Source organism: Fibrobacter sp. UWOV1, assembly GCF_900142495.1.
Taxonomy (GTDB): Bacteria; Fibrobacterota; Fibrobacteria; order Fibrobacterales; family Fibrobacteraceae; genus Fibrobacter.
The window spans coordinates 1-53,861 of record NZ_FRBA01000013.1 but is presented as its reverse complement, the minus strand read 5'-3'; the positions used below and the strand labels follow the sequence as shown (position 1 = coordinate 53,861).

The window sequence follows — 53,861 nt, the reverse complement described above, 5'->3', positions numbered from 1 at the left end:
GGTGTATTGCCGTAGAGCATGTACCCCGTGGAATCGAACACGCAAATGCCGCGAGCCACGCGTATCGTCATTCCGAGACTGTCGTGACTCGGGTCGTCATCCGCATTCCACATCGCAGGCCAGCCTGGCAAATGCAAAGCGAACTTCACCGGATTCTGCCACGTATTGCCAGCGGCAAGCGACGAGTCGCAATGGACTGTCACCTGCCAGCGACCGGAACCGAGGCTTTCCATCGAGGCCGAAGAACATTTGGACCTGTCGTCAAGTTCATAATCCGGCGCAAGGCCTTCTTCCACGAAGAAGTAGTAACGCACGTCGAAGTTCTTCAACGAGACATTGCCCGTATTTTCCACATTGAAGTGAATCTCGCTTGCCAGCTTGTCGCCACGCACATCGGCAGCCAGCACACGGACCTTGGTCTCGAGCGATACGGGATCTTCCATCTCGGCGCAGGAACCGCCTATCAGGTTATTGTCCTTATCCAGGACGACAACGCCAACATCTTCATAGAAACCATCAATATTTGCAACCAGGCCAGAATTCGGATCCACGAAGGACGGGTCGTCGGAAGCATTCCACGGCACATTGCCGGAATTATAGAGACCGAAATGCGGCCCGTCGCCACCGAACACTGTTCCGGCAACCGGAATCGTTTCGGCAAACGACCATTCCACGTAACCCGTATTGGCACTCTCGGAATGCACTGCAGGGAATGTTGGTCCGTAGTTCGGCCAATAACGGTCAGCTCCAGCCTGCGAGGCATCCTCGCCACGGAAATAGTAGCGGACAGAGAACCCATTCACGGGCTCATTGGATACGTTACGCAGGCGAATGCGCGGACGGAGCGTAGATGTTTCCGGGTACCCCTCGTAGCGCAAGTACGACTTAACCTTGCGAGCCGTATCGGCAGGTACAATTCCGGCAACATTGTCCGAAGTACTTGTACCCCAGGCAATCATCGAGGCTGGAATGTTGGCCGTCGTAAGTGCCACGCCACCAATCTGAACACCGGCAGGAACCCTCAGCGTCAACGTATGCGTACCCGCTGCAAGATGAACGGACACACCAGAAACAGTCACTGCACGCCAGGTATTGGATACAGATGCCATTCCTGCCAGCAAACTTGATTCGCCGACATAGACCGGCTTATCGCCAGCCGTAGCGGACCTTGCGTACAGCACGACATTATAGTCCGCAGCATTTTCGACGATTACGGACATCGCGAGTGTCGCCGAATCGCCCGACACAAGGTACTTGTTGCCAGCCACGGAGCAGGAGAACTCATTCGAGAATCCGCTCACCGCATCCATATCCTTCACGGCGATGACGATGACATCGGAAACCTCACCCGCATCGGTGACGGGCTTCGAAAGTTCCTCGACTTCAGCAGCAGTCAACGCACGCGAATACATGCGTATATCCGCGATGTTTCCAATATAGGAAGGTTCGCTACCCGCCTTGCCCATAGAGAACACACCTTCCATTTCACGTTCTAGAGAAATCCCGGAATTACGAGCAGCCTTCGATTCGCCGTCGACATAGAATTTCACGGAATCCGAATCTACCGTAACGACAACATGTGACCAGGACTTGTTTGTGATCGGCAAGATGGAACCCGTTTTCCAGTTATGCGAACCCTCAACAAGCATCAAGGCCCGCTTATTCTGCAAAAGGCGAATGTCAAGAGCGTTTACGCCCTTAAAACTGAGTATTTCATGCCAAGCATTATCGTTGGGGTTCCCCGGCTTAATTCGGGCCTCGAAAGAATAAGAATTCGTGCTGCCAAAATCGACCATGCCATTGCCATAGATATAATCCGTAGACTTGCTAAAATACAAGCCGGCATCGCTGCCCCAAGGACCGCCCATCTTTTTAAACAAATCAAGATCATGGCCCGTTCCCAACAACTCATGCACAAGGCGACCACCACCTTCACGCGCCGGGTACCACAGGGCAAGTTCCGTCGGGTACGGGTAAAGTTTTTCAGATACATGTTTCTGTTCCGCATGGTTATGACCGTAATCTTCCACACGCATTTCCATGGAGAGGTAGCAGCCGGTACATTCGGCAAGCTGCTTTCGGGAAATACGGACACTTACAGACACATGACCGGCAGAATCAGGCACCACGTTCATGACACGCAATGTATCGCCACCGAACACCGGCGTCACGACCACGCGTGCAATACCCGACTCAGAATCGTGCACATCCGCAGTCGCCGTAAAGATTCTGTCAAGGACCTCGGAAGAATCCTGCACAGAGAAGTTCCTGATGGCAGGACGTGCAGAATCCGTATAGACTCGTGGCCCCGCCATCTGCATATCCATGCCGAGAGCGGAAACGCCCACGTAGCGCGACTCATAAATTCCGGACGCAATCTTGCCCAAGCCGGATGCACCGGAAGTCTTGGAACCGTCATAGATTACCGTATCGGGAATCTCGCCGCGGATTTCGGCTATGACTTTTCCATCACGATAGAGCGATACCAGCCCGTAACCCGGATGCGTGCAACTAGCACCATAGGCCATGTAGCCGTTGTCAAGACCGAGCCACAATGAATCAGATGGAACGGAGCAAGCAAACTGCGCGTTCACCGTCAAAGCGCGAGCCACTGCCGGAGCTGCAGGGAGTTCTTCCATATTTCCTTCCGCATCGGGTTCGCCAAGGGCAACCACGAACACGTAGCTAGTATCAATGGCGTTACCGCGAGAAGGCAAGGCAATTCGGGCAAAACCGTTGGAATCCGCAGTAAAAGCAAGAGTGTCTGGCGGAGTAGCATCACCACGGTTGGCCCACAGCGAATCATCATCTACGTACAGCCTAAATCTCGATATGCCGTCCACACGGACCGTGCGGTTTTCAGTCGAGGCGATTTCAGGCAAAACAGTCACGCTGAAGCTCGGAGTTTCAGCAATTCCGGAAGCCATCGCCGTAAACACGGAGAAGGTCCTTGTCTCGGCGGAAATCAGCAGGTAGGCCCAAGTACTGTCATTCCCTGCACAATCCGTTTTTGTCATCTTATTACTTTCGTCGCATTTTAAAGTGTCAGTTCCATCCATAACGGCACTTCCGTCTGCATTCAGGAACCCATAGAGAGCATTTTGTAACGGGACAAACCTCTTGCCCGTGAAATCCACCTTGTACAACCTTACCGTCTGCGGGGTCGCACGCATCGCAACCATCTCCTCGCGACTTATCTTCATCTGTATACGCGGAAGAGCGGAAGTGTTGGCAAATGTCATTGACGGCAAGACTTCTACAATCGGGCCCTTGAGGGCCAGATTGTTGAAGACCTCGAATGAGTAGTCCGACGCTTCGACTGTTCTGACAGTGACATTTTTGACGGTATCGACCGAATTCTTCGGGAATGTAACACTGGCTTCTTCAAACAGGGACTTGACCGTATTGCCACTTGTCGGCTCCACAGCACGTCCGATAATCATCTTGAACTCAGCAAAATTATATGCAGTCTTATCTCCCCATAAAAGCATGAACTGGGTGTTTCCCTGTAACTTGTTGACATCGAACCAACCCAAGCGATACCAACCTTCTTCATCATTGCTATCCAACTTCACCCCGTTTCTCCACTTGATGGAATCCAGCATGGGACCAGGAATGACATAGAAGGCGGTATCATTCAGGTAAGCCACATCGTACATGTAGTTCTTCTTTAAGTACGCGCGCAGTTCGACAAGTTCCTTGGGGCGCTTCGCCTCAATGGAATCGACCGACTTAAACCCGATAATCATATCCGAGGAATCCGGGAAATGGCCAGCGATATTCAAGTGAGTATGAGTACTGGAGTCTAGCTGTTCCAATACAGCAGAATTTATAACAACATTTTTCACCCATTCGTTGTCATTTCTATACAGGCGCTTCATTGACAAAGATTCGCTATTCGGACGCACGGGTGTTACCGCAAGAGAATCTTCGGATTTTCGATAGATTATATCTTCCTTAAGCGAATCTGCCTTGACATATAGGGTATCGTTGGTGACAGACAACCTAATTGACGAGACACCACCCGAAATCTTAGCTGAATCAACCCTCAAGTTGCTTATTGTGGCATCGACCTTATCACCGACAAGATTGCTGAGCACCGTTGTAACAGAATCGAATTTTACAAAGAATCGACTGCTGTCGGCATCAAAGTTCCGCGACGAAAGTTGGACAGGGAATTCAAGCTTCTTGTTCCCGAATTTAGAGACATCGACGCTATCCCAGAAAAGAGCTTCCAGCGATTTGGCACTTGCAATCTCAGGCGAATTCACCTTATTTTTAATGACACTATCGCCACGCACCATTCTGGCAGTCCACACAGAGTCGGAATAATCCCCATAATAGTAGTGCGCACGCGAACCAAAGTCATAGTACTTATAGCAAGGTGCGGTTCCATTGTCCGTAAATTCCCATTCTTCGCCTGAGACTTCACAGGAGTCTTTTACATGCTGTTGCCAATTTGCCGTAGCAGGATAGGCTATTGAATCAACAGTAACTGTTCCTAGAGCCTTGTTTCGTCCAACATAGAACACAACGGAATCAGTCCCTGAATAATATGGAGTATTCCTTACCGTATCATCATTGCTTGTGGCGTATACGATGCACTTATTCGCAGAATTGTTGCCTCTTTTAAAGTCTGCCAGTGCAATTGTGTCGCAGCGCTGTACCACCGCGTCGCTCACCACGGCGGCTTGGAAATAATCATGATTATCGTTGGGACCATAAAAATGCAGATCGAAGCGAGCGTCTTGCGGATGGTTCTTATCCTCATCCGCAAACAGGAACGTATTCAGGCCACCATCAATCGATGACGCTGGATACATGGGTAGATATTGGACCTCAAACGGAGTCAAGAGGCCGTATGTACGGTCGTATTTCCATTCAGTTCCATCGTAATAAGTGCCGTCGTCTGTTTTTCCTAGTGATTCAAGGGCTTTCCAGTAACCACTTTTTCCATCTCCAAAAATCGTTTTATTCGTATGGTCAAACCGGACCGTGCGGTTTACGAGATTATCCATGCCGAACGGGGCGTCCCAGTAACTTTCGGGAATAGTGAATTTAATAGTAAACAACGCCCTTTGATACCTATGAAATCCTTCCCTAGTACAATTAGGATTTGGAGTACCATAATCGCTAAAGAAACGTCTCGTACCACCTGGATAAAAAACAACATCTGCAAGATTCTTGTTAGGATTATATCCTGATGTTGTTGTATCCACGGCATATTCACACACATTCTTCAGAGTGTCACTGTCTAAAGTTGCCATACAACCAAATCCAGAACCATCATAACCAAATTTCACTGAATCTATTTCTGTCCCAGGTAAATTATATGCTTTATCAAAATTTGTCAGCGACCATAGTGCGTACTCGCTTTTCTTCGCTTTTGAAAAATCAACCAAAGAGTTCACCGAATCCAATCTTTCCTTTGCAAGGAATTGCCGATATCCTTTTTCTGAAAAGAGCACTATATCAATAAGGTTATTTTTGGGACCCGTTCTTCCATCAAATCCGTGACTATTTTTAGTCCAGTTAAAAAGCATCAAGGAATCTCTCTTTGATTCAGTGAATGTCAGGACACCATGAGAAAACTCATCAACCTTATTCAAGGAACCATTTTCACAAGTTGAATTGAACCAGCCGTTTATCTGTTCCATTTCTGCATGAAAATACAATACATAAATCAGCTTCAGTTCCTTTCTATGTCTCTTTATCGCCAGGCTAAAGCGTTTCGGTTCGTACTTGAGAATCTGTTGCGTTCCCGAAATTTCGCCTTTTAGGGGGATTCCGTCAACAAGCGAAGAGTCCGGCAATTTCCATCCGCTGACACTGGCCTTGACCAGGTAATCTGCCGTGGGTTCGTACCGGTACATTCCGGGATTTCCGGTATCGGGATTGGCTTCGGAGACATAGACTGCCGGGACCGTGTTATGTAGATTCTTGGGATATGTGGGAGTCAGGTCCCTCATGGTTTCTGCATGCTTTACATGGAATGTCGCCTCCGCAGACACGGCAGTATCTGTCGCGTTCGCGGGATACGCCGTAATTTTCAGCGTATACAAACCTTCTTCCGCGACCGATGTTCCTTTTATCTTTCCATCCCAGCGGACCTGGTAGGCGCTGTCGCTCACGTTAGCCCGCATTGTTTCGGTCGTATCCTGCAACACAGCGATGCAATCGCCGGTAGCATCCATAATGCACGCCCTTACCTTGGCATCCCTGTACTTGACACCATACTTCGCCACCATGGAACCAAGCTTGAAAGCACGCCGTTCACACAGGCTATCCGGTATCGTTTCGTCGGCACAGACAAGCGCCGTATCCTTTTCCATAAGCGTAAAATCGGGCAAGGTTGTATCGGGGAGCACGATCTCGAGTTCGGGGAGCTTTATCTTAACCTTTACCGAATCCCTGATTACATACGGGTTGTTCGCGATGTTTTCGGTAATTTCGGCATAGACCGTCATGTTTCCTTCCGCCGGGAACCTTCCCGATTCGGGACCGTCCCACCTGAAACTGATTCCGTACGCTCGCGGATCTACGGTCCAGCCAACCGTCAGCGGGTTGAGCGTATCGCTACTGACGAGTCCGTCCGCTACCCAGTAGAAACCGTCGTTTTCCTTTTCCCCGAAATAGACCTTCATTTTTGGCAAGAAAGTATCCGCAAACGCATTTACTTGCGATACATGGAAAGCCGCCGTTGCAGTCATCACCACATGGCCCTCGTTCCCGGTCAGAAGCATCTTGCTGTTCACGGAAGAAAGCGGGCGCAGCTCGGGGAAATCCTCGAAATACATTCCCGACGACGTCGGCAACGCGGCAAAAACATAATCAAGTGGACGAGTCGTACATTTTTGGGCATTATTCCCGTCAGGTCCCTCGCAGGTATGGCCAAAGCCGAGAGAATCGTATGCAACCTCCAAGGTATCGCCCGCAGCCAAACCCTTCCATTGCAGGTGGTAGCCGTCTTCCTGTTCATAGAACCATACGGCGGACTTACCAGAGGAGGTATCATTTGGGGCGCCATAGTACGGATTACGCCAGGCCTTCGACACCGATTCATCGAACATACCCACGCCAGCGGCATCCTTGGCATACACACGCATCATGTAACTGCTATTGAACAGTCCCGACAAATGCAGGGAAACATCCAGCGTATCCTTGCCGACAGTTAGACTGTCTTTCGGATTGACTACGAAATGGTGTTTTACGCCCGCAGAATCTATCATCCCCAAATCGACCCACGCCGTATCAGTCACCCACTGGGAATCGGGACCGTCAACACAAATGGAATCGGCCGCAGCAGCACAGGTTCCCAATTCGATAATGTACGTCCCTTCAAGATAATTATCATTCCCGAGATTACGGTCAAGGTATCCCAAAACGGCTTCATTGCTCTGCGAGACCCTGGAAACATTCCGGTACTTGTCATTTTGCAGGGCAGAAACTACGGAAATTCCCGATGTTTCCCAAACAAGTTCACCGTCTGCGCCAAGCGATTCGACATTGGCATAACGAAGCCGATAAATCGTATTCAACGAATCCGCAAGCCTGTAAGGCGGAGCGATACCCGTAATGGCAACCAGTTCCGTAGTCGCACGTTCATCGTACGGAGAGGTGATTACCGGAGTCCATTCGCCCATGTAGAACAGGTCCGTCTTGAAGGTTGCATTTCCGGCGGCATCGATACAGGCCACTTCCAGGTAGCACTTGCCATGACGGCCTTCCAGGGAATCAATCTTGAACTTCACGGAGTCATATTTCAACGTTGTTGTAGGAATCAGTTTCCAGCCGGTCGTATTCCCGCAACCGCCTATACGGTAATGGCATCGCATTCCGGTGCGGTTGGTGGCTACATCATGGCGTTCATCGGCAGAAATCGTCGCCGAATAATCCTTGAAAGAATCCGGATAGACGAGTTTTGTACTCACCAGGCTCTCGATGTATGGCGCGGTCTTGTCGACACGCAACCTTTTCGGGAACGCGTAGGCGGAGCTGTTGCCGGCGGCATCGCGCACGTGGGCGCGGACTGCATAGTCGCCGTCTTCGAGACGCATGCCGGACATTTCCGTCCAAATGCCGTTCACGGCATCCCCGTCCTTGACCCATACGGAATCGCCTGCGTGGTCAACCTTCGCAGTATCGCCCTGGTGGATAAAATTCCAGGCGACGGTCACGGGAACACTGTCGCGACCGCCTAGGGATTCCGTTAGCTTGTACGATATTTCAAGCAGACTGTCTTCGGTTGCGTAATCGTACGCATTGTTCCGGGCTGGTCTGGAAAGTGCGGAATAGGCTGATGCCGAGGTGGAACTACCCCGCATCGCGCCGTCACTCATTACAGGGGCCCGCGTATCCACGAAGAAACTGTCAAATACGACAGACGAATTAACAAAGTCGTTCGGATCGGGCCAGAGGGTATCCGCAATACTCCCCGGATGGGAGCTGATTGCATCTACGAGGTCAACCATTTTGCCGTAAACGGCGCTGTCGGGCACGGCGTAGTCCACGGCGTACGCCCTGACGCAATAGTTCCCGTCGTGACCCCTGACGGCATCGCGGGTTACGCTGTTCCACTGGATTGCAAAATTATTCGAGGCCACATCGGCCATTGCCGGGAAGTCGGCGAAGGGCTTGCAGCGGTCAATGGAATCGCCCTCGAGCCGCCCCAGGGACACTCGCATGGCACGGATATCGGGAGCGTGCGCGGTGTCGGTCCACGAGAAGCGCGCCACGAAGGATACGCTGTCGGGGTTGACGACTGCGTCCTCGGACGCGAGCATGAATGCAGGCGGGGTGCGGTCCACCGTGAACGGCACCTCGTAGGTGTTCGAGGAATCCTTGGACGCGGTGTCGGCAATGTTCTTGATATTGACGAAGAACTTCCAAAGGTATTCGCCCTCGTGCGGGTCATCGTCGACGTGGTTCGAAGCGAAATATGCACTCGAGGAATCGTAAACGATGCCAGTTTCGCTTGCGCCGGATGCAATCAGCGACGAATCAATGTACCATTGGACCTCCGGTTTCATATCGCGTAACGGGTAGGTTATGACCGTATCCACGGACTGCAACACAATCGAGTCCTTCGCCGAATCCGCCTTGAAGCCCTGATAGCCCAAGGCACTTGCATAGGCCTTGAAGCCCTTGATCTTGTTCACGACAACATCGCGCTTGGGCCACGAAGGCTGAAGCATATTCGCGGTCGCCTTGAAGAGATAATAAAACCGCTGCGTATTCGAAAGGCCTATCTTGTTCACCGTCGAAATCGTGACCGTGTTCTGGTTGTCCTTCTGAATCGCAAGTAGATTCGGATAGAAGTCGGTTGCGATAAAGTCAAACTGACCGTTTTTCTTGACAGGGTGCGGGACCGTCCGCTCCTTCAAGCAAAGAGAATCATTCCCCTTGCTATCACGAACATAGACCGAGTCCATTATGTTTTTCCACGTTCCGCCGCCACTCCGTGTGTACACAGTGCATGCATTGGAACTCGTATCCGGCTTGGTAATATCGCACTCCCATGCGATTTCCTCCTGATAGTTAAAATTCATACGGATTTGGCGTAACCTGTGCGGCATCAGGTCGTCCACCACAAAAGAATACTTTTCAATCCAATCTTCAACGGTAATCGCGGGGACTTCATAACGCTCCACATGACGGATGGGGACGCCTTTCTTGTTTTCAGAGCCATCAGAGTGCAAGCCGTCCACTTTTTTCCAGCGGTCCACCTTCACACCCATCTTGGACCAGTCGGACTCCGACTTGAAACGGAGAGGCGTTGTCAAGCCCGAAAGGGATTGATTCTTATGGGTCGACGTCAAGTCATTAGGTGATTTGAACAAGCCCAAAGCACAGTTTACTCCATTCTTTGAACCAATGTAATAACAGTTGCGGTTCAAGGTAGATTTTTCACGGGCTGTAGAGGACATTCCCTGAAGTTGGTTCAATGTCGCCGTATCGTTCAACGCCAGGTTCACGAAAGGACGCTCGTACAGGAAGTCTTCCATGAGATATGGGGTGTAGGATGACATTCCTCCGCCTAATGGAGAAAACGCTTTTTTCGCAATTTTCATCGTATCCAAATCGGAATAATTGAGGGGTAACGTGTGTGAATACTTCAAATCAGAAAAACCAGCTACAGCAGCGGGAATAAACATCAATGAAATGCTATAAGCCGCTGGAATGGCAATGGCGAGTTTTCCGGCTGTAGCAGCAGCGGCACCAAATCCACCAAGTTTCGCAATGATTTCCAACGCAAGAATTGCATCCGATGCAATCGACATCAATGCAATTTTGTCTGCATCCGATTCGATTGAATTCGGAGCAGCATTAAAATACGCCCTTTTGATATCAACAGCTGAATTATTCAAAAGATCAACATGCTTCGCCTCGCTAGAAGTATCTGGAACAATGCTACTTCCGTTATCCTTAACGGAAAAACCTCCCACACCAGCAATAAAAGAAGCCATTGTATTCACATAGCATATTGTACCTTCCGAATTACCTGTTAGTTGTGAAATGGCATTCTCAAAAGGCAAAGATATCACGTCTGGTACCAAAGCTTGATATATATTTTCAGCAAGGCTATTCTCATCAGGAGTCGGATCTGTGAATGTCATAGCATTCTTACTAGCAAGGATTCGATACATAGGTTGTTTATCAGTATCGTAATCCTTATGATTTAGTTCATAAACTGTATTTTTCCCTGTTTTTTTAGGATCAACATAACTAACAAGCGAATCGTCTTTATGATATATCTCAGGGGAAAAAGCCCTAGCTAAATAAGGTGTAGCCTCCCCTATAGCGAAAGATGCTGCCAATGTAATCAACGCCGTTTTGACAGAAAAATCATCGGACGCAACAAGAGTCAATGCCGACCCAAGGATTCCAGAAAATAGCGCGGCTTGAACAAAAGTATTCTTTGCGTTTTCGCCTAATCCGCCTCGGACTTCCTTAGCAACCTGCATGTTCAACGCACCGGTTCCTTCGTGCGGAGAATCCAACGTTATTATTTTATCAACATCATCATTATAATAATCGCTCTGCACATATTCACGTGAAACGACCCCGCCCATGCTGTGCCCGATAAGGATATAACGTGAAGCAAGTTGGCGATATAAATCAGGATATTTACGTATGGAATCGAGGGCAGTCTGTCCATAGATGTATTTCCTTTCTGTAGAATCATATACTGAAGCTTTTACTTCTTGGGCTTCTTCCATCAAAGCTCGACGACGACCAAAACCACCTTTACCATAATTTAGATTTCCTTTATTCCAAGCTCTATCGCCCAATTCGTGTGCATTATTACTCGAACTATTTGCTGGATTAGAAAAAGAACGCCAGTTGTATATGTACGAATTACGAACATTCTCATACTCTTTACTATATATTTTTTCCTCAAATACTTTTTCATTGAGCCATCTCGTTATCCTACTATCCGATGTATAAGACCCCAATGTGGCTTTTCCCAAAAAAGTCGTATCATCGTATGCAGACGGAAGAGCCGTATCCAGTGCATCAATCACATCGTCTAAACGAGTTCTTATTTCAGACTTGAAATCTTCATACCCATAGGATTCTTCCCAATAATCTTCAGACATATGAGGCCATATAAAGCCTTTGTTCCAACCATAAGCTCCGTGCACCATCAAAACATTGTAGTTTTCAATAGATTCCATCGGCTTGGGGATGGACCACGAATCACAAATTAAAATCAACGCCAACAAAAAGACAACATACTTTTTCATACATTACTCCAAATCAACGACGACTTCATCATTTTGATAGAATTTTAAAGGTTCTCGCCATGTAAAATCAGGATTAAGGCATATAATTGCTTTCGCTTCTAAACGGCAGATGCTAGCACGAAGTTCAATCATCTTACCCCAAAAAATACCCCTACTAAATATCAAGGGTGAAGAAAGTGTATCGATATTATTTTTTAGAATATGGCCTTCAAGAGGGTGTTCGCCAGGTGCTGAACAATAGACATCCTTCCCCCAAGCCCTTACATCGTCACACACCTTAATCCATTCCAAATCCTTATCTAGCCGCTTATAAGTTAACATCCCCGAAAGCGTATCCAAAACCGCATACTGGCAACTGTCACCACCGGCATTTAATGATTTATCTCCAAGTGCAATAAATCTGCCATCAAGCCATTGTTTCACAGATTTCGTTTTGAATTCTACAGAACAGTTGTCATACGAGATTTTAGGATTTATTATATGCGGTTGTTCGCCAATCTTCCACATTTTGAAAGACCCCGTTAAGGATCCACCCCAAATTATGGAATCCGTCAATTGTCCGCTGAACCAACCGGAAGCATTTTCTTCGACAATGGAATCGCACCACCTGGGACCATTCTCCTGCACTCGATAATTGTATGTACATAGTCTGGGGTTTGCGGTTCCATCATCTTCCAAATACTCTCCATTCCAGCGTTCCGTTGTCTCATGCCAAAAAAGATAGTCCCCAACAATCACAAGAGAATCATCCACAAAACCTACAACCTTGGCATTTCCACGCCCCTGCCACTCAAACGACACTTCGTCCGAGCACCCCCACATGCATACGCATGCAAACGCGGTTATGGCAACCGCAAGCAGCCTCGCCATTTCAGACTTGTTCAACAGATGTTTCATACTCTGTTCTCCTTAAAACTTTTTCTGCGTATTTTACTACAAAATAATAGCAAATCAAGTTGCATATTCAAAGCACCGGTCCCTTCATGCGGGCTGTCTAGAGTAATTATCTTGTCTACATCGCCATTGTAGAAATTTCCCTGCACATACTCGCGAGAAACGACACCACCCATTGAGTGACCTATAAGGATGTAGCGAGATGCTAGTTGACGGTATAAATCGGGATTCTTGCGAATGAGTTCGAGAGCGGATTGACCGTAATGCACTTTACCACTATCATCTTTGGCGATAGCTTTCATCTCCTGCGCTTCTTCAAATAGAGATCTTCGTTTTCCGAATTTAGAGAAGCCACTTGTTTGGACATTCCACATTCGGTCACCCATCTCACGAGCATTATTCAAAGAACTATTTGCAGGATTTGTAAAGGAACGCCAGTTATAGATATAAGAATTACGAGCATTCTCGTAATTTTTTTCACTTACAATTTCTTCGAATATATTTTTTGCAAGCCATTTGGTTATTCGGTTATTCGAGGTATAGTCCCCAAGTGTCGCATTACCCAAAAAAGTTGTATCTTCATAAGCAGAAACATACTCCGAATTCTCAGATATTCCCTTATCAGAGCCATACGCACCATGTACCAAAAGCACATTGTAATTCTCAATGGATTCCATCGGCTTAGGGATGGACCAGACATACGCTACAATCAATGCGACTGCAATAAATATTTTTCTCATGTTAATATTCCAAATGAATGACGGTCCCATCATTTCGATAAAATTCTAATTCCCTATTCCCCGTCCATTTTACATCAGAACACATTATTTCATCTTTTGCCAAAGAACAAACTCTCACTCCCAACTCCATCATATTTCCACAAAAACGACCATCAAATAATTTTTCCATCGGAGCAAAAATACTATCCTTTTCATTTTTCAATACAAAGCTATTTCCGTCTTTTTCATCCAACAGCAAGCAATACACATCATCATCCCAAGCCCTTACATCATCGCACACCTTTATCCATTCCAAATTTTTATCAAGCCGCTTGTAAGTTAACGTTTTCTCTATCGTATCCAAGACTGCATATTGACAACTATCTTCTCCAGCAGAGAGATTTCCTCCCAGTGCGATAAATGTTCCATCCAGCCATTGGTGCATTCGTTCAATTTTAGAAGAATGCGAACAACCTTCATTCTTTCTTGAAATCTTCATTTCATGCGCAGTTTCGCCAATCTTCCATAAAAGAATGTTTTTTTCTTCCCAACGCCAGAAAATGGAATCCGTCAGTTGATACCAACGATAGCCGCCTCTTTTATTCGTGAGGGAATCAGTCCATCGAGGCCCATCTTCCTGCACACGGTAATTAAAAACAAGCAATCGGTCATGACCACAAGACTCATCTTCGCTATAACCGCCATTCCATGTTTCGGTAGTTTCAAGCCACTCTCTGCAATCGTACGCAACGACCAACGAATCATCCATGAAACCGGCAATCAACGGAGTACCCCTGCCATCACTCCATTTAAACTCCACCCTGTCGCTGCACCCCCACATGCTTACGCACGCGAGCGCAAGCGCCAAAAGTGCAAGCAGACCTTCAATTTCAAACTTTTTCAACAGATTTTTCATACTCTGTTCTCCTTAAAACTTTTTCTGCGTATTTTACTACAAAATAATAGCAAACCAACTTGCATATTCAGTGCACCAGTTCCTTCATGGAGACTGTCTAAAGTTATAACCTTATCAACATCGCCGTTATATCCATCCCCTTGTACATACTCACGCGAGGCAAGACCGCCCATACTATGTGCGATAAGAATGTTACGGTGAGCATGGAAGCCAATGGAGTCAATGAGTGTATAGTTTCTATAATTTCGAGGATTTGTTCGATCTAAAATCAACTTATTTCTTCCTCGCAAACGCATTTCTTCGGCTTCTTCCGTCAGAGAGCGACGAACATTGCATTCATCTCTTCCCTTCCACCCTCGATTACCAATTTCACCTCCATTCACTACAGGCGTATTCGCAGGGTTTACAAAAGGACGATTCAGATATATTCCAAACCGATCTTTTCGCTCGCCGTCAAGAATCTTATCATTTATCCAATCCGGGAGTGTTTTTATCATACCAGTCGCAGTAGAACGGCTATCATCCAGAAGTCCTTCTTTGAGATAGCCATCAATTCGACCAAAATCACTCGTTGAATCCGTATAATACTCAAAAGGAGCCTTCAAATCGGAGGCTTCACAATCAACACCCGACAAACTATCCGCAGCACCATGAACAAGTATTATATTGTAGCGTTCTATGCTTTCCATAGGCTTCGCGTACACAAGCATAGTCATCACTACTATAACCAACAAAAATCTTTTCATCGGACTTTTCTCCAAAACAACAGTTTTCCTTCTTCAAAATCAATTTTTAGTAAATTACGATTTAACGTTCCTATATCAAGCATCACATAAGAATTCATAAAAGTCAAAACGGGATTCATAGCTTGTCCACCATCAAATAATTCATACGTCCACAACGAATCTTTAACGCCCTTTTCATCTTTCAAAAAAATTCCATCTTGATAGCGTTCATAATACGAGATGATCGTATCCTTTTCAAACACACCCACACAATACTTAGCTCCTTCATGAATCCACAAATCAGAACAGCCTTCCGCAAATTCATCCAGTTTTTCATAACCCGTTATTTTCTTTTTTTCCACATCCACGATTGCGTAGCCGCAATCTTCAGTACTCCCCACAAGCCGCCATTTCCCATTGCCCCAAGGACGAATTGAACCAACTTTTTCTCTTGTACTGCAGCCGTCCCATTCAAAATACCCCAAGTCTTCAGAACCCCTACCTAAAGTCCACTTGTAGAAACGAGTTTTACTTTTATCGAATTCAATCACCGTCGAATCATCCACCAAGTCATAAACATTTACAACATACTGATCCCTCAGTTTGTCACTTTTCCATACATTCTCTTCTGTATAGAAATTATCTACAACAATTCTTGTCCCCTTTTCCCTAGTAGAACAATCATCACCCAAGGGTTTGGCAAGGCAAGTCTCTATTTTCTTCTCTTCTATGTAAACAACAAGAGAATCACCAGAATAACCAACCAACCGAGTTCTAGAGACGTCCTCTTCACTCTCATCCCAGACACTAGAGCACCCCCACATACTTACGCAAGCAAACACCAGCATCAAGCCTGCAGTTAGACTAAAAACGATGTTCTTCATAAAAGTCTCCTTTGCCACCTATCACAGCCAGACACCGCCTAGAATCATGTGACAACAATCACACACAAATATACTCTATATTTTGTACAAAATCAAGTATAGTGGTTTGGACCAGTCGGCTTCCGACTTGAAGCGGAGCGGTATTGTCAAGCCCGAAAGGGATTGATTCTTATGGGTTGAATTCAAGTCATTTGCCGACTTGAAAGGAGCTTGACATGGGATTCAATTATTTCAAGACTTTGTTGTAAACTTCAATCTGGCGCTGAATGATTCCGTCCCAGGTGAAGCATTCGTGGATGCGCTTCTGGGCGCCGGCGAGCAGGTGCTTTACGAGTTCGGGCTCGGCGGCGAGGCGCTTATAGGCGTTTGCGAGGGCCTCGGGGTCTTTTTCGGGGACGAGGATTCCCGTTTCGCCGTCGATTACGACATCGGGGATTCCGCCCACATTGCTTGCCACAATCGGGAGGCCGAGTTCCATAGCCTCAATGAGTACGACGCCGAGGCCTTCGGTGTCGCCCTTGCTGTCGACAATCGCCGGGAGCGTGAAGACGTTTGCAGTCCTGTATTCATTGGCGAGCGCTTCGGGCGAAAGCTTTCCGGTGAAGATGATATCGGCAGGTAGCGCGGCAGAGCCGCCTTGGATTGCTTCGTCACTTGCGTTCCTCGCAATGACGTTTGCGGCTTGTTCTTTCAGTTGTTCGGTCAAATCGCCGACGCCGACGATGCGGATTTCGAACTGGTCACGGGGCAGGTACTTGGCCGCTTCAATCAGGTAGCGAATGCCCTTGCGTTCAATGTGGCGCCCGACGAACAAGATTTTGAACTTGTTATTTATCGGGTGCGGCTCCATTCCGAATTCCGAATTCCGATTTCCGAATTCAAGAGTCGTGCCGTACGGGCTCCATTCCACATCGACATTGCGGAGGGCCTTGATTTTACCAGCAGTAAAGCTCGAGTTCGCGAACACGGCTTGTGCCTGGCCGATTGCAAATTTAAGGAGCGGCTTGACCCATTTCTTTTTGCGGATAAGCAAGAGTTCTGCACCGTGGAAATTCAGCACCAGCGGAATTTTGAACAACTTAGCGGCACCGAGCGCGATGTAGGCGTGCGGAAACGGCCAATGCGCATGAATGATGTCGGGCTTAAACTTGCGGCAAATCTTGATGCACTTGAAGAACCCGCTGATAATGTAGGGGATCGCCAAGAGCTGCAGCCAGGGCTTATTCGCCATCTTGCTCGGGGCACCTTCTTCGTGCGTCAGGAATTCCCATTTGGCCGGCGCATAACGGAAACGGTTCACCTTGACGCCATCGATTTCGTGACTTTTGAGCCCCTTGTACGCAGGCGCCAGAACCTGGATGTCGAGGCCCGCTTTTTTAAGGTGCGCAATAGAGGTCCGCAACCAAGGGACTTCGGCGTCTTCGTGAAAGCGCGGGTAAACCGAACCGATGACTAAAACTTTTTGAACGCCGGATTGTTCAGTCATAACTACACAGCCGCCGGCGTGGGCGCGTTCTGAATGCAAGCCGGGTAAAGGATCGGCTTAATGACATTATCCAAAATGGCCTTGATTTTACCATTGTTGTCGGCGTCGGCCTTCTGTTCGATGCGGCCCTTCACGCGCAACCAGCCATCGAGTTTGGAATCGAGCAAAAGCATGCCGATTCCCGATTCGTGTTCCAGGAACCCGATAATATCGCTTCCGCGGCTACCACTGCTCAACACGGCAAAAATGGAATTCCAGAACTGCGTGAAATCGCCCTCGTCGGGCAGTTCCTTTTTCAGGGCTTCAAAGTCAAATTCCAGATATACAAACGAGCTGTCATCCTCGTCGCTGCGGATAATTTCTTCTTGACAACGTCTTTCAAAGATCTCTTCGGTATAAATCGAGATATTATACTTGTGTTTTCGTATCAAATTATAGAGCAGCTCTTTCATCATCGACTCAAATTTAGGCTATTTTTACGACATGCAGCGATTGTTAAAATTGAAAAAAGTGCTCAAGAACAGCATTTTGGCGACCTCCGTCGAAAATTTCAAGGGAATCAGGGCAGGAACCGCAAAATACCGCCACCTGACCGAAGACGAAATCCAGATTCTCGAAAAAAACGGTAACCGCTCCGAATCCTGGGACAAGGTCATGGTCGAACCGGACTTCGACGCAAACCGCATTATCCGTTCGTCGTTCATGGGCGAAGTCTACCTGCCTAAATTTTTCGGAACGCTTTTATTGCCGGGCGACGTGTCGTTCCCTACAGGCATTTACGACAGCCTTGTACACAATTGCTTTATCGAAAACGCATTGGTCCATAAGGTGGCCATGCTCAGCAACATTCTGGTTCGCAGCAGCGCGGTTATCCAGAACGTGGGCTCCATCATCAGTAGCGGAAAAATCAGCTACATGATCGGGAATTCCATGCACGTGGGCAACGAAATGGGCGGCCGTAAAGTCGCCGTGTTCCCCGAAATTACCATGGAACTTGTAGAAGCACAGCTGTTCCACAAGCCTGACCCCGAAGTCGCAGCAGCCTTCGACGAACAGCTCAAGGCCTACCGCGAAGAGACCGCGTTCCCGTTCGGCGTAGTGGGCAAGGGCGCCGTGGTCTGCAATACAAACATTATTCGTAACAGCTGGATCGGTGCGCACGCACGCATCGAGGGCGCCGAGAAAATCCGCAATTCCGTGGTGCTTTCTTCGCTCGAAGAACCGAGCCACGTTTACGATTCCGTGATTCTCGAAAATTCGAACGTGCAAAAGTCGGTCACCATTCACACCGGTGCCGAGGTGCAGGGTTCTGTACTCATGAGCCGCACCACAGTCGCCTGCAAGGCAATCGTGAAGTCTTCGATTATCGCGCCGTGCTGCCACATTGAAGAAGGCGAAGTCAACAGTTCTTACGTGGGCCCCATGACCCAGATGCACCACCACTCGCTCTTGATTGCGGCCCTTTGGCCCGAAGGCTGCGGAAACCTGGGCTACGGCGCAAACGTGGGCAGCAACCACACCGGCCGCATGCCCGACCAAGAAGTCATGCCCGGCCAGGGAATGTTCTTTGGCCTCGGCGTGAATATCAAGTTCCCCGCGAACTACCGCGAATCGCCTTTCACCTTGATTGCGACAGGACTTACCACGCTCCCGCAGCGCGTCAAATTTCCGTTCTCGCTGATTCGCCCGGGTGACCCGCAACTGGTGGGAGTGGCTCCTCGCCTGAACGAAATCGTACCCGGTTGGAACTACGCCCGCAACGCCTACGCGCTTGACCGCAACCTCTACAAGTATTCGCTGCGCGGCAAGGGCATTGTGCCCGCCACCTTCTACAGCATCTTTAGCCCCGAAACCGTGCGCTATGTTTTCGACGCCTACCAGCGCCTGCAAGTGAGCGCTATCCGCGACATTTACACCAAGGAACACATCGACGGCCTCGGCGAAAACTTTATGCGCGAACGCATTCGCCAGCAGGCGATCAAGACGTACCAGGAATACATGGAACGCTACGCGCTCGAGCAGATTATCACCCTGGTTGTAAACGATGCAAACCTGCAGGCGCAACCCGTAAAGGAATTGCGCCGCATGGCTACCAACGACGCAAACAAGGACGTGATGCGCGTGGTAGCCTTGCCCGAAACGTTCGACGATTTGCTCAAGCGATACCGCCAGCTTGAAAAGGACTGGTACGAACGCGTAACGCACGGACTCGACAAGGACAACGAACGCGGCCGCCAAATTTTTGACGACTACGATGACGCGCACCCGATCGACAAGGGATTCACCGAATGGGAAAAAGCCCGCGTCGAAGAAAAACTGCGCCGCCTGAATTCCATTGTCAAAACGAATAAGCCCGAATAGCAAAGATGAGTTCTGCCACGCTGATTCTCGCCCTATTGCTTGCCATTGAATTCGTGGCACGCCTCGTGCTCGAAATTCGCGAGCGCAGACTTACTCAAATGCGCGGGGGCATTTTTGCCGTACTGCGCCTGATTCCGCTATTGAATGACATCGTGCCGCTGCCCGAAAACAAGAAGGAACCTGCCGAAAACGAATTCGTGAAAAAACACGAAGAAGGCCACAAGGAATTGCGTCACGGCATTTTGCGGAACCTCGCTAAAGTGGCTCTGTTGCTGTTGGCCGTATGGCTGTTCGCCTTTTTGCTTGCAAGCCACGGCATGTCGCTTGTGGAATCTGTGCTGTGGTTACACCTGGCGGCCATTCCGTTCCGCATTGTATTCCATTTGTATTGCTGGCACCAGGAATACGAAGCCGACCGCTACGCCTTCGAAAAACTCGGCAAAAAAGTCGCCAAGGCGGCCATGCGAAACCTCGCCGAAAGCGAAATCCCGTACACAAAATTGTTCGCAGTCGTTTACCGCGAACACCCGACTGTCGCCATTCGCAGTCAAAAAATTTTGAACAAAGAAATTAAGGCGGCCTAATTCACGCGAGGACGGCGCCCCAGCACAAGAATCGCGCCGTTCACCACGAATGCGGCAATCATCAGGATATCCCCGGTATGCTGGCCAAGCGAACCCGGTAACGCCGGACACAGTTTACCCGAAAGCGAGAGGATTCCTCCTGCAATAATGGCAGCCCCTACAAACTTGGGCTTTGCCTTGAACCCTAAAAGTCCCCACAGAATGGGCACGGTAAATGCACCCGCATAAACCGCAAGCGCCAAAAGCAAGGTGCCGATGATGTCGGTAAATACAAGCGCGAGCAAGAGTGCCACGATTCCGTTCAGCAAGATGATGATACGGGCCTGGAATAGCGAAGGCTTGCGGCACAATCCGTTAATGATAATGGAACTGCTCAAAAGCGTGGTGTCGGCACTGCTCAGCACCACACTCAAAAGCGCAAGCGCAAACACCGGCAAAAGCGCCGACGGAAGCACAGCATCTGCAATCGCCGTAATGCGGGCGCCCTGCACGTGAGCAAAGTTCACACCATAAACCGCCAGGAACCCGATCACGAATGCAACAGGAATCAAGACGCATGCGGCCATGCCGATCGCCTTCTTGGCAGTCGCCGCATCCTTCGCGCAGAACATGCGGCTATAAATATCGGGGCCTGCCGTATACGTGGTGCCGTAAGTGAGAATCAGAAGGAACAAGTCTAGCGGCGTAAAGTTCGCGTTGAACGGGAACTTGGGCGCTACACTGGTCGTAGCGCTTGCCAACATGCTGCCGAGTTCACCGCCACCAAACTTTGCAAAGCCCGCCAGCAGCAAGAGCCCGACAATGATCAGGCATGCCTGCAAAAAGTCAGTACGCAAAATCGAAAGCTGGCCGCCCGCAAGCGTGTACCCCGTAAACACGACCGCCGAAACGATTGCGGCCGTCGTGTACGGCATCGAGGTAAAAGTCATCAGGAGCTTGGCCGCCGCAATAATCTGGGCCGCCACAATGCCTGTCCAGGCAACCGGAATCACAATGGTCGCCACCAGGCGCGGGCCCTTGCCGTACAGGTTCTCGACCAAATCCGGCAAGGAATATTTGCCATGCTCGTAGGCACGGCCCGCAATCGGAATCAACGCAAACAGGCCAAGCGCACCCACCAGCATGAACCAGCTCGCGGCCCCGCCGAGCTTTGCGCCGCTATCGACGGCGCCAATCACGGCCGACCCGCCAAGAATCGTTGCAACCAAGCTACCGGCCACCGCCTTCGCCGACGCCCCTTTGCGCGCCACGAAAAAATCGGGAATGTCCTTTACGCGCCGCGCACTGCGCACCGCAATCGCAATCAAAAATGCCAAGTATATAATTAAAGCAATGTTCATGTTCTTCCGTCATGCCCGCAACAGCAGGCATTTCCATTTCTAAAATTTAAAAAAAGGCTAAAGATTGCTTCGCCCCTTTCAGGGACTCGCAATGACGTGAATCTAGAATTTCCGGCTCATGACAAACATGACCGTGCGCAAGTCCCATTCACTTCCCACCTGCTTTTGCAGCAATTCTTCGGTGGTCGGGTAGCGGCGATTTTCGAACTTGCGGTTGCGCGAGACAGACGCCATGAGCATGCCGTTCCATTTTTCGCTTACCTTAATCGAGGCCATCGGAGTTATACTCACCGTTATGAAACCCGGATTGTAATCCTTGTACGCCTTGTCAAAATCATATTCGTGCTTGAAGCCGCTCGCATTCACCGAAAGCATGGCCATAGGCACGCGCTCGAACGGCATCATGTAAATCAGCGTGCCGCCGTACTTGTACTTGAATCCGTTCACCGTGTTTTCGTTGCCGGCCTTCCACACCTCTTTATCTTCGGCGCCTGTATACGCAGAATACTTGAATTCCGCCGTTCCCTTCAGAATAATCTTGGTCCAGTCGCTCTTGGGCAAGAACGCAAGCAACGGTATAGTGAGCGCCGAATGGTAACGCACGCCGTATGCGTACTCCATAAACATGACATCTTGCCGGTAGTTCCTTTTTTCAGTATCGTACACGCCCATGAATGTCACGGTTTTGCCATAGTTCAGCGCCGTCCCCGTATTCGCCTCGGCACCCAGTTCCAGCAAGTGCATCAACTCGATTGCGGCATCCAGTTTTAGGCCAACCCCGGCAAAGTTCACATCGCCTGCCGCCAAGCCCTTAAAGCTCAGCAGTTTGCCGAAATCCTGTTGCACCTTAAAATGGTACGTGTACGCGGGCGCCGCAAACGCGAAGAATGGCCAGTTGTGCAAGGTCTCTGAATTCCTGAGCGAATTATGCGGCAACAACAAAGCGGCAATCGAAAACACGCCCTCGCGCGAAGTCTTGAGCCCAGTGCTATCGGCCACGGCAACGGAATCTTTCTTGACTGCCGAGCTGTCGGCGGTTTCGGCGGCAACGGCGAACGCGACGCCAAACAGCACCATTACGAACACCAGCTTGCATATTTTTCGCCAAGACATAAGCCTTGGGAATATAGATAAACATCCCGCCCAAGTTGCCCCGCATACCCCAAAATTTGTATATTCTTGAGCACAGAGGTTTATATGTCTCGAATTTTTAGCTCTCTCGCAATTCTTTTTACCGCAATCGCATTTTGTGCCACAAGCGCCCTCGCCTTCGACGTATCGGTCAAGGCGAACGTCGATAACGCCCAGGTGTTCGTGGGCGACATGTTCAATTACGAAATCCAGGTGATGGCCCCCGAAAACGCAATCGTCGACTTGCCGAGCTTTGTCGGAAACCTCGGCAGTTTCGAAGTCAAGGAAATGAAGAACGAAAAGGTGACCGAGGGCATGCCCAAGGGTACCGCCAAGTTCGTGTGGAATGCAACGCTCAACACCTTCGTGAGCGGCGACTTCCTGATTGCCCCGCAGCAAGTGAGCGCCGTCGTCGGTAGCGATACCGTCAAGACAAGCACCGACCCCGTGGCAGTCAAGGTTTCTACCCGCACCACCGGCGAAGAAGAAGACATCCTGGAAGTCGAAGACCCGCTCGACGACCCACGCCTCCCGCAATGGCTCTACATCGTGCTGATTGTGGTGGGGGTCGCGCTGCTCGTGTTCCTCGGCTGGTTCCTGCATAAAAAGTTTGCAAAAGCAGGTGCCGCTCCCAGGCTCCCGCCGTACGAAGAAGCGGTACTTGCGCTCAAGGAACTCCGTCAGAAGAATTACCTCGCCGAAGGCAACCAGGGCGACTACTTTATGGCCCTCGGGTTCATTACCCGCCGCTACATAGAACGCCGTTTCGAAGTCGATATTCTGGATGCCACCGTGGCCGAACTCAAGCAGCGCATGGCGCACGTGGCAGGCCTTCCGCAGGCCTACAAGGAATCGGTCGTGACGCTTGCCGTCGAAACCGAACCGGTCAAGTTTGCCAAGATGAAACTCGAAGGCGAACGCTGCCGCTTCTGGGACGAATGGGCCGACCGCCTTTTGGAAGATACGAAGCCCACGCCGGAAGAGGAACAGGCCAAAAAGGATGCGCTCAAGGCAGCGGTACAAACCGTAAAGGCAGAACGCGCCAAGGCCAGCAAGAAATTATAGACTAGCGGATTGTTTATTCCAAGGCGTAGCTCACAAAAGCGAACCTCTGGCTATCGGGTGCCCAGGAATTCACGTTAATCGTGCCCTGACCGCCGAACAATTTCAACAACGTGCGCGGCTTGCTCCAGCCGCTTGCATCGCTGCCTGTCATCAGGCGGATTTCGACATCTTTATTCGGAACATGGTCGCCCGGGCGCACATCACTTTCGTGATATGCGATCATGACCACCTTCTTGCGGTCCGGCGAAATATGCGGGAACCAAGTATTCCAATGCGGGTCGTCGGTCATTTGCGTCTGCTCGGAACCGTCGGCCTTCATGCGCCAGGCCTGCATACGCCCCGTGCGCACCGAATTAAACCAGATGTATTCGTCGTCGCAGTCGTATTCCGGGCCGTCGTTTAGCCCGAGGGCGCTTGTAAGCCGCGTCTCGTTACCGCCCGCGGCAGGAATCGTATAAATGTCGTATTCGCCATTGCGTTCGGCGCAGTAGGCAAGCGTCTTGCCGTCAGTCGTAATGCCGTGCAAGTAACTCGGCGCAAGAGGCGTCACCAGTTCCGGCTCGCGGCCATCAAAGTAAACCTTGTAAATGCGAGAAAGGCCGTCTTCTTTGGTGTGGTGGCTTACATAAAGGCCCGAACCGTCAGAAGCGAGCACGTGGTCGTTATTGCAGTTGTCCACAAAATAGCTCGGCACTTCGGTAATCGAGCCGCCCTCGAGTTCGTACTTGTAGATTCGGCCTTCGCTGTTATATGTCAGGAACTTTCCGTCGGCACTCCAGTTCGGCGCCTCGATCACCTTGTCAAATTCCTTGAGCAACGTCGTCTTGCCCGTTTCGATATCGTAAACCTGCAAGAACGACTTGTTGCCAGAACGATCCCAGACTTCGCCCGGGCTCTGTTCGAACGGGTAAGATACGCCCCAGCTTTCGCGGAGTTTGTCCATCTGCGTCATCATCTGCATGGTCTTTGCATGCGGCATCTCGGGACATTCCTTAAGCCCCTTCTCGAGCGCCGCCTTGCAGCCAAGCACCTCGTACTCGTAGCAGTTTTCAATACGCGGCGGAGTCACCGATTCCACGAGCGCGCCCGCGACATCAAAGCGCTGGATTTCGACCATGTCGTTCAAGTTCTGCACGCGAATGAATCCTTCCGTGCCAAAAATCGTGCCGTCGTTCTTGAGCGGCGCCACCATAGACGTCTTGAGGTGCGCCACCTGGCCGTTCGAATAATTCAAATCGATCCAGTCCGTAGCATCGACACCCGTATGGAACTTGACGCAGGCGCTCTTCGTCTGAACGATATGGTTGCCTTGCCCGCCGATTTCGGGGTCTGTCAAGAACAAGTCTGCAAAAGTCAAACTGTAAATGCCCAAGTCCAGAAGCGCACCGCCCGCAAGGGATGGGTTACGCAAGCGTTCGATATGCGAAAGCGGCATCGAGAATTCCGCCTCCACGCCATGAACGCGGCCAATATTCCCGGCCAAAATCCAGTCACGCACCATTTGCACCGCCGGCAAAAAGCGCGTCCACATGGCCTCGCAAAGGAAGGTTCCCTTTTCTTCGGCAAGGGCAATCGCCTGCGAGGCAAGCAATGCATTCGCCGTAAACGCCTTTTCGACAAGCAAGTTCCTGCCGTGCTCAAGGCAAAGCATTATGTCGTTAAAATGTTTGGAATGCGGAGTCGCAATGTAAATCAGGTCGACTTGCGAATCTTGTGCGAGTTCTGCGTAGCTACCGTACGCGCACTTGAATCCGTAATCCGCCGCAAACTTCTGGGCCTTTTCTAAAGTACGCGATGCCACCGCATACGCCTCTACTCCCATACCGCGACTTTCGAGCGCCTTGACAGCTGCCGCCATCTTGGTCGCAATATGCCCACAACCGAGAATTGCAAACTTGAGAACCGATTTATTCATTGCATAACCTTTTTACAATGAATATAGACTTATTGCGGGCTCTTGGGAACGTCAAGCCCTCTACCAAGTGGATTCAAGTGTATACAAGCTGGTCTTTGGGGTAAAAAATGTATATTTCATGGTAGGGTTTCCCAAAGCACAAAAAGGAGGACGTGCTCATGAATATCCGCAAGCACCTGCAAAGACTCTTTCTCGCATCTACAGCTCTCTTCTGGGCAAGCTGCGGCGATGACGCTAATTCTAGCAGCCCGACCGTAGCTCCGGGAACCAATATTCCAAGCGACTCTACGACGCAAAATGCGCCTAGCGACTCCTTACAACGCAACGAAACCGACAAGGTTGACAGCGTTTCCAACACATCTTCGCAATGCCACGAAGCCGAAAAAATTCAAAAGAGGTCCTTGAACTCAGATCTAATTGAGGATCCTGTCAAGGCCGCAACAAGGAGCGCCGACCGCAATGCACAAATGGACATTTATGATGAAATAGACGGAGGCTTGATATATAATTACCTAGAACCTCCGAAATGTCTTCAAGATATGCTCGATACACTTGAAGCTCCTGTCTTTTTGTACGGTCCCATGGCCTTCTTTAACGATTCTATCGCGACAAAATTCGTATGCGACGACGGCACAACATACGCCAACGAGGAATACCTTAACTACCAAAAAGACCTGGAATCATACGAAAAGAATCTCGTCATCTTCAACGAGGCATACAGCCAGTTATACGAAAAAAGGTTAGCCGAACTCCAAAAGCAGTTGGATTCCTGCATTGATCAGTCGGAAGAAGCTGAGGAAATCGAGGAATAAACCATGAATATGACAAAGTTCACAACAGCATTGATTATGGCCATAGCCATGTTCATGGTAAATTGCGGAGATAGTTCCGAAGGTACCCCCGCAGCACCAGCAGAAACCTCCACTACAGTTCCCCCTGAAATTACGGCACCCGTTGAAACAACTCCCGTAATACCAGAAGATTCAGTCGAAGTCCCTTCTATAACCGTAACCGATTCCGTTGTGGACACCACCGAATATTCATGTCACGATTCAAAGTGGATTCCCAGAGAAAATTTCAATGCAACGATTATGTCTCTTCCAGAATTGCTTGCCTGGCGAAGAGGTACCTATTTGGCAAATACCACTTTTTATCGCATTCTTAAAGATACAGTCGCTCAACTCCACTACAAAAGCAATGAATTCGGGCTTTACCCCGACAGCACACCATACTGCCTCATAGAAATGATCGACACAATTGCAAACTATAAATCTAACCCATGGGCCAACGAAAAAAAATACGTAAGCAATGATTCTATTGCTATAGAAATCGAATGCAGCGACGGCACCGTTCACCCCAAAGAAAGTGATTATATAGAAACTCTAAATACGTACAAAAAGCAGCAAGAACGTTACAACCAAGTATACGATTCAATCTACGAGCAGTCCCTCCACGATATCAGGGCTCTATTGGATTCTTGCCTAAACCACCCGGAAAACTTCCCGCCCACCGACCCGGATTACGAAACGCGTTACCAATCCTATTGGCTAACTCACGACGAATTCGAAGATGATGATGAATAATCAAAAACTATACTAAATAATATTATGGGCGGCCCGATGGCCGCCTTATTTATTCCTTGATGCAACGGACTGTGGCTTTTTCTACGGGAGTATCAAAATCACTAATGTCAAGTCCGAACATCACATAATCTTCTTCGCCGTTTTCATCAACCCTTTCTTGAATTCCTGCATAACTTCCTTCTTCGTCCGATAACCAGAACCAGGAATTCAATTTATAGTTATCATGAACATAATAACTAGTATCCTTCACTCCGTCATACACATACGATTTTATCGTATCAATTGCAATAGGCTGCAAATTCATGCCCGACCAATTAGACCCGTTAACTTTCCAACCTGATTGCGACATCAATGTGCGAGTCGAGATTGTAAGGCCTTTGTTGTTGTGAATCTCATTTCTCAGCTTTCGCACAAAAGCATCCGAAGGGATATGCCATCCATCAGGGCAAGCCGTCTGAGCATCGGCCCAAGTATACAAGCTGTCGCCGCCAAACTTGAGATCTTCAGCCATCACGAGTTCGTCGGCATCCCACTCAAATTCTACCCATATGGCCTTGTATTTCTGCCCATCACGTTCATCAATCATCTCGTAATACCATTTGTGATCTTTTGCATCACATATGTATTTGTGGCCATCATATTCTCCAACCGCACCATCATCAAAGCAAAAGCCAAGCTCATCATCTATTCTTGTCGCAAGGCGCCAACTGTGATCCACGCAAATATATTTAGCACCTAAATTGAGCGTATCGTACAGTTTTGAATCGTCACAAGCGCCAAACTCAACTTCAATGCTATTAGCCATATCCCAACTTTCTCGGCAAATGTAATCTACCCTACCGAGCTTCACAATTTCTCCTAACCGATCTTCGGTACAATCCCCAAAAACATCCGACACGTATGCTTTTTTCCAATATCCATTCTTCATTACATACAAATCTTTCGCTACTCCAACTTCGCACAGCGTGTCACCTTTAGCGGCGCATTCTATAAATGCAGAATCTTCTGGAGTGTAGTTCCATCTATAATCGGAACCTCCATTCCATACAGCACACATAAAAACAGAATCCTGTAACGGGTAACGCTTATTCGCATTAGCCGAGTTGCATTCGCCTAGTGCAAAATCAAGTTTTTCTTTTAGCGTCGGAGTCACCCAAACCAGGTCTTTGCATTTATAATACTCTGAACCCACTTTTGCAACGACTCCTTCTCTTTCACGGGTACACTTACTTAGCGATTCGTATACGGTATTCTTATCATTTACGCAGCGGACATTCAACCTTGCGTCACGTTCAATGCTGCTATTATAACCAGACGTAGATATATGGAAAAAGTACAAATCGCCAAGTTCATCTTGTGAATCGATCATTTGAATCCAAAATGCAGCAATGCGACCCAAATAACGACATTCAGAACCTTCACAAATCCCCATAGGCTTTAAATTAAGCCCCACGGTATTTCCTCCATTACCAACAATAATCTCACCATCAATAGTATCATTATCCCAACCAGTTGTAGATTTTAAGGCCCAATTAGGACATTTTTCTTCCAACGAATCTGCCCAAAAATGCTTCCACACCCAGTCATCTATTGCTACCCATTCATCAAAATCCGACAAATGCCATCCATCGGGACATGCAATTTGCGCTTCGGCCCAAGTGTATCTCTCATCACCTTGACCAATCTTTTCGTCAGAATAGTTCAGGTTTTCGGCCATCCATGTCAGCTTGCCCATGGTAACGGTCTTGTAGGTTTTACCATCACGTGGATCAGTAAAACTGTCTGAAGTATCCCCCACTGGCGACGTTGTAGTAGTATCGTCAATTTGCTCCTGCGGAGTTAGAGGTTCAACTTGTTCAGAAGAACCGGACGATGAATCGTCACCGCATGCAAAAAGCAATAATGAAATTGCAAGAATCCACAAAAACCTTTTCATACTAGATATAAAATAACCAAAAAAGGGCTGTTCAAGACCTCTCCCGTAAAAATTTTACATAAATTTGGCTTCATGAAACATATCGAAGTTGTAGCAGGAATCATTCAAGATGGCGACAAGATTTTTGCTACGCAACGCGGCTACGGCGAACACAAGGGGTTCTGGGAGTTCCCTGGCGGCAAAATGGAAAGCGGCGAGACCCCGCAGCAAGCACTCGAGCGCGAACTCCAAGAAGAACTCGCCATCCAAGTGAACGTGGGTAAATTTCTTTGCACCGTGGAACACGACTACCCCGCCTTCCACCTGACCATGCACTGCTACTTTTGCACGATTGCCGGCGGCAAGGCGCCGGAACTTTTGGAGCACGAGGCAGCCAAGTGGCTCGCCCCTGCAGAACTGCACAGCGTAAACTGGCTAGGCGCCGACATAAAAGTCGTCGAAGCCATCGAAGCGCAATAGCTTTTTTCTATTGCTCAAGCAATTTGCTATTTTATTGTCATGAACATCCTGAAACACATCGCGACTTTTGCCGCAGCCGCAATTCTTGCTGCAGGCGCCTTCACCACCGCAAACGCTGCAGACGACATCAAAATCGTCAAGGTGAACGACAGTAATTTCGAAAAAGAAATCATGAAATCCAAAACGCCGGTCATCCTCGAAATCTCTTCGACCAGCTGCCCGCCCTGCCTCGTCATGATTCCCACACTCATCGGTATCGCTAAAAACTATAGCGACATCAAGGTCGCCTCGGTAGGTATCGACGAACCGGGCATCGACAAAATCAAGGCAACACTCCCCATTCAGGCATTCCCCACGTTCTTCCTGATTAAAGACGGCAAAATCGTGAACCGCCTCGTGGGCGTCGTCAAAGAAGAAGAAATCTTTGCCGCCATGCAGTATACGCCCAAGAAGAGCACCGCCAAAAACACCAAGAAATCCAAGAATTCGCCGAAAAACCTTGTTTGCAAGGTCAACGGACAGTTTAACGGCCTCAAGAACCTGGTGACTATCTCGTTCGAATTCGGCGACGCCGAAATCAAGAATGTCGACATCGTGACCGACGTATTCATTCCGCCCGAAATGGAAGACCACCGCGAAGACATTATCGCAAGAATGCGCGCAAGCGGCAAGGGCGAAGTCACCACCACCCTCACGGGCTTGCAAATTCATATCGACAACGATTGCCGATTCATGAAGGCGATGGACATGAAGCGTACTTCGACCTACGGCGAAATGCGCGCCGGGCTTGAGCTGCAAGGCTTCAATTGTAAATAATTTGTTTCAAATATCATTAAAGAGAGCAACCGGGCTATCCCGGCTGTTTTTTTATCCAAACTTTCATTTCGGATGTAATAAAAATAAAAGTTGAAATTAAGAATATTTTTCTATATTTGGGCGCGCCAAATTAATTTGGAGGAAATATGAATAACAAAGTTCTTTCTACTGCTATTATAGTAGTTGTTTCTAGTTTAATTTCTAGCGCCTGGGCCGCAAGACCCGAAGGCGATCCGACTTGCAGTTTTGTGGGTGGGGCATTCTTCAAGTCCAACAACACCCTGTATCTGGAATCGATCAACGACGAAAACGCAAAAGTCGAAGTCGATAACAATGCCGCGAATTGCATCAACAACAATGCAAACAGCAACTTCAAAGTCATTGTTGAACGCAGCACGGCTCTGGCAGCAAACTCTACCATCACCTTGCCGGCAAACTACCAGTCCGCAAACGAATGCGTCGACCTGTACGAACCCCTCAGCTACGGCAAAGACGAAAACGGCATGTGGATTTCCGCCGAAAAGCATGACATTGCCGATGGCGCCGCACACAGACCCATGCTGATGATCACCGATACCGACAAGGAAGAATGCCAAGGCATCAAGGAAATCGAATTCACGGCTACCGGCGTAACCGCTTCTACGCAGACTTCCGCCGAGCTTACATTAAGAAGCGAAGTCAGCAATCAGGGCGACTGGCTTATGCGCGGCTCTTACAGCTTTATCCGCTGGGACAAGGATCACGCCGACCTGGGTACCGTTTATGGTTATGCCGCCAAGAACAAGGGCGAAGTCAAAGCCGGCCAGTTCACCAAAGTCGGTGCAGGCGCCTTTGTTCCGCCGCTGCGCGCTTACCTGATTTACAAAGGCGACAAGGCTCTTCAAAAGTCTACTGAATCCGATGCCGCCGAACTGCCCGAAACGATTGGCGTAAAGCTCATCGACAAGAATAATGGCACTACCCGCCTTGCGCGCTGGAACATGGCCACGGGCGAAATCGTAAAGGTAAACGGTTGGTTCGATCTCAAGGGTCGCAAGCTGAACAGCAAGCCCCAAAACAAGGGCATGTTCATCGGCAACACCAATATTCAGAAATAATCACCGGGGGATTAGAGACTATGGAAAAGAAAGAATACGAAGCACCGAAAATGGAAATCGTCGATTTCGAAGCTCAGGCTTGCTTGCTCGCCGGCAGCGGCGAAGAGCCTGAAGGCTGCGATGATTATTGCGATGAACTCGGCTAATTAAGCCTGCTCGCCCACAATCACCTTGTAGAATTCAAGGAACTGTGCAGGCGAAAGTTCTTCGGCGCGAACGGTTGTCGGATAATCCAGGAGCTCGATTGCTTCCTGGATTTTCTTTTTGTCGTAAGCGCGGCCGAACGAGTTGGCAAGGGTCTTGCGCTTTTGAGTGAAGGCGGCGCGCACAAAGTCGAAGAATCCTTCGGGGGCCGCGAGCGCATCGGCCTTGGGCGTCAGGAGCATTGTGGCGCTATCGACATTCGGGCGGGGCGTAAAATGCTCGGGGCCAATCTTGCGGAGAATCTGCGTATCGGCGTAGGCGGACACAAGTACAGACAAACTTCCATAATTGCTGCTGCAGGGGCTTGCACAGATGCGTTCGGCGACTTCGAGCTGCACCATTCCCATGAAGCCCTTGGTCAAATGCAGTTTCGGCATCAGGCCCGCGATAATCGCCGTAGACACATTGTACGGCAAGTTTCCCGTGACCCAGGGCTTTTCGTGGGCATCCAGAAACGCCTGCAAGTCAAACTTCAGAAAATCAATGTTTTCGATATGGAAGTTTTCGCGGCCCTGGAATTTTTCTTGCAAAAATTCCACGCACTGCTCGTCGATTTCGACGGCAGTGAGTTGCACGGCGCGCTCAATCAAGTGCTCCGTCAAGGCGCCGTGCCCAGGGCCGATTTCAAGCACCCAGTCGCCCGCATTCGCAGGCAAATCGCCCGCAATCATCTGCGCGGTAGGTACATCCAGAAAGTTCTGGCCAAATTTACGGCGTCGTGCTCTATCCATACCGCCAAAGATAGAAATAAAAAGCCCGCAATTCAATTGCAGGCCTTTCAAGTTATACTTTAACGATTTTTCTAGAGTCTAGCCTTTACAAGCTTATACAAGTCGGCGAATACGGCATCGGGGCTGCGGTCGGCATCGATAGCCGCAACACAGTCACTGTAGTCACGGGCCGCGGCAAGGTAACCCTTGCGCACCCTCTCGAAAAATTCGGCCTTTTCGCTCTCCAGTCGATCGGGTGCCTCTCCCCGCTTCGCGGTGCGCGCGCGTCCCCGCTGCACATCAATGTCAAGCACCACGGTGAGCTCCGGAAAGCAACCGTCGCAAGTGATCTCGGTCAGGCGCTGCACAAGGTCTGCGCCCAAGCCGCGGGCATAACCCTGGTAGGCAAAAGTGCTCCAGGCAAATCGATCGGCAATCACGATCTTGCCCGCATCAAGCGCGGGCTGAATAATCTCTGCAATCACCTGGGCGCGTGCTGCATTGTACAACAACAGCTCCGTCTTGTCGCTCATGATTCCCTTGAAATTCGTATCCAAAAGAATCTCGCGCACGCGTTCCGAAATCTTTGCGCCGCCCGGTTCGCGCAGCTTCACCACGGAGTAGCCTTCCTTGGTGAGGGCGTCAATCAGCATATCGATCTGGGTCGTTTTGCCCGAACCGTCGATACCTTCTAAACTAAAAAAATGCTTAGACGTTTTCATAGTAGATTCACAATTACTTTAAAAGGTAGAAAAAAATTATGGTACGCCAAGAAAATACTATCTTTACAACGCTTTTTGCAACGAATGGAGTTTTGTATGGCCTCTGAAAATGCGATTATCGAACGTGCCGAAATGTACCTGCGCAAGCTCTCTTGCGGAATCAACCCCCTGACAGACGAAATCCTGCCCGAAGGGGATTCCTGCAAACAGGAACGCATCAGCAAGTGCCTCGCCTACGTCGCATCGCTTTTGCAGCAGCAGCTCAACCACGACCAGGTGGCCCCCATGCCCACCGCCGAAAAGCCGCGCGTAGCAAAGAAGAACGCGAAGCCCGCCATGCAAGATTTGGCCATCGACGCCGAAACCCTGAAGGGTTACCGCTTCTTTGATTACCCGGTTTCGATTTCCCGCGTGGTGCGCAACGTGAACGAACTTTTGCCCAAGAACATGAACCACCTGCTCTATGCCGACGTGGCAAACTTCCTGGTGCAAGAAGGCATTCTCGAAAGACAGTCCACCGAAAGCGGCACCGACGCCAATCTGCCCACCGCCAAGGGCGAAACCTACGGATTCGAAAAGGGCGAATCGGACCTGCGCGGCCACCACAACATTTATACGCAGTGCTGGCAACAGGCGCAGCAGTTCATTTTGGACAACATTCAAAAGTGCGTTGACATTGCAAACGAACGCTTTGCCAAGCGCAAGGCCAACCAGGCTCAAGATTTTCAAGACGACCAGGAATACGCTCCGAAGCGCATGCAAAGAGAAAAATTCCACCTGACCGCTGAACAGCTGGCCGACTACCCCGCCGAAGACACACCCGTGCCCGTGAGCGAAATCGCACGCCGCCTGAACACCCTTGTAGGCGAGAATATGGAACGCATCTACTACAAAGTCATTCGCGACTGGTACGTGGAACAAGGCTACCTTGAATTCAAGACATCGCCCGAAGGCCGCAGCGCATTCCTGCCCACCGAAAAGGGCTCCATGAGCGGACTCTTCGTGGAATCGCGCACCGGCAAAGACGGCGAACTCTACGACGTGGTGATGTACGATTCAAAAGCCCAGAAGATTTATCTGGACCACCTCGCAAGCGAAAACTAGCTAATTCCCCTATGAAAAGGCAAATTAATATTCCATTCATTTGCGCTCTTTTTTCGGCCGCACTGTTTTCTGCCTGTGACGACGGTTCATCCGCGCCCGAGGAGCCCGTTGACACCTTCGATGCAGCAGTGGTTTGTCCGGCAGATGGTATGAACGCTTACGGAGAACCGAACCGTGGTACCTTTACCGATGCCCGCGATGGCCAGGTTTATAAGTACACGACTATCGGCAACCAGGTATGGATGGCAGAGAACCTGAAATTCGATGCTCCCTATAGTTTGTGCTACGGCAAAATCGAAGGTTTTTGCGACACATTTGGAAGATTCTATAGTTTGCGTGAAGATGGCGGACAATTTGGCCTGCTTGATCGAGATTTGTTGGATACGGTATGCCCTGCAGGTTGGCATGTGCCTTCTATGGATGAATGGAATGTTTTGGCCAATAGTATGGGAGTAGGAGGACCTGCCATGGCTAGGTTAAAAAGTTCCGAACGCTTTGATGAAAATTACGAGCCTGGTACCGATGACTGTGGGTTTAGCTCGTTGCCTGCGGGAGAAATGTTTAAGACAGGAGATGTTTCGGGTGCATACAGATTTGACGTTTATTGGACGTCAACTGCTATGGATTTGCAATCCACATATGCCCCTAGCTTAAATAGTTATCGTGGAATTTCGTTTGGCCAAGGTGCTGCTAAAATGGTTCTGCGTTGTGTAAAGGATTGAATATGAAAAGTCAAATGCATTTTTCATTTGTTTGTGCGGTGTTGTTCTTTTTGTTGTTTTCCGCTTGTTCCGATAATGGTTCTTCGGCGGAGAATGTATTTGATGCTTCTGTCGTTTGCCCTGCTGAAGGGACGAATGTCTATGGCGAACCGAATCGCGGGACATTTACGGACGCCCGAGACGGACATGTGTATAAATACACGACTATCGGAAACCGAGTGTGGATGGCGGAGAACCTGAATTATGATGTTGAATTTGGTTTGACGAGTTGTGTTGTAAAAGATGACTGTTCCTCAAAGGGCCGTGTTTATGGTGTGGTAAATTCGCTGGGAGCATGTCCGGAAGGGTGGCATCTGCCAAGCAATGATGAATGGGCAGAACTTTTTGATAATGTTGGTGGAAGTGATAGTGCTGGAATTCGTCTTAAGGCGACCTCTGGGTGGATTCCCTTGAATCCTGGACAGCTTTCTAACGGAACGGATGATTGTGGTTTTGCTTTGTTGCCGATGCCGACAGGTATAATATCTAGCAGCAGAGTGTATGATGGTTATGAGGCAAGGCTTTGGGCAACTGATGTTGCTCTTGTTGAAGCGTACATTAATGGCCGTGAGTTCCGTGAAGATGATACAATGACCGGAGTTCTTTTTGAAACACAATATGTGTATGCGCGTGCGTCAAGATTTTATGGAGCGGCAATCCGTTGCATAAGGGATAATGATGAAAAATAAAACAAATTTTTTGTTTGTCAGTGTTGCTCTGTTTGCTTTGTTACTGACATCATGTTCTGATGATAGTTCTTCTGCAAATGAACCTACCGACACCTTCGATGCGGCGGTGGTTTGCCCGGCAGACGGTATGAACGCCTACGGAGAACCGAACCGTGGCACCTTTACCGATGCCCGCGATGGCCAGGTTTATAAGTACACGACTATCGGCAACCAGGTATGGATGGCCGAGAACCTGAAATTCGATGCGCCTTACAGTTTGTGCTATGGGAAAATTGAAGGATTTTGTGATACATTTGGAAGATTCTATTCGTTGCATGTAAATGGCGAATATTTTGATTTATTCGATCAAGAACTACTAGATACAATCTGCCCTGCAGGTTGGCACGTGCCTTCTGTTGAAGAATGGAATAAACTGGCTGACAGTATGGGAGGAGCTGATAACGCTGGACATAGATTAATGAGTTCTCTTGATTTTGGAGAACGTTATAAACCCGGTTCTGACGACTGTGAATTCAACTCGTTACCTGCAGGATATTGGCTTAAGGACGGGAATCTTTATTTTGAATACTCGGGTTCAACTTATTGGTCATCTACAGCTAAAGACTTGGGATCTTCTTATAGCTGCGGGCTTACTAGTAAAGAATTTGGCTGTGACCTAAATCAGCCTAAGATGACAATTCGTTGTTTAAAGGATTAGTTTTAGCATACATTCCCTTAATAAAAAAACACCCGGAACCTTTTTTGATTCCGGGTATTAATTTATTCTAAATGCAGCCACCCTTTAGGCGACTTTTTAGTTGCGATTATTCCAAGTCCTTGCCGTGGCACTTCTTGTACTTGAGACCAGAACCGCACCAGCACGGGTCATTGCGGCCGAGCTTGGGAGCCTGTTGCTGGGCGCGGCGGCGTGCAGCGGCGACCAAGGCGGGGTTCACCTGACGCGTACCCGGAAGTGCAGACTGCGGCATCGGTTTTGCTTCCTGCTGTTCTTCAGAAATCGCATTCGTTTCAGAAGTAGCGGCGGTGCCTGCGAGGCCTGCGGGCTTAGCGCCTTCGGCACTCATCTGCTCGGCAGATTCGGCATTGGATTGCTTCGCTTCGGGAGCCTGCGCGGCCTGTTCAGTGGCAGGTTCTGCGGCATTGTTCGCGGCAACGGCTTCTTCGGCGGCCTTCTTTTCGGCTTCGATCTGTTCTTGGCTCTTGAGCTGCAACTGGTCCGGAGAAACCGTCACACCGTTCGGGAGCGTAATGCGGATGTTCAAGATGCGGAGCGCGGTGAGCGTCGCGATCTTTTCCATGCAGCCTTCGAACATCTTGTAGCCTTCGTTCTTGTAGACCATCAGCGGGTCCTTCTGGGCGTATCCGTGGAAACGGATAGAGTCCTTCAGCTGGTCCATGGCGTACAAGTGTTCCTTCCACACCTGGTCAATGGTCATCAACAAGAAGCGGCGTTCAATCTGGCGGAAGTCAGCTTCCGGAATAATCTTCGTGAGCTTGTCGTAGCGGACCTTGCACAGGTCGATGATTTCATCGAGCACCTGTTCCGGCGTCTTGCTCATGGCATCTTCGAGCGTGAGGCTGTATTCCATGCCCAAGCTACGCTGCAAGTCAATGTGCAAGCCTTCCAGGTTCCAGGCTTCGGCGTAAGTCTTGGCCGGAATGTACTGAGACACCTTGATGTCGCAGGCGTCTTCGATGCGGTTCATGATTTCTTCGCTGATGTCTTCGCCGTTCAGAATACGGCGGCGCAGGCCGTAAATCACCTTACGCTGTTCATTCATCACGTTATCGTAGTCGAGCAAGTGCTTACGAATATCGAAGCTCTGGCCTTCCACGCGGCGCTGGGCGCCACGAATCGAGCGGCTCACGATCGGGTGGGTAATCACTTCGTCTTCGCCCACGCCAAAACGGGTCATCAGGTTCTTGACGCTATCGCCACCGAAGATACGCATCAGGTTGTCGTCGAGGCTCAAGAAGTACTGGCTGGAACCCGGGTCGCCCTGACGGCCGGAACGACCGCGCAGCTGGTTGTCGATACGGCGAGATTCATGACGTTCGGTGCCAAGCACATGCAAACCGCCAAGCTCGGTAACTCCCGGGCCAAGGGCGATGTCGGTACCACGACCGGCCATGTTGGTTGCAATCGTCACCTTGTCCTTGTAGCCGGCGTACTGAATGATTTCAGCTTCGCGGCCATGGTTCTTCGCGTTCAAGACTTCGTGCGGAATGCCTTCCTTTTCAAGGAGGCCGTGCAGGTGTTCGGATTTTTCGATGGATGCCGTACCCACGAGGAGCGGCTGTCCCTTGCTGTGGCGTTCCTTGATTTCGGCCACAATGGCGCGCCACTTGGCATCTTCGGACTTGTACACCATGTCCTGCAGGTCCTTACGGATGCAAGGCTTGTTGGTCGGAATCACCCAAGTGTTCATGTTGTAAATCTTGATGAATTCCGTAGCTTCGGTTTCGGCGGTACCCGTCATACCCGAAAGCTTCTTGTACATGCGGAAGTAGTTCTGGAACGTAATCGTTGCAAGCGTCTGGTTTTCGCGACGGATCTGCACGCCTTCCTTGGCTTCGATTGCCTGGTGCATACCGTTGCTGTAACGGCGGCCTTCCATAAGGCGGCCCGTGTTTTCGTCAACGATAATGATTTCGGTATCGCGGACGATGTAGTCCACGTCCTTTTCGTAAAGGTACCAGGCCTTGAGGGCGTTATCGAGGAAATGCACCCAGTCGGCATGTTCGCCGTACAGGTTCGTAATGTGCATGAGTTCCTGAATGTGATTCACGCCCTTTTCGGTCAGCTGGATGTTCTTGTCCTTTTCGTCGACCGAGAAGTCCTTGTTCTTAATCAGCTGTTTGGCGATTTCGTTTGCCTTGGCATACTTTTCGGTAGCGTCTTCGGCCGGACCACTAATGATAAGCGGCGTACGGGCTTCGTCGATCAAGATGGAGTCCACTTCGTCGACGATACAGAAGTTCAGTTCGCGCTGCACCAGCTGGCTCGGTTCCACGGCCATATTGTCGCGCAAGTAGTCAAAGCCGAATTCGTTGTTGGTACCGTAAGTCACATCGCTGTTGTAGCTCACGCGGCGTTCTTCGGGGTTCAGGCCGTTCACGATGAGGCCAACCGTGAGTCCGAGGAACTTGTAGACCATGCCCATCTGCTTGGCGTCACGGCCGGCGAGGTAGTCGTTCACCGTCACCACATGCACACCGTGGCCGCTAAGACCGTTCAGGTAAACCGGGAGGGCTGCAGCAAGCGTCTTACCTTCACCGGTCGCCATTTCGGCGATGGCACCTTCGTGGAGCACGAGGCCGCCGATCATCTGCACGTCGAAAGGCATCATGCGGAACGGCTTTACCGATTCGGGGTAAAGTTCGCGGACCTTTGCGTACACGGAGGCGGGCAGGTAAACTTCCCATTCGTTCTTGCCGGCGGCAAGTTCGGCCTTCGCGGCGTTCACCGATTCCTGGAGCTCGGGGCCCAAGCGGCTAAAGTCAAAGTTGAATTCCGGCTTGAAAATGTTGAAGATACCCAAGCGGCGGTCGCAAGCTTCTTGGCAAACGGCAAAGGCTTCGACCTTGATGTCTTCGAGGGTGGCGCCATTCTTGAGCTTTTCGCGGAATTCCGCACTCTTGGCGGCAAGGGCGGCGTCATCCAGGGCTTCCAGGGCTTCGCGGGCCTTGTGGATTTCGGCAATCACCGGGCGCAGTTGCTTGACCTTACGTTCGTGCGGGGTACCAAAGATCTTGTGAAGAACGGTATCGACTATGCTCATCTTTTTCCTTTCTACGGCCGAGGGCATTGCCCGCGGTCTCTGATTAAAAATTACGGGGATAATTTAGCAAATAACATGCCAACTCAAAATCGTTTAGTCTTGAAACAGGGGCCTATTTCCGAATCTATCGCAGAATCTGGGCGAGCATCGCCTTGCAACCCTCGTTTACATCGTCCCAAGTCGCCTGAAAATCGCCTGTATACCATGGGTCCGCCACATCGCGGCACTTGTGCGCCCAATCCATCAAGAGTGAGACCTTGCGATTTTCCACCGGGCCAGATGTTTCACGCGTGTACACATCGGCCGGCAAAATCCAGCGGAGGTTGCGCAAATTATTACGGTCCATGAGCACAATGTAGTCGTAATACTCGTAGTCGCGGGCAGTCATCTGGCGCGCCGTTTTCCCGGAGCAATCGATTCCGTGCATGGCAAGCATGCGGCGTGCCGGCGGGTACACCGGGTTCCCGATTTCTTCGGTACTCGTCGCGGCACTCGCAATTTCGAATTCTACATCCGCTAACGATTCAGCAGGCAAATCCCGCACCAACTTTTTCATCACGAATTCAGCCATCGGGCTTCGGCAAATGTTCCCGTGGCACACAAACAGAATCTTGATTTTCATAAGGCGAAAAATAGTATTTTTGTGTTCATGAAAAAGCCCGCAAACAAAGGCATTCGAACCCGCGTCACCCATGAATTCCCGGCCCTATACGACCGCGAATCCCGCGTGCTGTTGCTCGGCTCCATACCCTCGCCCAAGTCGCGCGAAATGGCGTTCTACTACGGGCACCCGCAAAACAGGTTCTGGAAAGTCATGGCAACCGTTCTCGGCGAAGAAATTCCCGAAACCATCACGCAAAAGAAGGCCATGCTCAAAAAGCATCACGTGGCGCTATGGGACGTTCTGGACAGTTGCACCATCGTGGGTGCAAGCGACACAAGCATCGAAGACCCTGTCGTCAACAACATCGGCGAACTGGTAAAGAAATCAAAGGTTTCACGCATCTTCTGCACAGGCGCCACTGCCTATAACTTGTACCAAAAATTTTGTGCAAAAGAAGTCGGCATCGACGCGGTCAAGTTGCCATCCACATCGCCTGCCAACTGCGCCGTATCGCTCGAGAAACTTGTGGAAGCGTATAAGAAGGTTTTATAATGCCCTTAAAGATTGTACGTAACGACATCACGAAAGTCAAGGCCGACGCTATCGTCAATTCCGCGAACAAGAATCCGATTTGCGGGGGAGGCGCCGAATACAGTATTTACGAAGCCGCAGGCCGCGAAGCCCTTTTAGCCGAACATGTGAAACAGATGATCGAACGCCAGAAGCAGAAATACGGCTGGGAATTCATCTTACTCGGCGCAAACATCGACGCTCTCAAAACCGCAAGGAACTTCGGCATCAGTCCGTAAAAAATGGGCGTCCTATATTATCAACAATTCACCACGAATTACACAAAATGTAAAATTCTACAGAGTTTCAGTTGTTGATATCTTGTGTATAATTCAAAATTGTTATTCCACAGGATTTGGACATATCCCACAACATATCCACAAATGATGTATGTTTCACGTGGAACATACGTCATTTTACGATGATATTTCAACAATCTATTGCCAATCCTATTAGACAAATCCAAAACTTATCCACCAAAATAAAAAACATCGTGTTTCACGTGAAACGCGATGTTTATATTATGTTTATAAAAGTTATCAACACATGCCAGTTGTCTTCCCGGACTTGATCCGGGATCTCCTATGTATTGACTGCAAAAATTTAAAATTTCACAGTACGCGGAGCGGCGCCAAAGCTGTAGAATGTGGCAGTCGCGTCCTTGAAGTAGAGCGTCTCGGTGTTGTCGTCGTCGGGGGAGTACATCGACTTGAGCTCGGGGTAGTGCTCCAGCATGTCGACCTTCGGTTCGCGGCGGTCGTCGCGGACGAGTGTTCCGGCAACGCGAACCCATTCGTTTCCAGCCTTGTTCATGGCGCAGATTTCGACCTTGCCGTTCTTCTGGATCTGCTTGGAGCAGTCCTTCGACTTGCCAGTCTGGATATAGAGCTTGCCCTCGAAAATGTTGGCGGTTCCGAACGGGCGCACGCGTGGCTGGTCACCGTCTACCGTTGCCAAAAAGTAGGCGCCACATTCCTTGAGAAATTTTACGACTTCTTCCATGAGAATCTTCCTTTTTTAAAACAATTCATACCGGACATTCTCCGGCTTTTCTACTTGAACTAAATATACAAAAATAGTAGGTAATACTTCAACCCCTTCCTACCGTCTACTGCCTACTTTCTCTCGATACAATTTTTCCATCTCCTCGCCGAAGCAACAGAAGATGACCTTCTTGACTTTTTGCGCCGGGAAGTCCCGAACCGTCTTCACGGCAATCTCGGTGGCGGCCTCCCAGGGGTAACCGTAAACTCCACAAGAAATAGCGGGGAAGGCGACCGTCTCGCAGCCGTTCTCCTCGGCCAGGTTCAGACAGCTTTTGTAGCAAGATTCCAAAAGTGCGGATTCGCCATGTTGACCATCCCGATAAACCGGCCCCGGAGTATGGATGACGAACTTCGCCGGGAGTCTGAAACCCGGGGTGATTTTTGCCTGGCCGGTCTCGCAACCGTTCAGGGGGATGCATGCCCTCAAAAGTTCCGGACCCGCCGCCCGGTGAATGGCGCCATCGACACCGCCACCACCTAAAAGCGAACAGTTTGCCGCATTCACAATCGCATCTACAGTCAGCTTGGTGATATCACCCTGGATAATTTCAATCTCAATCATAATAACCTCAAGTATAATATAGGTAATTATGTTCCACGTGGAACATAAACATTATTGTTGATTATGTGAATAGATGTTGAAAAATGTCTTCGATATAACCCTTCACACCATAATTTGTTATATTACTATACAGGAGGTTATATGAGGTTTTTTCTAATATCAGCAATTGTCTTGGCAGCTTTTTGCCTGTCTTTCGCGCAGCTTTTATCTAAGAATACTGCCGAAGACACAAATTCCATCAAACTAACCCGAGCCATGGTCTTTAAGGTGAACTACGGCGAGATTCCTCCCGAACCGGATTCAACTTACAGCGAATCCGAGCCGGACATCAATAGACCTAGAAGAGAAAGCCATTTCATCAGGAACTTTTTGATAGGGACCGGCGCCTGCATTACAGAAGCCACCATCGGGGCTGCACTCAATTCAAGTGGTCCTGTTGTATGTCCCTTGACTGAAGGCCTCATGAAATTTTAATGATTGATTATGAAAATCGAGCATATCGCCATTTGGGTCCAAGACATCGACAAGGTCTGCGAATTCTACCGAAAGTATTTTGGTGGGGTTGTTCACCCGATTTATCATAATCCGGCAAAGCAGTTCACTAGTCGATTCGTCACCTTCGAAAGTGGCGCCCGGTTAGAAATAATGCACCGCCCCGATATCGACGCAAACGTTGGGACTGTAACTTCGCTAACGTTTCACGTGGAACATTCAGAACATCTCGGTTTTGCCCATCTTTCCTTTTCGGTCGGTTCAAAAGAAGAGGTAGACCGACTCACCCGGCAAATGACCGACGACGGAATCCAGGTAATAGGGGAGCCCCGAACCACCGGCGACGGGTATTACGAAAGTGTGGTCCTTGACCCCGAAGGCAACAGGGTAGAGATTACAGTCTAGAAAAATGGCGGAGTTAGGTATGAGGAGAACATTTATCATTCTGGCATTGACTGCCTTAAACGCCCATGCGATCGACTGCATCCGACACACGTTCAATTATTTCGCAACGAATTTTCAGGATCACGCCCTCACCATGCCCGGCGAAATGCTACCGGACAGTCTCTATCAGGAGCAAAACGGGATGGTCTATACCATCAAATATCACTGAACAGGCAATCACCTCGACAGTATGAACCTGTACCAATCTTGCCTTGCCCGCAATGTCGAAAAAAGATCCACCTACATTCCCGATTGGGAAATCGATTCCACCAAGGTCGGCAAGGTCACGAAATACGACTGGAAATCCTCGAAGGACAAATGGCACTTCACCGTCTACCGCACAAAGGATTCCGTCTATATCGATCTGAACAAGGAGCAGCACCAGGTATTCTATATCAAGAACGACACCATCCACGAAGTCGACAACTGGATTCCCAAGCAATGGATTATCTATCGCGATCCAAACAACGAAAGCAAGTGCAGCCGGAAAAGTGACAAAGGATTCATTATCGACACCTACGAATATGAAATGAAGGGAAACACCCTCATCCAGAAATCAATCAAGTTCGACCACAAAAAGTACTTCAAAGCCCCCGGCCCCTGCTACGGCGGCAACAAATATACCACTATATATTATAAGATGTAAATTCTTTACTATATTTTCTCCCATGAAAAAAGTAATCCTCATTCTCTCCATCCTGGCATTGAACACCTTCGCAGCCAACTGCCTCGATTATATCCATTATCTATTTAATGGAGAAACCTCAGACATTTTTCACCTGGATAGCGCCTATGCTGTAACCTTCATAGATGATAAAGACACCAGCTATTCTACTGTGAAGTATTTCTACACCGACAACAAGCTAGACAGCACAACTTCATGTGGTAGTTATGGTTGCAAGACTAACAAGTACAAACAAACAATAGAAAAGACTGATTCAACCATTAAAGTGACTCATCTCGATCTTACTTATGGTGATCGCAAAGAATACGTTATTTTCCCGGATAAGGATTCATCCATCACTTTTATATATGGTCTTGATTCTGGTAAACCGGATAGTCTAGAAATCATTTCTTACAACCCATTACGCAATGATACATTATATAATGATAGATGGTTTGCAGAAGGAAGACCATACAATTTTGGAAATCAAATATATGCACCTGATCCCAATGATGAAAACATATGCAATATGACTATCTATAATTCTGGATATAAATCCGAAAATGGAACATATCAGCTAATCATCACCAATACAGAAAATGGATTCAAAGTTTTCCATACCCAATACAATCAAAGTGCTTTCTTCATCTATACAAACAACTCCACTACATCAATCCATCGCAAAGTTCGCCCGACACTTAACTACAAAAAAGCAAAACATTTTGACCTCCTCGGCCGCCCCGTTCAGGGAAAATACACTGTAGAATTTCTGAAGTAATGTTCCATGTGAAACATTCTTCTTCACATCATTTCAACATTTATCAAAAACTTATCCACGGATATTTTTAAAAAGTGAAAGGGCGAAAGCCCTTTTTTTTGAATTTGTTAATTAGGAATACTAAATTATCTCGTGGACGTTAGATTGCTACGCAATCAATGTTTGCTCCTTCGGAGCCAACTTGCTTCGGTTCGGCAATGAAAAATACTAATGTATTTTTCGCTGCGCTCACCTCGCTAACGTTCCACGTGAAACACAACCAAGGTTTCCAAGCAAAAATATATTCGCATATTTTTATTTGGAAACCGCAGGGTGTCGGCCTTTGGCTTTGCCAAAGTCCAAACAATTTTTAGGTTTTCATTGAATTACAGAGAAAACAAAAATCAGCAGAATCTCTTGAACCAGTTCTTGCAAGAACATGGTGTGCAGCTGTCCGAAGATGTACTCGGCAAGCTTTATGATTTTGCGGACTTGGTAGTGAATACCAAGCAGTTCGGCAACTTGATTTCGGCAAAGGACTCCGAAAAATTCCTCAGCCGCCACATCGCCGACTCGCTGATGCCCTATATATATATAGTGAAGGGTGAATTGCAAGACAATTCAACTCCGAATTCCTCACTCCTCAAAGCGACCGAAGGGAGCGACCTCATACCCCACACCTGTAAGTGGGCCGATATGGGTGCGGGTGCAGGTTGCCCGATTTTCCCGCTGGCCATCGTGATGCCCGAAGTAGAATTCTTTGCCGTCGAACCCCGCCACATGCGCGTGGAGTTCATGAACTTCGCCAAAGGAAAACTCGGTCTCAAGAACCTGACCGTCGTGGGCAAGCGTTTCGAAACTTCGGGACTTGCCTATCTGGACTTTGTGAGTTGCCGCGCCCTCTCGACTTTCGAAAACGACTGGGAACGTGCCCAGCCGGGACTCAAGCGCGGTGGAAAGTTCCTCACGCTGAAAAGTTTCAACAATATTGTTCACCTGGAATCGAATCCGGAAGTACACATATATAAATATGCACTCCCGCAGGAAGAACAAGTTTACGCCTTAGTCACTCGAGGTAATGAATGAGTAAAGTGATAGCAGTCTGCAACCAGAAAGGTGGCGTGGGCAAGACCACGACCGCCGTCAACCTGGCCGCCAGTTTTGCCGCATTGGAAAAGAAGACACTCCTTATCGACATGGACCCGCAGGGTAACGCGTCGCAGGGTTTGGGCTATAACGAACTTCAAGATGTGGATATCCACGAAGTCCTGAACATGGCCGACAATCCGGATAATATTACCTACGACAATATCAAGGAAGCTATCCTCGATACGAGCCTCGATTACCTCAAGGTCATCACTTCCGGCCCGGATCTTGCCGTCATGGAAATCGAACTGGTGAACGCCATGAGCCGCGAACGCCGTCTCGAACGTGTGATGAACGTCCTCAAGCAGGCTTTCGAATTCATCATCATCGACGCTCCTCCGAGCCTGAACCTTTTGACGCTGAACGTACTGACCGCAGCTACCAGTGTCTTGATTCCGGTGCAGTGCGAATACTACGCCCTGCAGGGTATGACCGAACTTTTCAAGACAATCCGCGAAGTCCAGAAGAACCTGAACGCAAACCTCAAGATCGAAGGTGCGCTCCTCACCATGTACGATTCCCGCCTGAGCCTCTGCAAGCAGGTCGCCGAAGAAGTCCGTGAAAACTTGAGCGATACCGTGTTCCAGGCAATGATTCCGCGCAACGTGAAACTCTCCGAAGCTCCGAGCCACGGCAAGCCCGCCATCCTTTACGATGTGCAGAGCAGTGGTGCACAAGCGTACATGAAACTCGCCGAAGAAATTTTAAACAAGGGTAAATAGAGCGGGAATTCACCCCCTTTAGAACTTAGTCCTCTACGCTCTTAATGAAGAAGGAATGTTCCAAGTTCTGTGCTCTACCTACTAACCACTAACCACTGTTTACTAACCACTATCTACTATGGGTAAAAAGTCTTTCGCACTGGGTCGCAGCCTCGCCGATATCCTCAAAGATCACTCTGCTCCGGCAGCCTCCGACATTCAACAGCCTAATCCACAATCCGGCGAAAACAATGCCGAAAAATCCGAAACTGTTGACAACTCCCAGAAAGTCGTCGAAATCAATGTCGAACTCATCGACCCGAACCCGTTCCAGCCGCGCAAGGTTTTCAGCGACGACGAACTGGTGGAACTCGCCGAATCTATCGAACACCACGGGTTGATCCAGCCGATCGCTGTCCGCAAGGTGGGCGACCGTTATCAGCTTATCAGCGGTGAACGCCGTACCCGTGCAAGCAAGCTCGCCGGACTTCCGACCATCAAGGCCCAGGTTTACGAAAACCTCGACGACAAGGCCATGGCCGAATGGGCCCTCATCGAAAATATCCAGCGTGTCGACCTGAACCCGGTCGAAGTCGCCAAGTCCTATCAACAATTGATCGATAATCACGGATACACCCATGAAGATCTGTCCAAGATTGTGAGTAAGTCGCGCTCCGCAATTACCAACAGTCTCCGCCTTCTCAAGCTCCCGGAAGTCGTGCTTTTGTGGATAGAAGAAGGAAAAATTTCGGGCGGTGCGGCCCGCGCCCTCTGCAGCGACAAGATTCAAGATCCCGAAGAAGTCGCCAAACGCATTATCGAAGAAGGCCTGAACGTCCGCCAAATCGAAGCGATTGCCCGCGGTGAAGATATAAACCAGACGAGAGACGAAAGACGAGAGACGAGAGAGGGTGAACCGGAGCAGTCTTCAGAGGACCAGCCGGAAGTTCACAAGCCCGAAGTCGAAGCCAAGCCGAAGGTAGAACTCAGCGCCGACATGAAACAGTTCGAATCCCGCCTCGAAACCTTCTTCGGCACCAAGGTCCAAATCAATCCAAGCGCCTCGACCGAGACCAAGGGTTCAATCGTTATTAACTATTATTCCATGGACGACCTTACCCGAATCCAGGAACTCATGGAAAATCGATAGATGAAAGGCAAGTATTATAAAGTTCAAATCATTCCGGAAGACTCCAAGGAAATCAAGAGCTACCGTATCAACACGAAGTGGTTCCTTTTCCTGAAAATCTTCCTGGTCGCACTTGTAATCGGTACCGGATTCCTTATTTATAATGCAGGCCGAATTGGCCGCATGATGGTGAACTACGAAAAGATCCGCACCGCAAACGGACAGCTCGTAAAGCAAAACGCCAACTACGAAGAACTCTTCTTGAGAATCGACTCGCTCTGGGTTCTCGAGGAACGTATCCAGAATATTTTAGGCACGTTCATCGAAAACGATTCGGGCAAGGTCAACAGCCTTATCGACAAGAGCAGGTTCGCCCACACGCCTTCACAAAAAATCGATGTCGACTACGAAGGCGGCTGGAAATCGCACGAAGACAAAGTACGCCTGGAACATATTCCGAACGTGATTCCGGTAGTTGGAATCGTGAGCAAGAAATTCAGCGAAATGGACGACCACCTGGGCACCGACTTTTCGTCCCAGATCGGAAATCCGGTGTTTGCATCGGGTAGCGGAGTCGTAGATTACGCCGGACCGAAAGACGAATTGGGCAACACGGTCGTCATCAATCATCAAAATGGTTATATTACCAGTTACTCACACTTAAAAGACATTCGAACCAAAAAGGGTCGCAATGTCGGGAAGGGCGAAATTATAGGAACAGTCGGGAATACGGGAAACAGCAGTGCCCCGCACTTGCACTATTCTATAACTAAAGATGGCAAGGAAATGGATCCCGAGCTTTTCATAAACTATTAAACCAACCAAAGAGGTAAAAAATGGCTACTAAAGAACAGGAAATCACTCAGATCGGTCACAGCGTGACCATTAAGGGAGACATCAGCGGTAATAGCGACGTGCGCGTTGCTGGCAACGTCATTGGCGGCATCTCTATCGAAGGCGAACTCATCGTCGAACGTCAGGGCGTGGTCGAAGCTGATATCAAGACTACCACTGCAGTGGTTGCCGGTTCTGTCAAGGGCAACATCGATTGCTCCGAAAAGCTCATCCTCGAAAGCACTTCCCAGTTCGAAGGCAATATCAAGACCAAGCGTCTCATTATCCAGGAAGGCGCTATTTTCCAGGGTAACTGCCAGATGGGTGCACCTCAGGTTGCAGCCCAGGCAGCACGTCCTGCAGCCCAGCCTGCCGCTCAACAGTCTAAGCAGCAGCCGGTCAAGGGTCCCAAGGATTTAGACCTTTAAGTCAAGTTCACACCTATATCATTAAACACTAATTATTTATATAAATAGTAATAGTAATTAGCGCCGTGAATAGTGGATAGAATTGTGAAGATGGAAACATAACTCATTGATGGTCAAAAAGTTATAAAACTAAAATCAGTGAGTAAAAATGTTGAAAACTTTCATTCTGTTCACTTTTTTCAATGTTGACAAATGTTGAAGTTGACTTTTCAATACCAATTCACAGGCGATACACCGAATTATGTTGAAAATCGGTATGATATGGGTCACATTTGGCAAAAAAGTGGAAAAATCTAGCTCATTGGTCCTATATAATAGTTATATTGTACAGACATAATGTCTTCAAAGATCCTTAAAATAGGTCAGATATCCGATATCCATATTGGAAACGGAGCAGAGCTCGTACAGGGAATCGACGTTTGTGCCAATTTCCGCAAAGCTCTGGATTCTGATTCTATGCAAAATTTGGATCTCCTGGTGCTGTCTGGCGATCTTTCCGAAAACTCGGACCCGGGCGCATACGAATACGTTGCATCCGCACTTAAGGACTACAAGAGTCCGTGGTGCATTATTCCCGGTAACCATGACGATCTCAATATCATGCGAAAGTATTTCGATATTGAATCTATGATTCATGGTGACAGATGTTTCTACCGCTACGACTTGAAAGGCAAGACAATGTTCTTCCTGGATAGCGGTTGCGGGAATGTTTCACAGGAACAGTTGACATGGCTGCAAGAAGAAGCTTCGAAGATCAAGGGCGAAGTCATTCTCTTCATGCACCATCCGCCTTGTTTCTGCGGTCACCGTTTCATGGACTTGCGTTACCACCTTGAAAACATGGTCGAAGTCCAGCAGGCACTTGCGGGTATCAATAACTTGACCCACATCTACGCAGGTCATTACCATCATCACTTCGAAGTGAACATGGGACGCCAGATTGTGCACGTTGCACCGGCGACTCAGTTCCAGATTGACCCCAACGTACCCTATTTTAATCTGAAAAGCGCCGCTCCGGGCTGGCAATTGATTGAATGGGGTGAAAAATCTGTAGAAACTACAGTTTATTTTGAATAGACCCCTTGAATTTTTTAAACTAATTGACTAAATTTGGGAAAAATTTGGCGGCTTAGCTCAGTTGGTAGAGCGTCGGAATCATAATCCGCAGGTCTGTGGTTCGAGCCCACAAGCCGCTAGTATTTTGAAAAAGAGGCTGATATGTCAAGACGAATCCTAAAAGTGGCGTTGTTGATGATCGCCTCTTTTTTCGTAGCTCCGGTGCTTGTCGCTTGCGATAGCGCCGATGACAATGTACCTGAAATGAACCAGGTACAGGCATCCACTCCGAAGTCCGTGCCTATCGTGCAGGTCGATGCATTCACGGCTCCCAACACTTCGGAAATTACAACCGAAAAGGCGAAGCTCTACGTGAAGGCAAGTGCAGCTCTCGTGGAACTCGGTGTGCGTTGGTCCGAACGTATCGACAAGGCATCCGATACCGAAAAGATCCAGATTCTCAATGCCTACAACGTGGCCCGCGACCAGCTTTGCGCCCGCGTCGGTCTTGCCGGCATTGCCGAATACAACTGGATTACCACGGTTGCCGTGCCCGATCCGAAGAACAAGGCGACTTTCGAAGCTGCCGGAATGCGTACCGCGAACTAAGTTTTTGCAGTAAGCAATTTAGTGTAGTTAATACTAGATTTTCGTAATCAAATAAGTTTGACTTGAGCCGCGCCAGAATATATATTTGGCGCGGTTTTTGGTGTGTTGTGGTTTTCCACTACGGGGTTAGAATGTACACACCAATCGATTACGCAACAACTATCTTGTTATTCAAGATTTTCTGCATTGCAGGCTTTACGCTTCTTGCGTTCATTTATCTTTGCTGGTATTCCAGGTTCTGGACAGATGACGACTTTCCGGGAATGCATCCGATGCGCAAGACTACTTGTGCAAGCTCTTCAGTTCTGGAGAATACATATTGTAAAAGTCCCTGCCATGTTCCTTTACAAAGTAAAGCGCCATGTCGGCAGCACGGTACAGGTCTTCGAATTTCTTACCGTGTTCGGGGAATACGGATATTCCTATTGAAAGTGAAACGTGTCTTTCTAAGGGTTCACCCTGAAAAAGGTGTCTTGCTTTATCCGAAATCATTGCGGCAAGCCTGATCGCCGTGTCGGGCTTGATATCGCGCAAGTATACCATAAATTCATCACCACCGATACGGCCCGTAATATCCATTCCCTTGAACGAATTGTACAGGATGTTCCCGATTGCCGTGAGTACGCGGTCTCCTGCGGCATGACCGAATGAATCGTTTATTTCCTTGAACTTGTCTACGTCAATCATCATCAAGGCACCGCGTTCATCGCTGTTTTTTTCGATGATACGGGAAATTGCGCTTTCGGTTTCCTGCTTGTTCAATAGACCAGTGAGCGAATCGGTCTTGGAGCGTTTTTCGAGTTCCAGTTTCAGCGACTGGATTTCGGTGACATCGTTGATGAGCGCGATAATTCCGTTGATGTTTCCGTTTTCATCAAAGACAGGCCGCTTGATAAGTTCCAAGTACTCGACCCCGTTTTCACCTTCTTCTTTAATGACGTAGTTGGTGCCCTTGCCTGTGCGCAAAAGTTCCTTGTCCGATTCCATGGCCTTCAGCGCATTTTCCTTGTCTTCGCGAATTTCTATGTCGGTCTTTCCGCGGATGGTCCAGTTCGGGTCTCCTTCGGTATGCAGGTGGTGCCAGTAGTGCGTCGCGAAAACGTACTTGCCTTCGGCATCTTTCAGGTAAATGTTCGACGGCAGTTCCTTCAGGATTTTTTCGACTTCGGAAAATGTGGCCGAGTCCTTTCCCCTGATGGCGTTGTTGATCCGGAGCATGACGAGTTCTTTGCGGAACGGCGGTTCAAAGTATTCGTTTGCACCGGCGGCAATGCAGAGTTTGTAGTCGTCAGAATCCGCGATTGTAGAAATGCCTATGTTCGGAATTCCTACGAAACGTTTATCTTCGTTCAGGACTTTCTGCAGCCAAAAGTTGCTCTGCTTGCACAGTTCCACATTGAACAATATGGCAGAAATATTGTCGTGCTGCTTGTCTACCAATTGTACGGCTTCTTTTTCGGAATCCACATCGATAATGGGGTATTCTTCCGAAAGCATGGCGCGGAGTTTTTTGAGGGAAGGACTATTGATTTGTACAAGAACAAGCTTGCGTTTCGCGAGAGGCTGAACTACCTTCGCGTCATCCAAGCTGAAAAGATTTTCATTTTCCAGTATCTGCATATTCCCAGCACTCTGTTATATTCATATATATAGTTTTTTCTGTAAAATGGAGTAAAGCCAGTTATTCCATCTTGGAATATTTATCCATATATTTGGGGATCGCAGCTGTAAAACCGGCGGTGAGTCCAGCCGTACCATAGTGTAGGTTTTTCGGCAATTCGATTTTCGAGCCAGCGGTTGAACACATCGTTGATGCTGTTGTTTATGGGGGTCACCTCGGTGGCATGCAGAATTCTTTCGTTGCCGGATTTCGGTTCATCTAGCCAGCAAATGAATACGGGAGTTCCCGGGCGGTGCTTCAGCAAAAAATCCGGCAGCGGATTGACGTGCACTTTTTTTCCGAGAAACGTTGCTTCGGCTGCACTTTCGATTCGGCTGTCCTGATCCATCAATAAGCAGAATAGATTTTTTTCGTCGAGCAGTCGCAAGAACTCGCGCGGGTTCCTTGCGTTCACGGAATAATTTCGTTTGTCTACAGAACGGATTCTGTTTTCGACAATGCGATTGAGCCATGCGGGCTTTAGTGGAATATAACTTGCCTTGAGTGGAATGCCCAAGCGGCATAACCACGGGCCAATGGCTTCGTAATTGCCGTAGTGTGCGGTAAGGAATATTCCGCCAGCGCGCATCTTGTTTAGTACAAATTCACTGTTGCTAGATAATTTATATGTAATTCCATTTTGCTTGAACGGATAACTGCCAAAATCGTGTGGTAATTTTTTGAACGAACTGAAGTCGAAAAGAATATCGCCTACATGGTGCGTTAGGTTTGAAATAATTTGTTTATATTCTTTATTATAAATTATTTTTGACGGGTTGGAATGTACAAAGTTCAGGTTAGATTGTACGACATCGTATTTCCAACCAGATACAAGCAGTGCCTTGTATAGTAGTTTTTCGAAAATGTAGCCAATCTTGAACAAGGTGAGTTAGTCCTTGTCCGCTCTAGGTTTCTTTTTGGAGTCGTTGGCCGATTCGCTGAAGGGGAATACGAACCGCCCGCGGAGAACGCAACCGGGGGCTCCCGGATCGCATTCCTTTTTCCGCTTGTTGCAGAAGGTGTTTCTCAGGTGTCTGCATTCGTAACTCATATATGGAATTATAGAAAAGAACCGGGAAAAAAGAAAAAACGGTAAAAAACAATGCCTATGATCGGCTATAGTCAAAATAAATATGTTAATAGAGTGTTGATAAATTGAATATTATGTGGATATAGAACGAATGTTTTACAAAAAAATGGAAAAAAGTGAAAAAAAATGAAAAAAATGCGCAAAACCTCTTGACAATCGTCACATAAAGTTCTATAATTGGCCTCACCCTCGAACGAGAGAGCCGAAAAGCTCAAACGGACGAGAACGGAGGCCCGCGAGGCCGCCGGGAAGATTGAAGGAATCGGAGATGTGCTTAGTGACGGGTCCAAGAGATTTCTTGGAATAGTCAATTATACGAACGTGATTAACGGGACCAAGACTTTAAAAATTAATGAAGAGTTTGATCCTGGCTCAGAACGAACGCTGGTGGCGTGTCTTATACATGCAAGTCGAGCGGTGCAGCAATGCATAGCGGCGA

General features: G+C 48.8%; 47 protein-coding genes, 1 tRNA gene, 1 rRNA gene and 2 pseudogenes. 28 read left to right on the top strand and 23 right to left on the bottom strand.

Annotated elements, in window-relative coordinates:
* The 9 genes and pseudogenes from BUC02_RS13960 to BUC02_RS13920 all read right to left on the bottom strand — a co-directional run.
* Positions 1-10,466: LamG domain-containing protein (locus BUC02_RS13960; protein WP_254794235.1), on the bottom strand; the 10,466-nt coding region annotated here is incomplete at its 3' end.
* A 444-nt stretch (positions 10,467-10,910) separates the two neighbouring features.
* Positions 10,911-11,219: pseudogene (locus BUC02_RS16800) on the bottom strand (esterase/lipase family protein); the annotation flags it as partial.
* A 531-nt stretch (positions 11,220-11,750) separates the two neighbouring features.
* Positions 11,751-12,644: a hypothetical protein gene (locus BUC02_RS13950; protein ID WP_073323556.1), complete on the bottom strand. Its 894-nt coding sequence runs from the start codon at positions 12,642-12,644 to the stop codon at positions 11,751-11,753.
* The gene (locus BUC02_RS16430; protein WP_073323554.1) at positions 12,641-13,381 is read right to left on the bottom strand and encodes an esterase/lipase family protein; all 741 of its coding nucleotides are present in this window, start codon (positions 13,379-13,381) and stop codon (positions 12,641-12,643) included. The genes BUC02_RS13950 and BUC02_RS16430 overlap by 4 nt, the downstream gene beginning before the upstream one ends.
* 1 nt (position 13,382) lies before the next feature.
* Complete coding sequence (locus BUC02_RS13940) at positions 13,383-14,276, bottom strand: hypothetical protein (RefSeq protein ID WP_073323552.1); 894 nt, start codon at positions 14,274-14,276, stop codon at positions 13,383-13,385.
* A complete protein-coding gene (locus tag BUC02_RS13935; RefSeq protein WP_217653090.1) occupies positions 14,273-14,965 on the bottom strand; it encodes an esterase/lipase family protein in 693 nt (230 codons plus the stop codon). Before BUC02_RS13935 ends, BUC02_RS13940 begins: the two co-directional genes overlap by 4 nt.
* A 53-nt stretch (positions 14,966-15,018) precedes the next feature.
* Positions 15,019-15,885 carry a hypothetical protein gene (locus tag BUC02_RS16330; protein WP_073323548.1) on the bottom strand — a complete coding sequence of 289 codons (867 nt, stop codon included), beginning with the start codon at positions 15,883-15,885 and terminating at the stop codon, positions 15,019-15,021.
* 226 nt (positions 15,886-16,111) lie between these two features.
* On the bottom strand, positions 16,112-17,371 hold the full coding sequence (locus tag BUC02_RS13925) for a glycosyltransferase (RefSeq protein WP_073323546.1): 1,260 nt from the start codon (positions 17,369-17,371) through the stop codon (positions 16,112-16,114).
* A gap of 2 nt (positions 17,372-17,373) precedes the next feature.
* Entirely contained in the window at positions 17,374-17,826 is a 453-nt protein-coding gene (locus tag BUC02_RS13920; RefSeq protein ID WP_073323544.1) for a hypothetical protein, read from the bottom strand.
* A gap of 28 nt (positions 17,827-17,854) precedes the next feature.
* On the opposite strand from BUC02_RS13920, the gene BUC02_RS13915 reads away from it, so the two are divergent.
* A complete protein-coding gene (locus BUC02_RS13915; RefSeq protein WP_073323542.1) occupies positions 17,855-19,732 on the top strand; it encodes a DUF4954 family protein in 1,878 nt (625 codons plus the stop codon).
* A 5-nt stretch (positions 19,733-19,737) separates the two neighbouring features.
* Complete coding sequence (locus tag BUC02_RS13910) at positions 19,738-20,316, top strand: M48 family metalloprotease (protein ID WP_073323540.1); 579 nt, start codon at positions 19,738-19,740, stop codon at positions 20,314-20,316.
* Here BUC02_RS13910 and BUC02_RS13905 read toward each other — a convergent pair.
* Both BUC02_RS13905 and BUC02_RS13900 read right to left on the bottom strand, forming a co-directional pair.
* A complete protein-coding gene (locus BUC02_RS13905; RefSeq protein WP_073323538.1) occupies positions 20,313-21,656 on the bottom strand; it encodes a sodium:solute symporter family protein in 1,344 nt (447 codons plus the stop codon). The genes BUC02_RS13910 and BUC02_RS13905 overlap by 4 nt on opposite strands.
* 102 nt (positions 21,657-21,758) lie before the next feature.
* Positions 21,759-22,769, bottom strand: coding sequence for a hypothetical protein (locus BUC02_RS13900; RefSeq protein ID WP_139261188.1), 1,011 nt, complete (start codon positions 22,767-22,769; stop codon positions 21,759-21,761).
* A gap of 84 nt (positions 22,770-22,853) precedes the next feature.
* Between BUC02_RS13900 and BUC02_RS13895 the strand changes: the two genes are divergently transcribed.
* The gene (locus BUC02_RS13895) at positions 22,854-23,852 is read left to right on the top strand and encodes a hypothetical protein (RefSeq protein ID WP_254794234.1); all 999 of its coding nucleotides are present in this window, start codon (positions 22,854-22,856) and stop codon (positions 23,850-23,852) included.
* A gap of 13 nt (positions 23,853-23,865) precedes the next feature.
* Here the strand turns inward: BUC02_RS13895 and BUC02_RS16795 are convergent, their stop codons facing one another.
* Positions 23,866-24,705, bottom strand: a complete 840-nt coding sequence (locus BUC02_RS16795; RefSeq protein WP_371341035.1) for a TolB family protein — start codon at positions 24,703-24,705, stop codon at positions 23,866-23,868.
* A gap of 297 nt (positions 24,706-25,002) precedes the next feature.
* Positions 25,003-25,767, bottom strand: a pseudogene (locus BUC02_RS16790) (Gfo/Idh/MocA family protein); the annotation flags it as partial.
* Positions 25,768-25,925: 158 nt separating this feature from the next.
* On the opposite strand from BUC02_RS16790, the gene BUC02_RS13885 reads away from it, so the two are divergent.
* The gene (locus tag BUC02_RS13885) at positions 25,926-26,579 is read left to right on the top strand and encodes a hypothetical protein (RefSeq protein WP_073323532.1); all 654 of its coding nucleotides are present in this window, start codon (positions 25,926-25,928) and stop codon (positions 26,577-26,579) included.
* Positions 26,580-26,582: 3 nt separating this feature from the next.
* Entirely contained in the window at positions 26,583-27,350 is a 768-nt protein-coding gene (locus BUC02_RS15960; RefSeq protein ID WP_139261186.1) for a hypothetical protein, read from the top strand.
* A 49-nt stretch (positions 27,351-27,399) separates the two neighbouring features.
* Here the strand turns inward: BUC02_RS15960 and BUC02_RS13875 are convergent, their stop codons facing one another.
* A complete protein-coding gene (locus tag BUC02_RS13875; RefSeq protein ID WP_083564608.1) occupies positions 27,400-29,286 on the bottom strand; it encodes an FISUMP domain-containing protein in 1,887 nt (628 codons plus the stop codon).
* 72 nt (positions 29,287-29,358) lie between these two features.
* On the opposite strand from BUC02_RS13875, the gene BUC02_RS13870 reads away from it, so the two are divergent.
* The 4 genes from BUC02_RS13870 to BUC02_RS16650 all read left to right on the top strand — a co-directional run bounded on the left by BUC02_RS13870 (position 29,359) and on the right by BUC02_RS16650 (position 31,804).
* Positions 29,359-29,745 carry a (deoxy)nucleoside triphosphate pyrophosphohydrolase gene (locus BUC02_RS13870; RefSeq protein ID WP_073323526.1) on the top strand — a complete coding sequence of 129 codons (387 nt, stop codon included), beginning with the start codon at positions 29,359-29,361 and terminating at the stop codon, positions 29,743-29,745.
* Positions 29,746-29,784: 39 nt separating this feature from the next.
* Positions 29,785-30,561: a thioredoxin family protein gene (locus tag BUC02_RS13865; protein ID WP_073323524.1), complete on the top strand. Its 777-nt coding sequence runs from the start codon at positions 29,785-29,787 to the stop codon at positions 30,559-30,561.
* A 146-nt stretch (positions 30,562-30,707) separates the two neighbouring features.
* Positions 30,708-31,658: a hypothetical protein gene (locus BUC02_RS13860; protein WP_073323522.1), complete on the top strand. Its 951-nt coding sequence runs from the start codon at positions 30,708-30,710 to the stop codon at positions 31,656-31,658.
* A 20-nt stretch (positions 31,659-31,678) separates the two neighbouring features.
* Positions 31,679-31,804, top strand: a complete 126-nt coding sequence (locus tag BUC02_RS16650) for a hypothetical protein (RefSeq protein ID WP_255406461.1) — start codon at positions 31,679-31,681, stop codon at positions 31,802-31,804.
* Here BUC02_RS16650 and rsmA read toward each other — a convergent pair whose 3' ends face one another.
* Together rsmA and tmk are read right to left on the bottom strand one after the other, a co-directional pair.
* Complete coding sequence (gene rsmA / locus BUC02_RS13855) at positions 31,805-32,593, bottom strand: 16S rRNA (adenine(1518)-N(6)/adenine(1519)-N(6))-dimethyltransferase RsmA (RefSeq protein ID WP_073323558.1); 789 nt, start codon at positions 32,591-32,593, stop codon at positions 31,805-31,807. It abuts the gene before it with no gap.
* Positions 32,594-32,664: 71 nt separating this feature from the next.
* Positions 32,665-33,294, bottom strand: a complete 630-nt coding sequence (gene tmk / locus BUC02_RS13850; protein WP_073323520.1) for a dTMP kinase — start codon at positions 33,292-33,294, stop codon at positions 32,665-32,667.
* Between the two features lie 96 nt (positions 33,295-33,390).
* On the opposite strand from tmk, the gene BUC02_RS13845 reads away from it, so the two are divergent.
* Genes BUC02_RS13845 through BUC02_RS13830 form a run of 4 tightly spaced genes read left to right on the top strand, consistent with a single transcriptional unit; the run spans position 33,391 to position 36,545 of the window.
* On the top strand, positions 33,391-34,398 hold the full coding sequence (locus BUC02_RS13845) for a hypothetical protein (RefSeq protein WP_254794233.1): 1,008 nt from the start codon (positions 33,391-33,393) through the stop codon (positions 34,396-34,398).
* Between the two features lie 11 nt (positions 34,399-34,409).
* Entirely contained in the window at positions 34,410-35,120 is a 711-nt protein-coding gene (locus BUC02_RS13840) for an FISUMP domain-containing protein (RefSeq protein WP_073323516.1), read from the top strand.
* A gap of 2 nt (positions 35,121-35,122) precedes the next feature.
* Positions 35,123-35,848 (top strand): FISUMP domain-containing protein, encoded by a 726-nt coding sequence (locus tag BUC02_RS13835; protein WP_073323513.1) that lies wholly within the window; start codon positions 35,123-35,125, stop codon positions 35,846-35,848.
* Positions 35,835-36,545, top strand: coding sequence for an FISUMP domain-containing protein (locus BUC02_RS13830; RefSeq protein ID WP_073323511.1), 711 nt, complete (start codon positions 35,835-35,837; stop codon positions 36,543-36,545). Before BUC02_RS13835 ends, BUC02_RS13830 begins: the two co-directional genes overlap by 14 nt.
* Before the next feature lie 106 nt (positions 36,546-36,651).
* Here the strand turns inward: BUC02_RS13830 and secA are convergent, their stop codons facing one another.
* Both secA and BUC02_RS13820 read right to left on the bottom strand, forming a co-directional pair.
* Positions 36,652-39,630 carry a preprotein translocase subunit SecA gene (gene secA / locus BUC02_RS13825; protein ID WP_073323501.1) on the bottom strand — a complete coding sequence of 993 codons (2,979 nt, stop codon included), beginning with the start codon at positions 39,628-39,630 and terminating at the stop codon, positions 36,652-36,654.
* A 124-nt stretch (positions 39,631-39,754) separates the two neighbouring features.
* Positions 39,755-40,252, bottom strand: coding sequence for a low molecular weight protein-tyrosine-phosphatase (locus tag BUC02_RS13820; RefSeq protein WP_073323499.1), 498 nt, complete (start codon positions 40,250-40,252; stop codon positions 39,755-39,757).
* A gap of 27 nt (positions 40,253-40,279) precedes the next feature.
* On the opposite strand from BUC02_RS13820, the gene BUC02_RS13815 reads away from it, so the two are divergent.
* Together BUC02_RS13815 and BUC02_RS16585 are read left to right on the top strand one after the other, a co-directional pair.
* Positions 40,280-40,786 (top strand): DNA-deoxyinosine glycosylase, encoded by a 507-nt coding sequence (locus BUC02_RS13815; protein WP_139261184.1) that lies wholly within the window; start codon positions 40,280-40,282, stop codon positions 40,784-40,786.
* Positions 40,786-41,043 carry a macro domain-containing protein gene (locus BUC02_RS16585; RefSeq protein ID WP_254794232.1) on the top strand — a complete coding sequence of 86 codons (258 nt, stop codon included), beginning with the start codon at positions 40,786-40,788 and terminating at the stop codon, positions 41,041-41,043. Before BUC02_RS13815 ends, BUC02_RS16585 begins: the two co-directional genes overlap by 1 nt.
* A gap of 364 nt (positions 41,044-41,407) precedes the next feature.
* Here BUC02_RS16585 and BUC02_RS13805 read toward each other — a convergent pair whose 3' ends face one another.
* Positions 41,408-41,806 carry a pyridoxamine 5'-phosphate oxidase family protein gene (locus BUC02_RS13805; RefSeq protein WP_073323495.1) on the bottom strand — a complete coding sequence of 133 codons (399 nt, stop codon included), beginning with the start codon at positions 41,804-41,806 and terminating at the stop codon, positions 41,408-41,410.
* A 99-nt stretch (positions 41,807-41,905) separates the two neighbouring features.
* Positions 41,906-42,412 (bottom strand): O-acetyl-ADP-ribose deacetylase, encoded by a 507-nt coding sequence (locus tag BUC02_RS13800; protein ID WP_073323493.1) that lies wholly within the window; start codon positions 42,410-42,412, stop codon positions 41,906-41,908.
* A 141-nt stretch (positions 42,413-42,553) separates the two neighbouring features.
* On the opposite strand from BUC02_RS13800, the gene BUC02_RS13795 reads away from it, so the two are divergent.
* The 12 genes from BUC02_RS13795 to BUC02_RS13735 all read left to right on the top strand — a co-directional run bounded on the left by BUC02_RS13795 (position 42,554) and on the right by BUC02_RS13735 (position 50,672).
* The gene (locus tag BUC02_RS13795) at positions 42,554-42,886 is read left to right on the top strand and encodes a hypothetical protein (protein ID WP_139261182.1); all 333 of its coding nucleotides are present in this window, start codon (positions 42,554-42,556) and stop codon (positions 42,884-42,886) included.
* Between the two features lie 9 nt (positions 42,887-42,895).
* Positions 42,896-43,309 carry a VOC family protein gene (locus BUC02_RS13790; protein WP_073323489.1) on the top strand — a complete coding sequence of 138 codons (414 nt, stop codon included), beginning with the start codon at positions 42,896-42,898 and terminating at the stop codon, positions 43,307-43,309.
* A 229-nt stretch (positions 43,310-43,538) separates the two neighbouring features.
* Positions 43,539-43,994: a hypothetical protein gene (locus BUC02_RS13780; RefSeq protein WP_073323485.1), complete on the top strand. Its 456-nt coding sequence runs from the start codon at positions 43,539-43,541 to the stop codon at positions 43,992-43,994.
* A gap of 22 nt (positions 43,995-44,016) precedes the next feature.
* Positions 44,017-44,790 (top strand): hypothetical protein, encoded by a 774-nt coding sequence (locus BUC02_RS13775; RefSeq protein WP_073323483.1) that lies wholly within the window; start codon positions 44,017-44,019, stop codon positions 44,788-44,790.
* Positions 44,791-45,150: 360 nt separating this feature from the next.
* Positions 45,151-45,855, top strand: coding sequence for a 16S rRNA (guanine(527)-N(7))-methyltransferase RsmG (locus tag BUC02_RS13770; RefSeq protein WP_139261180.1), 705 nt, complete (start codon positions 45,151-45,153; stop codon positions 45,853-45,855).
* Positions 45,852-46,637: a ParA family protein gene (locus tag BUC02_RS13765; protein WP_073323479.1), complete on the top strand. Its 786-nt coding sequence runs from the start codon at positions 45,852-45,854 to the stop codon at positions 46,635-46,637. Before BUC02_RS13770 ends, BUC02_RS13765 begins: the two co-directional genes overlap by 4 nt.
* A gap of 118 nt (positions 46,638-46,755) precedes the next feature.
* Positions 46,756-47,766: a ParB/RepB/Spo0J family partition protein gene (locus BUC02_RS13760; RefSeq protein WP_073323477.1), complete on the top strand. Its 1,011-nt coding sequence runs from the start codon at positions 46,756-46,758 to the stop codon at positions 47,764-47,766.
* Positions 47,767-48,561, top strand: coding sequence for a M23 family metallopeptidase (locus BUC02_RS13755; RefSeq protein WP_073323475.1), 795 nt, complete (start codon positions 47,767-47,769; stop codon positions 48,559-48,561).
* Positions 48,562-48,581: 20 nt separating this feature from the next.
* Positions 48,582-49,007 (top strand): bactofilin family protein, encoded by a 426-nt coding sequence (locus BUC02_RS13750; RefSeq protein ID WP_073323473.1) that lies wholly within the window; start codon positions 48,582-48,584, stop codon positions 49,005-49,007.
* 336 nt (positions 49,008-49,343) lie between these two features.
* On the top strand, positions 49,344-50,084 hold the full coding sequence (locus BUC02_RS13745) for a metallophosphoesterase family protein (RefSeq protein WP_073323471.1): 741 nt from the start codon (positions 49,344-49,346) through the stop codon (positions 50,082-50,084).
* A gap of 46 nt (positions 50,085-50,130) precedes the next feature.
* Positions 50,131-50,203, top strand: a tRNA-Met gene (locus BUC02_RS13740).
* A gap of 22 nt (positions 50,204-50,225) precedes the next feature.
* Entirely contained in the window at positions 50,226-50,672 is a 447-nt protein-coding gene (locus BUC02_RS13735) for a hypothetical protein (RefSeq protein ID WP_073323469.1), read from the top strand.
* A gap of 282 nt (positions 50,673-50,954) precedes the next feature.
* On the opposite strand, the gene BUC02_RS13730 is transcribed toward BUC02_RS13735, so the two are convergent.
* The 3 genes from BUC02_RS13730 to BUC02_RS16325 all read right to left on the bottom strand — a co-directional run bounded on the left by BUC02_RS13730 (position 50,955) and on the right by BUC02_RS16325 (position 53,383).
* A complete protein-coding gene (locus BUC02_RS13730; protein WP_073323467.1) occupies positions 50,955-52,292 on the bottom strand; it encodes a diguanylate cyclase domain-containing protein in 1,338 nt (445 codons plus the stop codon).
* 80 nt (positions 52,293-52,372) lie between these two features.
* On the bottom strand, positions 52,373-53,215 hold the full coding sequence (locus tag BUC02_RS13725; protein ID WP_073323465.1) for a lysophospholipid acyltransferase family protein: 843 nt from the start codon (positions 53,213-53,215) through the stop codon (positions 52,373-52,375).
* 6 nt (positions 53,216-53,221) lie between these two features.
* Complete coding sequence (locus BUC02_RS16325; RefSeq protein WP_170930648.1) at positions 53,222-53,383, bottom strand: hypothetical protein; 162 nt, start codon at positions 53,381-53,383, stop codon at positions 53,222-53,224.
* A 388-nt stretch (positions 53,384-53,771) separates the two neighbouring features.
* Here BUC02_RS16325 and BUC02_RS13720 point away from each other — a divergent pair.
* A 16S ribosomal RNA gene (locus tag BUC02_RS13720) occupies positions 53,772-53,861 on the top strand; the annotation flags it as partial.

What these genes read in the sequence shown, in the direction of transcription:
- BUC02_RS13765 (WP_073323479.1), top strand. Translation starts at nt 45,852, where the DNA reads ATGAGTAAAGTGATAGCAGTCTGCAACCAGAAAGGTGGCGTGGGCAAG.
- BUC02_RS13925 (WP_073323546.1), bottom strand. Translation starts at nt 17,371, where the DNA reads ATGACTGAACAATCCGGCGTTCAAAAAGTTTTAGTCATCGGTTCGGTT.
- BUC02_RS13795 (WP_139261182.1), top strand. Translation starts at nt 42,554, where the DNA reads ATGAGGTTTTTTCTAATATCAGCAATTGTCTTGGCAGCTTTTTGCCTG.
- BUC02_RS13805 (WP_073323495.1), bottom strand. Translation starts at nt 41,806, where the DNA reads ATGGAAGAAGTCGTAAAATTTCTCAAGGAATGTGGCGCCTACTTTTTG.
- BUC02_RS13760 (WP_073323477.1), top strand. Translation starts at nt 46,756, where the DNA reads ATGGGTAAAAAGTCTTTCGCACTGGGTCGCAGCCTCGCCGATATCCTC.
- BUC02_RS13910 (WP_073323540.1), top strand. Translation starts at nt 19,738, where the DNA reads ATGAGTTCTGCCACGCTGATTCTCGCCCTATTGCTTGCCATTGAATTC.
- BUC02_RS13915 (WP_073323542.1), top strand. Translation starts at nt 17,855, where the DNA reads ATGCAGCGATTGTTAAAATTGAAAAAAGTGCTCAAGAACAGCATTTTG.
- BUC02_RS13885 (WP_073323532.1), top strand. Translation starts at nt 25,926, where the DNA reads ATGAATATCCGCAAGCACCTGCAAAGACTCTTTCTCGCATCTACAGCT.
- BUC02_RS13950 (WP_073323556.1), bottom strand. Translation starts at nt 12,644, where the DNA reads ATGAAACATCTGTTGAACAAGTCTGAAATGGCGAGGCTGCTTGCGGTT.
- BUC02_RS13895 (WP_254794234.1), top strand. Translation starts at nt 22,854, where the DNA reads ATGTCTCGAATTTTTAGCTCTCTCGCAATTCTTTTTACCGCAATCGCA.
- BUC02_RS13865 (WP_073323524.1), top strand. Translation starts at nt 29,785, where the DNA reads ATGAACATCCTGAAACACATCGCGACTTTTGCCGCAGCCGCAATTCTT.
- rsmA (WP_073323558.1), bottom strand. Translation starts at nt 32,593, where the DNA reads ATGGATAGAGCACGACGCCGTAAATTTGGCCAGAACTTTCTGGATGTA.
- BUC02_RS13935 (WP_217653090.1), bottom strand. Translation starts at nt 14,965, where the DNA reads ATGGAAAGCATAGAACGCTACAATATAATACTTGTTCATGGTGCTGCG.
- BUC02_RS13870 (WP_073323526.1), top strand. Translation starts at nt 29,359, where the DNA reads ATGAAACATATCGAAGTTGTAGCAGGAATCATTCAAGATGGCGACAAG.
- BUC02_RS16430 (WP_073323554.1), bottom strand. Translation starts at nt 13,381, where the DNA reads ATGAGAAAAATATTTATTGCAGTCGCATTGATTGTAGCGTATGTCTGG.
- BUC02_RS13730 (WP_073323467.1), bottom strand. Translation starts at nt 52,292, where the DNA reads ATGCAGATACTGGAAAATGAAAATCTTTTCAGCTTGGATGACGCGAAG.
- BUC02_RS13790 (WP_073323489.1), top strand. Translation starts at nt 42,896, where the DNA reads ATGAAAATCGAGCATATCGCCATTTGGGTCCAAGACATCGACAAGGTC.
- BUC02_RS13800 (WP_073323493.1), bottom strand. Translation starts at nt 42,412, where the DNA reads ATGATTGAGATTGAAATTATCCAGGGTGATATCACCAAGCTGACTGTA.
- BUC02_RS16585 (WP_254794232.1), top strand. Translation starts at nt 40,786, where the DNA reads ATGCCCTTAAAGATTGTACGTAACGACATCACGAAAGTCAAGGCCGAC.
- BUC02_RS16330 (WP_073323548.1), bottom strand. Translation starts at nt 15,885, where the DNA reads ATGAAGAACATCGTTTTTAGTCTAACTGCAGGCTTGATGCTGGTGTTT.
- BUC02_RS13875 (WP_083564608.1), bottom strand. Translation starts at nt 29,286, where the DNA reads ATGAAAAGGTTTTTGTGGATTCTTGCAATTTCATTATTGCTTTTTGCA.
- BUC02_RS13920 (WP_073323544.1), bottom strand. Translation starts at nt 17,826, where the DNA reads ATGATGAAAGAGCTGCTCTATAATTTGATACGAAAACACAAGTATAAT.
- BUC02_RS13735 (WP_073323469.1), top strand. Translation starts at nt 50,226, where the DNA reads ATGTCAAGACGAATCCTAAAAGTGGCGTTGTTGATGATCGCCTCTTTT.
- BUC02_RS13900 (WP_139261188.1), bottom strand. Translation starts at nt 22,769, where the DNA reads ATGTCTTGGCGAAAAATATGCAAGCTGGTGTTCGTAATGGTGCTGTTT.
- BUC02_RS13815 (WP_139261184.1), top strand. Translation starts at nt 40,280, where the DNA reads ATGAAAAAGCCCGCAAACAAAGGCATTCGAACCCGCGTCACCCATGAA.
- BUC02_RS13745 (WP_073323471.1), top strand. Translation starts at nt 49,344, where the DNA reads ATGTCTTCAAAGATCCTTAAAATAGGTCAGATATCCGATATCCATATT.
- BUC02_RS13775 (WP_073323483.1), top strand. Translation starts at nt 44,017, where the DNA reads ATGAAAAAAGTAATCCTCATTCTCTCCATCCTGGCATTGAACACCTTC.
- secA (WP_073323501.1), bottom strand. Translation starts at nt 39,630, where the DNA reads ATGAGCATAGTCGATACCGTTCTTCACAAGATCTTTGGTACCCCGCAC.
- BUC02_RS13905 (WP_073323538.1), bottom strand. Translation starts at nt 21,656, where the DNA reads ATGAACATTGCTTTAATTATATACTTGGCATTTTTGATTGCGATTGCG.
- BUC02_RS15960 (WP_139261186.1), top strand. Translation starts at nt 26,583, where the DNA reads ATGAATATGACAAAGTTCACAACAGCATTGATTATGGCCATAGCCATG.
- tmk (WP_073323520.1), bottom strand. Translation starts at nt 33,294, where the DNA reads ATGAAAACGTCTAAGCATTTTTTTAGTTTAGAAGGTATCGACGGTTCG.
- BUC02_RS13835 (WP_073323513.1), top strand. Translation starts at nt 35,123, where the DNA reads ATGAAAAGTCAAATGCATTTTTCATTTGTTTGTGCGGTGTTGTTCTTT.
- BUC02_RS13820 (WP_073323499.1), bottom strand. Translation starts at nt 40,252, where the DNA reads ATGAAAATCAAGATTCTGTTTGTGTGCCACGGGAACATTTGCCGAAGC.
- BUC02_RS13940 (WP_073323552.1), bottom strand. Translation starts at nt 14,276, where the DNA reads ATGAAAAATCTGTTGAAAAAGTTTGAAATTGAAGGTCTGCTTGCACTT.
- BUC02_RS13860 (WP_073323522.1), top strand. Translation starts at nt 30,708, where the DNA reads ATGAATAACAAAGTTCTTTCTACTGCTATTATAGTAGTTGTTTCTAGT.
- BUC02_RS16325 (WP_170930648.1), bottom strand. Translation starts at nt 53,383, where the DNA reads ATGAGTTACGAATGCAGACACCTGAGAAACACCTTCTGCAACAAGCGG.
- BUC02_RS13750 (WP_073323473.1), top strand. Translation starts at nt 48,582, where the DNA reads ATGGCTACTAAAGAACAGGAAATCACTCAGATCGGTCACAGCGTGACC.
- BUC02_RS13840 (WP_073323516.1), top strand. Translation starts at nt 34,410, where the DNA reads ATGAAAAGGCAAATTAATATTCCATTCATTTGCGCTCTTTTTTCGGCC.
- BUC02_RS13755 (WP_073323475.1), top strand. Translation starts at nt 47,767, where the DNA reads ATGAAAGGCAAGTATTATAAAGTTCAAATCATTCCGGAAGACTCCAAG.
- BUC02_RS13845 (WP_254794233.1), top strand. Translation starts at nt 33,391, where the DNA reads ATGGCCTCTGAAAATGCGATTATCGAACGTGCCGAAATGTACCTGCGC.
- BUC02_RS16650 (WP_255406461.1), top strand. Translation starts at nt 31,679, where the DNA reads ATGGAAAAGAAAGAATACGAAGCACCGAAAATGGAAATCGTCGATTTC.
- BUC02_RS13830 (WP_073323511.1), top strand. Translation starts at nt 35,835, where the DNA reads ATGATGAAAAATAAAACAAATTTTTTGTTTGTCAGTGTTGCTCTGTTT.
- BUC02_RS13780 (WP_073323485.1), top strand. Translation starts at nt 43,539, where the DNA reads ATGAACCTGTACCAATCTTGCCTTGCCCGCAATGTCGAAAAAAGATCC.